The organism is Pseudomonas sp. SWRI154 (assembly GCF_014268645.1).
Lineage (GTDB): Bacteria > Pseudomonadota > Gammaproteobacteria > Pseudomonadales > Pseudomonadaceae > Aquipseudomonas > Aquipseudomonas marvdashtae.
The window spans coordinates 173,014-225,709 of sequence record NZ_JABWQW010000006.1 but is presented as its reverse complement, the minus strand read 5'-3'; the positions used below and the strand labels follow the sequence as shown (position 1 = coordinate 225,709).

The 52,696-nt window shown below is 59.3% G+C and carries 50 protein-coding genes and 1 pseudogene (1 of these 51 cut by a window edge); 18 read left to right on the top strand and 33 right to left on the bottom strand.

Features of this window, described 5'->3' with window-relative positions:
* On the bottom strand, positions 1–1,414 hold a 1,414-nt coding region (locus tag HU806_RS08130; RefSeq protein WP_186610897.1), incomplete at its 3' end, for a carbon starvation CstA family protein.
* 159 nt (positions 1,415–1,573) lie between these two features.
* On the opposite strand from HU806_RS08130, the gene HU806_RS08125 reads away from it, so the two are divergent.
* The gene (locus tag HU806_RS08125) at positions 1,574–1,930 is read left to right on the top strand and encodes a PilZ domain-containing protein (protein WP_186610896.1); all 357 of its coding nucleotides are present in this window, start codon (positions 1,574–1,576) and stop codon (positions 1,928–1,930) included.
* A 20-nt stretch (positions 1,931–1,950) separates the two neighbouring features.
* Here HU806_RS08125 and radA read toward each other — a convergent pair whose 3' ends face one another.
* From radA to katB, 3 genes are all read right to left on the bottom strand, one after another.
* Entirely contained in the window at positions 1,951–3,318 is a 1,368-nt protein-coding gene (gene radA / locus HU806_RS08120) for a DNA repair protein RadA (RefSeq protein ID WP_186610895.1), read from the bottom strand.
* Between the two features lie 41 nt (positions 3,319–3,359).
* The gene (locus tag HU806_RS08115; RefSeq protein WP_527251138.1) at positions 3,360–3,908 is read right to left on the bottom strand and encodes an ankyrin repeat domain-containing protein; all 549 of its coding nucleotides are present in this window, start codon (positions 3,906–3,908) and stop codon (positions 3,360–3,362) included.
* A 64-nt stretch (positions 3,909–3,972) separates the two neighbouring features.
* Positions 3,973–5,514, bottom strand: coding sequence for a catalase KatB (gene katB, locus HU806_RS08110; RefSeq protein ID WP_186610893.1), 1,542 nt, complete (start codon positions 5,512–5,514; stop codon positions 3,973–3,975).
* 285 nt (positions 5,515–5,799) lie between these two features.
* Between katB and mscL the strand changes: the two genes are divergently transcribed.
* Complete coding sequence (mscL, locus tag HU806_RS08105; protein ID WP_186610892.1) at positions 5,800–6,213, top strand: large-conductance mechanosensitive channel protein MscL; 414 nt, start codon at positions 5,800–5,802, stop codon at positions 6,211–6,213.
* A 40-nt stretch (positions 6,214–6,253) separates the two neighbouring features.
* Here the strand turns inward: mscL and HU806_RS08100 are convergent, their stop codons facing one another.
* Positions 6,254–7,030, bottom strand: coding sequence for a ferredoxin--NADP reductase (locus HU806_RS08100; protein ID WP_186610891.1), 777 nt, complete (start codon positions 7,028–7,030; stop codon positions 6,254–6,256).
* Between the two features lie 281 nt (positions 7,031–7,311).
* Between HU806_RS08100 and HU806_RS08095 the strand changes: the two genes are divergently transcribed.
* Both HU806_RS08095 and HU806_RS08090 read left to right on the top strand, forming a co-directional pair.
* Positions 7,312–8,025 (top strand): autoinducer binding domain-containing protein, encoded by a 714-nt coding sequence (locus tag HU806_RS08095; RefSeq protein WP_186610890.1) that lies wholly within the window; start codon positions 7,312–7,314, stop codon positions 8,023–8,025.
* Positions 8,026–8,207: 182 nt separating this feature from the next.
* Complete coding sequence (locus HU806_RS08090) at positions 8,208–9,332, top strand: methyltransferase (RefSeq protein ID WP_186610889.1); 1,125 nt, start codon at positions 8,208–8,210, stop codon at positions 9,330–9,332.
* A gap of 69 nt (positions 9,333–9,401) precedes the next feature.
* Here the strand turns inward: HU806_RS08090 and HU806_RS08085 are convergent, their stop codons facing one another.
* The 3 genes from HU806_RS08085 to HU806_RS08075 are packed head-to-tail and all read right to left on the bottom strand — an operon-like array spanning position 9,402 to position 12,038.
* Positions 9,402–9,566, bottom strand: coding sequence for a DUF2474 domain-containing protein (locus HU806_RS08085; protein WP_186610888.1), 165 nt, complete (start codon positions 9,564–9,566; stop codon positions 9,402–9,404).
* Between the two features lie 21 nt (positions 9,567–9,587).
* Complete coding sequence (gene cydB, locus HU806_RS08080) at positions 9,588–10,595, bottom strand: cytochrome d ubiquinol oxidase subunit II (protein WP_186610887.1); 1,008 nt, start codon at positions 10,593–10,595, stop codon at positions 9,588–9,590.
* 3 nt (positions 10,596–10,598) lie between these two features.
* Positions 10,599–12,038 (bottom strand): cytochrome ubiquinol oxidase subunit I, encoded by a 1,440-nt coding sequence (locus HU806_RS08075; protein WP_186610886.1) that lies wholly within the window; start codon positions 12,036–12,038, stop codon positions 10,599–10,601.
* Between the two features lie 502 nt (positions 12,039–12,540).
* On the opposite strand from HU806_RS08075, the gene HU806_RS08070 reads away from it, so the two are divergent.
* A complete protein-coding gene (locus tag HU806_RS08070) occupies positions 12,541–13,779 on the top strand; it encodes an MFS transporter (protein WP_186610885.1) in 1,239 nt (412 codons plus the stop codon).
* On the opposite strand, the gene HU806_RS08065 is transcribed toward HU806_RS08070, so the two are convergent.
* Genes HU806_RS08065 through HU806_RS08055 form a run of 3 tightly spaced genes read right to left on the bottom strand, consistent with a single transcriptional unit; the run spans position 13,776 to position 17,487 of the window.
* On the bottom strand, positions 13,776–15,977 hold the full coding sequence (locus HU806_RS08065; RefSeq protein WP_186610884.1) for a xanthine dehydrogenase family protein molybdopterin-binding subunit: 2,202 nt from the start codon (positions 15,975–15,977) through the stop codon (positions 13,776–13,778). The genes HU806_RS08070 and HU806_RS08065 overlap by 4 nt on opposite strands.
* Complete coding sequence (locus HU806_RS08060) at positions 15,974–16,966, bottom strand: FAD binding domain-containing protein (protein WP_186610883.1); 993 nt, start codon at positions 16,964–16,966, stop codon at positions 15,974–15,976. The genes HU806_RS08065 and HU806_RS08060 overlap by 4 nt, the downstream gene beginning before the upstream one ends.
* The gene (locus HU806_RS08055; protein ID WP_186610882.1) at positions 16,963–17,487 is read right to left on the bottom strand and encodes a (2Fe-2S)-binding protein; all 525 of its coding nucleotides are present in this window, start codon (positions 17,485–17,487) and stop codon (positions 16,963–16,965) included. Before HU806_RS08055 ends, HU806_RS08060 begins: the two co-directional genes overlap by 4 nt.
* Before the next feature lie 182 nt (positions 17,488–17,669).
* Here HU806_RS08055 and HU806_RS08050 point away from each other — a divergent pair.
* Positions 17,670–17,930: pseudogene (locus HU806_RS08050) on the top strand (type II toxin-antitoxin system RelE/ParE family toxin); the annotation flags it as partial.
* Between the two features lie 40 nt (positions 17,931–17,970).
* Positions 17,971–18,258 (top strand): HigA family addiction module antitoxin, encoded by a 288-nt coding sequence (locus HU806_RS08045; protein WP_186610881.1) that lies wholly within the window; start codon positions 17,971–17,973, stop codon positions 18,256–18,258.
* Between the two features lie 5 nt (positions 18,259–18,263).
* On the opposite strand, the gene HU806_RS08040 is transcribed toward HU806_RS08045, so the two are convergent.
* Both HU806_RS08040 and HU806_RS08035 read right to left on the bottom strand, forming a co-directional pair.
* Positions 18,264–18,830, bottom strand: coding sequence for a DJ-1 family glyoxalase III (locus tag HU806_RS08040; RefSeq protein WP_186610880.1), 567 nt, complete (start codon positions 18,828–18,830; stop codon positions 18,264–18,266).
* Between the two features lie 79 nt (positions 18,831–18,909).
* On the bottom strand, positions 18,910–19,368 hold the full coding sequence (locus tag HU806_RS08035; RefSeq protein WP_186610879.1) for a DUF4879 domain-containing protein: 459 nt from the start codon (positions 19,366–19,368) through the stop codon (positions 18,910–18,912).
* Between the two features lie 215 nt (positions 19,369–19,583).
* Here HU806_RS08035 and HU806_RS08030 point away from each other — a divergent pair, with 215 nt between their 5' ends.
* A complete protein-coding gene (locus tag HU806_RS08030; protein WP_186610878.1) occupies positions 19,584–20,879 on the top strand; it encodes an NCS2 family permease in 1,296 nt (431 codons plus the stop codon).
* Complete coding sequence (gene trmA / locus HU806_RS08025; protein WP_186610877.1) at positions 20,876–21,955, top strand: tRNA (uridine(54)-C5)-methyltransferase TrmA; 1,080 nt, start codon at positions 20,876–20,878, stop codon at positions 21,953–21,955. The genes HU806_RS08030 and trmA overlap by 4 nt, the downstream gene beginning before the upstream one ends.
* Positions 21,956–22,087: 132 nt before the next feature.
* Here trmA and HU806_RS08020 read toward each other — a convergent pair whose 3' ends face one another.
* The 7 genes from HU806_RS08020 to HU806_RS07990 all read right to left on the bottom strand — a co-directional run bounded on the left by HU806_RS08020 (position 22,088) and on the right by HU806_RS07990 (position 30,154).
* Positions 22,088–23,263 carry a 1-deoxy-D-xylulose-5-phosphate reductoisomerase gene (locus tag HU806_RS08020; protein ID WP_186610876.1) on the bottom strand — a complete coding sequence of 392 codons (1,176 nt, stop codon included), beginning with the start codon at positions 23,261–23,263 and terminating at the stop codon, positions 22,088–22,090.
* 15 nt (positions 23,264–23,278) lie between these two features.
* Positions 23,279–24,583 (bottom strand): flavodoxin-dependent (E)-4-hydroxy-3-methylbut-2-enyl-diphosphate synthase, encoded by a 1,305-nt coding sequence (gene ispG, locus HU806_RS08015; RefSeq protein WP_186610875.1) that lies wholly within the window; start codon positions 24,581–24,583, stop codon positions 23,279–23,281.
* Positions 24,580–25,563, bottom strand: a complete 984-nt coding sequence (locus HU806_RS08010) for a terpene synthase family protein (RefSeq protein WP_186610874.1) — start codon at positions 25,561–25,563, stop codon at positions 24,580–24,582. The genes ispG and HU806_RS08010 overlap by 4 nt, the downstream gene beginning before the upstream one ends.
* 46 nt (positions 25,564–25,609) lie before the next feature.
* Positions 25,610–27,544, bottom strand: a complete 1,935-nt coding sequence (gene dxs, locus HU806_RS08005) for a 1-deoxy-D-xylulose-5-phosphate synthase (protein WP_186610873.1) — start codon at positions 27,542–27,544, stop codon at positions 25,610–25,612.
* Positions 27,545–27,564: 20 nt separating this feature from the next.
* Entirely contained in the window at positions 27,565–28,485 is a 921-nt protein-coding gene (locus tag HU806_RS08000; protein WP_186610872.1) for a polyprenyl synthetase family protein, read from the bottom strand.
* An 11-nt stretch (positions 28,486–28,496) separates the two neighbouring features.
* Positions 28,497–29,063: an isopentenyl-diphosphate Delta-isomerase gene (gene idi / locus HU806_RS07995; protein WP_186610871.1), complete on the bottom strand. Its 567-nt coding sequence runs from the start codon at positions 29,061–29,063 to the stop codon at positions 28,497–28,499.
* Positions 29,064–29,155: 92 nt separating this feature from the next.
* On the bottom strand, positions 29,156–30,154 hold the full coding sequence (locus HU806_RS07990; protein WP_186610870.1) for a terpene synthase family protein: 999 nt from the start codon (positions 30,152–30,154) through the stop codon (positions 29,156–29,158).
* A gap of 505 nt (positions 30,155–30,659) precedes the next feature.
* Between HU806_RS07990 and aroQ the strand changes: the two genes are divergently transcribed.
* Positions 30,660–31,100, top strand: a complete 441-nt coding sequence (gene aroQ / locus HU806_RS07985) for a type II 3-dehydroquinate dehydratase (RefSeq protein ID WP_186610869.1) — start codon at positions 30,660–30,662, stop codon at positions 31,098–31,100.
* A 5-nt stretch (positions 31,101–31,105) separates the two neighbouring features.
* A complete protein-coding gene (locus HU806_RS07980) occupies positions 31,106–31,957 on the top strand; it encodes a shikimate dehydrogenase (protein ID WP_527251136.1) in 852 nt (283 codons plus the stop codon).
* 33 nt (positions 31,958–31,990) lie between these two features.
* Here HU806_RS07980 and HU806_RS07975 read toward each other — a convergent pair whose 3' ends face one another.
* Together HU806_RS07975 and quiC are read right to left on the bottom strand one after the other, a co-directional pair.
* Positions 31,991–32,668 carry a TetR/AcrR family transcriptional regulator gene (locus HU806_RS07975; protein WP_186610867.1) on the bottom strand — a complete coding sequence of 226 codons (678 nt, stop codon included), beginning with the start codon at positions 32,666–32,668 and terminating at the stop codon, positions 31,991–31,993.
* Between the two features lie 102 nt (positions 32,669–32,770).
* Complete coding sequence (gene quiC, locus HU806_RS07970; protein WP_186610866.1) at positions 32,771–34,669, bottom strand: 3-dehydroshikimate dehydratase QuiC; 1,899 nt, start codon at positions 34,667–34,669, stop codon at positions 32,771–32,773.
* Between the two features lie 269 nt (positions 34,670–34,938).
* Here quiC and HU806_RS07965 point away from each other — a divergent pair, with 269 nt between their 5' ends.
* Positions 34,939–36,276 (top strand): MFS transporter, encoded by a 1,338-nt coding sequence (locus HU806_RS07965; RefSeq protein ID WP_186610865.1) that lies wholly within the window; start codon positions 34,939–34,941, stop codon positions 36,274–36,276.
* Between the two features lie 216 nt (positions 36,277–36,492).
* On the opposite strand, the gene HU806_RS07960 is transcribed toward HU806_RS07965, so the two are convergent.
* On the bottom strand, positions 36,493–37,371 hold the full coding sequence (locus tag HU806_RS07960; RefSeq protein ID WP_186610864.1) for a DMT family transporter: 879 nt from the start codon (positions 37,369–37,371) through the stop codon (positions 36,493–36,495).
* Positions 37,372–37,621: 250 nt separating this feature from the next.
* Between HU806_RS07960 and ypfJ the strand changes: the two genes are divergently transcribed.
* The gene (gene ypfJ / locus HU806_RS07955; protein WP_186610863.1) at positions 37,622–38,509 is read left to right on the top strand and encodes a KPN_02809 family neutral zinc metallopeptidase; all 888 of its coding nucleotides are present in this window, start codon (positions 37,622–37,624) and stop codon (positions 38,507–38,509) included.
* Entirely contained in the window at positions 38,509–39,453 is a 945-nt protein-coding gene (locus tag HU806_RS07950) for an alpha/beta hydrolase (protein WP_186610904.1), read from the top strand. Before ypfJ ends, HU806_RS07950 begins: the two co-directional genes overlap by 1 nt.
* Before the next feature lie 36 nt (positions 39,454–39,489).
* On the opposite strand, the gene HU806_RS07945 is transcribed toward HU806_RS07950, so the two are convergent.
* The 3 genes from HU806_RS07945 to HU806_RS07935 form a co-directional block, all read right to left on the bottom strand.
* Positions 39,490–40,080, bottom strand: coding sequence for an HAD family hydrolase (locus HU806_RS07945; protein ID WP_186610862.1), 591 nt, complete (start codon positions 40,078–40,080; stop codon positions 39,490–39,492).
* Positions 40,077–40,946 carry an acyl-CoA thioesterase II gene (gene tesB / locus HU806_RS07940; RefSeq protein ID WP_024780306.1) on the bottom strand — a complete coding sequence of 290 codons (870 nt, stop codon included), beginning with the start codon at positions 40,944–40,946 and terminating at the stop codon, positions 40,077–40,079. The genes HU806_RS07945 and tesB overlap by 4 nt, the downstream gene beginning before the upstream one ends.
* 105 nt (positions 40,947–41,051) lie before the next feature.
* Positions 41,052–41,621, bottom strand: coding sequence for a GNAT family N-acetyltransferase (locus tag HU806_RS07935; protein WP_186610861.1), 570 nt, complete (start codon positions 41,619–41,621; stop codon positions 41,052–41,054).
* Between the two features lie 72 nt (positions 41,622–41,693).
* Between HU806_RS07935 and HU806_RS07930 the strand changes: the two genes are divergently transcribed.
* Together HU806_RS07930 and HU806_RS07925 are read left to right on the top strand one after the other, a co-directional pair.
* A complete protein-coding gene (locus HU806_RS07930; RefSeq protein ID WP_186610860.1) occupies positions 41,694–42,614 on the top strand; it encodes a histone deacetylase family protein in 921 nt (306 codons plus the stop codon).
* Between the two features lie 186 nt (positions 42,615–42,800).
* A complete protein-coding gene (locus tag HU806_RS07925; RefSeq protein ID WP_186610859.1) occupies positions 42,801–44,048 on the top strand; it encodes a TIGR03862 family flavoprotein in 1,248 nt (415 codons plus the stop codon).
* A 70-nt stretch (positions 44,049–44,118) separates the two neighbouring features.
* Here HU806_RS07925 and rhlE1 read toward each other — a convergent pair whose 3' ends face one another.
* A complete protein-coding gene (gene rhlE1, locus HU806_RS07920; protein WP_186610858.1) occupies positions 44,119–45,456 on the bottom strand; it encodes an RNA helicase RhlE1 in 1,338 nt (445 codons plus the stop codon).
* Positions 45,457–45,514: 58 nt separating this feature from the next.
* The gene (yedA, locus tag HU806_RS07915; RefSeq protein WP_186610857.1) at positions 45,515–46,417 is read right to left on the bottom strand and encodes a drug/metabolite exporter YedA; all 903 of its coding nucleotides are present in this window, start codon (positions 46,415–46,417) and stop codon (positions 45,515–45,517) included.
* A 162-nt stretch (positions 46,418–46,579) separates the two neighbouring features.
* Here yedA and HU806_RS07910 point away from each other — a divergent pair, with 162 nt between their 5' ends.
* Together HU806_RS07910 and proS are read left to right on the top strand one after the other, a co-directional pair.
* A complete protein-coding gene (locus HU806_RS07910) occupies positions 46,580–47,032 on the top strand; it encodes a winged helix-turn-helix transcriptional regulator (protein ID WP_186610856.1) in 453 nt (150 codons plus the stop codon).
* A 278-nt stretch (positions 47,033–47,310) separates the two neighbouring features.
* The gene (proS, locus tag HU806_RS07905; protein ID WP_346657162.1) at positions 47,311–48,843 is read left to right on the top strand and encodes a proline--tRNA ligase; all 1,533 of its coding nucleotides are present in this window, start codon (positions 47,311–47,313) and stop codon (positions 48,841–48,843) included.
* Here proS and HU806_RS07900 read toward each other — a convergent pair.
* The 5 genes in view from HU806_RS07900 to HU806_RS07880 are tightly spaced (each overlapping or abutting the next) and all read right to left on the bottom strand, a layout consistent with a single transcriptional unit that may run on beyond the window.
* Positions 48,835–50,082: an MFS transporter gene (locus tag HU806_RS07900; protein ID WP_186610854.1), complete on the bottom strand. Its 1,248-nt coding sequence runs from the start codon at positions 50,080–50,082 to the stop codon at positions 48,835–48,837. The two genes, proS and HU806_RS07900, sit on opposite strands and share 9 nt — an antisense overlap.
* Positions 50,069–50,827, bottom strand: a complete 759-nt coding sequence (locus HU806_RS07895; protein WP_186610853.1) for a class I SAM-dependent methyltransferase — start codon at positions 50,825–50,827, stop codon at positions 50,069–50,071. The genes HU806_RS07900 and HU806_RS07895 overlap by 14 nt, the downstream gene beginning before the upstream one ends.
* Complete coding sequence (locus HU806_RS07890) at positions 50,828–51,745, bottom strand: serine hydrolase (protein ID WP_186610852.1); 918 nt, start codon at positions 51,743–51,745, stop codon at positions 50,828–50,830. It abuts the gene before it with no gap.
* Positions 51,735–52,457, bottom strand: coding sequence for a thioesterase II family protein (locus HU806_RS07885; RefSeq protein WP_186610851.1), 723 nt, complete (start codon positions 52,455–52,457; stop codon positions 51,735–51,737). Before HU806_RS07885 ends, HU806_RS07890 begins: the two co-directional genes overlap by 11 nt.
* On the bottom strand, positions 52,450–52,696 hold the 3' end of the coding sequence (locus tag HU806_RS07880; RefSeq protein WP_186610850.1) for a type I polyketide synthase. The gene runs 5,486 nt beyond the window's last position; the window shows 247 of its 5,733 coding nt (coding positions 5,487–5,733); the start codon falls outside the window, past its right edge — the gene reads right to left on this strand; it ends in the stop codon at positions 52,450–52,452. Before HU806_RS07880 ends, HU806_RS07885 begins: the two co-directional genes overlap by 8 nt.

Here is a 52,696-nt window from a genome sequence, read left to right as displayed (position 1 = left end):
AGTGGTACCAGAACGCCATGGTGTTTTCACCCGGCAGCACCGAGTGGAGGATCTGCGCGATACCCACCGCCAGGGTCGGCGCACCGCCGGCGCGGGCCAGGATGGTGGTCTCGCCGATGTCCTTGGCCACCGCTTGCAGCGCCTCGGGGGTGATTGCAAAGCCCCAACCGCTGATGGTTTGGGCCACGGCCACCACGTCACCGCCGACGATCGCCGCCGGGCTGTTCATGGCAAAGTACACGCCCGGTTCGATCACCGAAGCCGCCACCATGGCCATGATCGCCACGAAGGACTCCATCAGCATGCCGCCGTAACCGATGTAGCGGGCGTTGGTTTCGTTGTCCAGCAGCTTGGGCGTGGTGCCCGAGGAGATCAGCGCATGGAAGCCCGAGACCGCGCCGCAGGCGATGGTGATGAACAGGAACGGGAACAGCCCGCCTTTCCACACTGGCCCGGTGCCGTCGGTGAACTGGGTCAGCGCCGGCATTTTCAGCTCGGGCATGGTCACCAGGATGCCGATCGCCAAGGCGATGATCGTGCCGATCTTGAGGAAGGTCGACAGGTAGTCCCGTGGCGCCAGGATCAGCCACACCGGCAGCACCGCGGCGACAAAACCGTAGCCGATCAGCATCCAGGTGATCTGGATCCCGGTAAAAGTGAAGGCCTTGGCCCAGACCGGGTCGGCGGCAATCTGCCCGCCCAGCCAGATCGAACCCAGCAGCAACAGCACGCCGATGAGCGAGATCTCACCGATGCGGCCCGGGCGGATATAGCGCATGTAGATGCCCATGAACATCGCGATCGGGATGGTCGCCATCACCGTGAAGATGCCCCACGGGCTCTCGGCCAGGGCCTTGACCACGATCAGCGCCAGCACCGCGAGGATGATGATCATGATCAGGAAGCAGCCGAACAGCGCGATGGTGCCGGGGATGCGGCCCATTTCCTCGCGCACCATATCGCCCAGGGAGCGGCCGTTGCGGCGGGTGGACAGGAACAGGACCATGAAGTCCTGCACCGCACCGGCCAGCACCACGCCGGCGATCAGCCAGAGCGTGCCGGGCAGGTAGCCCATCTGCGCCGCCAGCACCGGCCCGACCAGCGGACCCGCGCCGGCAATGGCCGCGAAGTGGTGGCCGAAGAGAATATGTTTGTTGGTCGGGACATAGTCCAGGCCATCGTTGTTGAGCACGGCGGGCGTGGCCCGGCGCGCATCGAGTTGCATCACGTTGTTGGCGATGAAGAGGCTGTAGTAGCGGTAGGCGACCAGGTAAATGGCCACGGCTGCGACGACGATCCAGAGGGCGTTGATCGGCTCTCCGCGGCGCAAGGCCACGACGCCCAGGGCGCTTGCGCCTACAACGGCCAGCAGTAGCCAGGGTATATGGCGTAGCAGGCTATTATTGTTGTTCATTTTTATATTCCAGCCAGGTTGGACAGAAAGACAGACACCCAGAGTTTAGCGCTAACAGGCGTAAAGGCCATACCCCGACATTCGTCTGCCACCGGCCGGACGGGCACGATGGCCTGCCCATAGGGTCTATAGTCAGTGAATCTCCAGAGGGAATACGTAATGAGCGAACGTCGCCGCTTCGTACGAATCGAGTTCCATGCCAAGACCGAACTGAGCCAAGGGCCGTTCATCTGGCCGGTAAAGCTGCTGGATTTGTCCCTCAAGGGGCTACTGATCGAAAAGCCCGAACCCTGGCTCGGCAAACCCGAAGAGCCGTTCATGGCCGATATACATCTAAGCCCTGACGCTGAGGTCAAGATGGAGGTTCGGTTGACTCACGACGACCATGGCCACTTGGGCTTCGTCTGCGAACATATCGACTTGGCTTCCATCGCACACCTACGCCGACTGATAGAGCTCAACCTGGGCGACCATGACGAGCTGGAGCGGGAGCTGGCGGCGTTGATCCATATCTGAATCAACGCGCTCCCCTTGTGTTATTCGAACAACGCATCCAACGCCTGCTCCAGGCGTGTCACCGCGATGATCTGCAACCCCGGCGGCGCTTCCTTCGGCGCATTGCCCTTGGGCACGATGGCGCGCTTGAAGCCGTGCTTGGCTGCTTCCTTGAGCCGCTCCTGACCACTAGGCACTGGCCGGACTTCGCCTGACAATCCGACTTCGCCAAATACCAGCAAATCATGGGGTAGCGGTCGATTGCGCAAGCTGGACATCACCGCCGCCATCAACGCCAGGTCAGAGGCAGTCTCCAGCACTTTGACGCCGCCCACGACGTTGAGGAAAACATCTTGGTCGTGGGTAGGAATCCCACCGTGCCGGTGCAGGACGGCCAGCAGCATGGCCAGCCGGTTCTGATCCAGCCCCAGCGTGACGCGACGTGGGTTCGCCAAGTGGCTGTCATCCACCAGCGCCTGGACTTCCACCAACATGGGCCGAGTCCCTTCCCACGTGGCCATGACGACGCTACCTGGGACTTCTTCCTGGGCCCGCGTCAGAAAAATCGCCGAAGGGTTGGAGACTTCTTTCAGGCCCTTGTCGGTCATGCCGAACACGCCCAGTTCGTTGACCGCACCGAAGCGATTCTTCACCGCCCGCAATAACCGCAGGCGACCATCGGATTCGCCTTCGAAATACAACACGGTATCAACCATGTGCTCCAGCACCCGAGGGCCTGCCAGCGCACCCTCCTTGGTGACATGGCCCACCAGGAAAATCGCCGTGCCGCTCTGCTTGGCATAACGCACCAGCAGCGCCGCGCTTTCGCGTACTTGGGACACGCCGCCCGGGGCCGATTGAAGCTGTTCGGTGAAAATCGTCTGGATCGAATCGATCACCATGACCTTGGGCTTTTCCAGGCGGGCCGTGGCGATGATGGTTTCGATGCAGGTTTCGGTCATGACCCGCAACTGGTCCTGGGGCAATCCCAGGCGTCGGGCGCGCATCGCGACCTGTTGCTGGGATTCCTCGCCAGTGACGTACAACGCCGGCATGCGCGTGGCCAGGCTGCACAAGGTTTGCAACAGGATGGTCGATTTGCCGATGCCCGGGTCACCACCGATCAGCACCACCGAGCCATCCACCAGGCCGCCGCCCAGCACTCGGTCCAATTCGCCGGAGGCCGTTGAAAAGCGCGGGATTTCTTCGACGCTGACTTCGGCCAGGGTCTTGATCTGCGCCTGTTGGCCAGCCCAGCCCGTGCGCCCGGTAGGCGCCGCCGCCCCGCCGCTTTCAACCATGGTTTCGGTCAGGGTGTTCCAGGCCCCGCATTCACTGCACTGGCCGGCCCATTTGGGAAAGGTCGAGCCGCACTCGGTGCAGCCGTACATGCGCTTTGCCTTGGCCATCTGACCTCCGGATAAAACCGCGATGATAGCCTAGCCAGGCTTCACTGCGGGGCCCGCATTCTGATTTCACCCCTGGCCAGATCCGTCGCGGTATTGCCCAACCGATCCTTGGCTTCCAGATCGGCACCCTTGGCCTTCAAGGCGTCGAGCAACTCGCCACGCTTGAACAGGCCGGCATACATCGCGGCCGTCTGCCCGGCACCGTTGCGCTGGTCCGGGCTGCAATCGGTGGACAACAGACGACGCGCGATCTGCACCTCGCCCTTGAAAATGGCCCCCATCAACGCGGTGTTGCCGCGTTTGTCCTGGGCACAGGCATCGGCACCTGCGGCCAACAGCCGCTCCACGGCGCCAGCATGGCCGTGATAAGCCGCCAGGATCAATGCGGTGTAGCCCTTCTCATCCCGGGTGTCGAGGGAGTATCCGGCCTCGATGAAGGTATCGAGCATCGGCACGTCGCCTCGTCGAGCGGCGTCAAAATAATAGGTTTGCAATTGCTCCTGTACCGCAGCCGGATCGGCAACTACAGGCAGTTCTGCCAACGCATTCAATGACCACGCCGCGAACATCGAAAAAAGCAATTTGTGCATCATGGCCTCTCCTTAATGACACAGAACTGTGGGAGCCGGGCCAACCCGACTCCCGCAAGAGGCCTCAGTCGCTCAGTTTCTCGGCCAGCGCCTTGACGCGCGCCAGATCGCCCTTGGCAACTCGTGCCACGCCAGTGCCGTATTCCGGATCAGCCTTGTAGAGGAACGACAGGATGATGTGCTTGCTCTCGTCATCGGTGGTCGCCAGCGAGCCACCGAAGCTTTCGATCAAGTCATTGCGCTCCTTCTGGTTGAACGAGCGATACAGATCGCCGGCCTGCTTGAAGTTCTGCTCACGCTGGATTTTCGCCTGCTGGGTGCTGCCGCTCAGCGCCGCCTGGCTATAACGTGCCGCTGGCTGTTCTTCACGTGGCATCAAACGGCTCGGCTGATAATTCACGCCGGTACTGGTGCCGCCGAAATTCATCGCGCCGTCCTGGTTGCCATTGTTTACTGCAACCTTGGGGGCGTTGATCGGCAATTGCAGGGCGTTCGGCCCGACCCGGTACATTTGCGTATCGGCATATGAGAAGACCCGGCCCTGCAACAGGCGATCCTCCGAAGGCTCGATACCCGGAACCAGATTGGCCGGTGCCATCGCCACCTGTTCGGTTTCCTGGAAAACATTTGCCGGGTTGCGATTCAAGACCATTTGCCCAACTTTGCGCTCAGGTACATCCGGCCAGATCTTGGTCGCGTCCAACGGATCGAAGTCGAACGTGGACAAGTCCTGCGGCTTGAGGACTTGTACATACAAATCCCACTTTGGAAAGTCGCCCTTGTTAATGTGACTGACCAAGTCGTGGGTCATGTGGCTGTAATCCTGACCCTGAACTTTCACAACTTCTTTCGGATCGAGGTTCTTCAACCCCTGCAAACTTTTCCAATGAAACTTCACATAACTGACTTCACCTTTGGCGTTGATCAGTTTGTAAGCGTGGACGCCGTTACCGTCCATCTCGCGATAGCTGGCTGGCGTACCGGAGTTTGAATACAACTCGGTCAGCGTGCGGGTCGCCTCGGGGACGTGGGAAAAGAAGTCAAAACGCCGGGAGTCATCATCCAAGTTAGTCCGCGGGTCGGGCTTGAACGCATGGACCATGTCGGGAAACTTGATGGCGTCGCGAATGAAAAATGTCGGGAAGTTATTGCCTACCAGATCCCAATTACCGTCCGCCGTATAGAACTTGGTGGCGAAGCCGCGAGGGTCTCGCAACGTCTCCGGCGAATGATTGCCATGCACGACGGCGGAGAAACGCACGAACACCGGCGTGACCTGGCCAGCGGCGAAGACCTTGGCCTTGGTCAGGTCGCTCAGGTCATTGGAAACCGTAAACTCGCCATGGGCCCCGGTGCCACGGGCATGCACGACGCGCTCGGGGATCCGCTCGCGATCGAAACGCTGGAGTTTCTGGATCAATTGCACATCCTGCAACAGCGTCGGGCCATTGGGGCCGGCGGTTTGCGAGTTCTGGTTGTCACCCACAACAGCGCCATTGTCACGGGTGAGGGTAGCGGCATTGACGGATAAGGAAAACAGGCTGGCGGTCAGCACAACGAGGGCATGGCGATTGGAAAAAGCGCCGAGGCCAAGGGAAGTGTTCATTGGAATTTTCCTCTGATTTTATAAAGCGCATCCATGTGCGCCTTTCAGAGGCTAGTGCTGTAAAAACCAAAACCTAAATAGAAATACCGTACCGTCTTGATAGAAAAAACGATGTAGGGAATCCGCCAGAAACCGCGTATCACGCGCGATTGGTGGCACTTTGTAAACTTTTTGCGGGGCGCCGGGTCGATAACAGGCAAGCTTTGTAAGCAGGCATGTCGAGCGAGACCCGTTTAGCTGACTTACACTGCCGGTATCAATCTCATCTGTCACAAGGAACAACTCATGGGCGTGCTAAGCGAGTTCAAGGCCTTCGCGGTCAAGGGCAATGTCGTCGACATGGCCGTCGGGATCATTATCGGTGCCGCTTTTGGCAAGATCGTTTCGTCATTTGTTGGCGATGTGGTCATGCCACCACTCGGCCTGTTGATCGGCGGAGTGGATTTCAGTGACCTGGCTATCACACTCAAGGCCGCCCAGGGCGATACGCCTGCGGTAGTGCTGGCCTATGGCAAATTCATCCAGACGATGGTGGACTTCATCATCGTCGCTTTCGCCATTTTCATGGGCGTCAAGGCCATCAACCGTCTCAAGCGCGAAGAGGCCGTCGCTCCGAGCGCGCCCCCTGTGCCCACCAAGGAAGAACAACTGCTGAGCGAGATCCGCGATCTGCTCAAGGCCCAGAACGAACGGCCCTGACCTTTCGTGCGAAAGAAATGGTGTCCACGGGGCGCCATTTCTACCAGTAGTTTTCCACTGCCACCTGGCCCGGCCGACGGGTGAGACTCAGGCGCAACCCCTTGGTCTTTAGCAACTGGCGCGTGTCGTCGATCATTTGCGGATTGCCGCATAACATGACCCGCGAATGCTCTGGCGTTAGCGCGACGCCGGCGGCCTGCTCCAGCTCGCCATTTTCAATCAGCGTGGTGATGCGTCCATTGAGGGCGCCCGGACACTGCTCACGGGTAACCGTCGCAATAAAGCGAAATTTATGGGCGTACTCAGCCAGGTAGTCTCGCCGGGCCAACCCTTCGATCAGCTCTTGATACGCCAGCTCCCGCGCTTCGCGAACGCTATAGACCAAGATGATTCGCTCGAATTTTTCCCAAACCTCAAAGTCCTGCAATATCGAGAGAAACGGCGCGACGCCCGTCCCCGTGGACAACAGCCACAAATCGCGACCGTCAACAAAACGGTCCAATGTCAGGTAGCCGAAGGCTTGGCGGTCCACCAGCAAACTGTCCCCCGGCTCCAAGCGGCTAAGCTCGCTGGTGAACTCACCGTCCGGCACCACGATGGAAAAGAACTCGAGAAATTCGTCGAAGGGCGAAGACACCATCGAATAGGCGCGCCAGACGGTAGAACCGTCCGGCTTGACGACACCCAGCCGGGCAAACTGACCGGCCCGGAAACGAAAGCCACGATCCCGAGTGGTCCGCAATGTAAACAAGTGCGACGTCAACGGCTGCACGTCGATCAGCGTCTGGCGGGTGAACTTTTCCGCATTGTCGGTCATGAGGCACTCCGATAAAGACAAGAACAGCAGTGTCCCGCAAAGTAAGCCCATTAACCACTGGCGACGGATGATAGCGTAGCGCCACACTTCCAAAACCTGGCAAGGCAAACTTCTACAAAACAAGAACGGTTGTATCGGAAAGCAACTAGCAAACGCCTTTCTCAATAACCGCAACGCTAGTACAACCGAAAAAAATCTAACTGCAAGTTAGGAATAGTCCTACACTCATTTTCGCGTGACCCAATTGGATCCACGTCTTTAATACACCCAAGGAGAGCGCAATGGACGTGTGGAAGGATGCGCAATTACGGAAGCTGTCGTGTGAAAAGGACTTGCAACGAGCCTATCGCCTGGTACTGGATTTCTTTAACTTTCAAGGGTTTGAATACTGCGCCTTTATTTCGCATTCGACCCTGCCTGATCAACCTGCCAGCAAGATCAACCTCAATAATTACCCTTATGGGTGGGAAAGACACTATGAACGAAATGGTTATGCTTCCACCGACCCAATAGTGGCTCATTGCAACCAATCCTCAGTGCCCGTTCTGTGGAGCGAGCAAGTTTTTTCCGAGGCCCCACAGTTATGGCGAGAACTCAATCAGCAAGGCCTCCGACATGGCTGGACCCAAGCGGTTCATGACGAATACGGCGCCCATTATAGTTTGTTCAGTCTTGCCAGGACCCATTGCCGTATCGATGCCAATGAGCACTACGGAAATCTTGGCTATGCCATTTTTGCCAGCCAAAGGTTGCATGCATTGGCGGGCAAGAAGCTGGCTGGCGCAATGGCGCCGCCCCAGGTCTGTCATCTCTCGCCCCGTGAGATAGAAGTGCTGAGATGGTCCGCCGAAGGGAAGACGGCGTCGGAAGTTGGCAGGATCCTGTGCCTTTCCGAACGCACCGTGAATTTCCATGTATGCAGCTGCATGCGAAAACTGAACGTGACCAACAAGATCTCGGCGGTAGCCAAAGCGGCCCACATCCATATGATTTAGGGAGCGATGCAAGATCGCCTATCTGAAAAAACCCACGAGTAATACCTGGTAAAAAAACGTACCATTTACGGCCCACTTGAATGATGACGTGCGAAGCGCGCGATGCAGTTCATTCAGGCGGTCCCGCTGACAAGCCTGCCCCAGGGCAGCGGGACATCCGTTGATTTGCCAGAGTCCCAGCCATGCCCTTGCTCGACAGCCCCTTCGCCCAACTCGACCTGATCCGCCAGCCCGAACAGCCGAACGAACCACTGCAAGCCTTTGATGCGGCCGATGAATACCTGCTTGCGTTTCTGGCCGAACAACAACCGAGCGCGGAGTCCCGAGTGTTAGTACTCAATGACGGCTTCGGCGCCCTCGCGGCCAGCCTGGTGGGCAAGGTCAAGGTCACCAGCAGCGGCGACTCGTTTCTGGCACTGCAGGCGCTGGAAAAAAACCTGGTGCGCAACAACCTGCCCTTCGACGCGATACCGATCGTGCCAGACAGCGAACCGCTGACAGGCCCCTTTGACCGAGTCCTGATCAAGGTCCCTAAAACCCTGGCGCTACTGGAAGAGCAACTGATTCGCCTACAAGGGCAACTGGCTCCAGGCGCGCAAGTCATCGCAGCCGCCATGGTCAAGCATCTGCCACGGGCCGCAGGCGACCTGCTGGAACGCTACATCGGGACGGTGCAGGCCTCACTGGCGGTAAAAAAGGCCCGTCTGTTGATTGCCACGCCTCAAGCCATGACGCCAGCCGTCTCCCCCTATCCGACTCGCTACTGGCTGGACGAGCCGAAGATCGAATTGCTCAACCATGCCAACGTGTTCTGTCGTGAAGGACTGGACATCGGCACTCGCGCCTTCCTGCCGCACTTGCCAACAAACCTCGGCGCAGCCCGCGTCGCGGACCTGGGCTGCGGCAACGGTGTGCTGGCAATCGCCAGCGCATTGCACAACCCCGAGGCTCACTACACGCTGGTGGACGAGTCGTACATGGCCATCCAATCGGCCACCGAAAACTGGCAAGCAGCCTTGGGCGAGCGCGAAGTGACCCTGCGGGCCGGCGACGGGCTCGCCGGACAAGAGCCGCAATCGCTGGATGTAGTGCTGTGCAACCCCCCGTTCCACCAGCAGCAGGTGGTAGGCGATTTCCTCGCCTGGAGGATGTTCCAGCAAGCTCGCGAAGCGTTGGTGGTCGGCGGCGCCCTGTACATCGTCGGCAACCGTCACCTGGGCTACCACAGCAAGCTGGCACGCCTCTTCCGCGGCGTCGAGCAGGTGGCGGCGACGCCGAAATTCGTGATTCTAAAAGCCCGCAAATAATTCATCCCAAAAAAAGCCCTCCCTTTTCAGGAGGGCGTAAACCGTGCCGCAAGGCAACGGGATGGGAAGTCAGTGGGTGGTCAGGCCCGCGGCGTTCATGAACATGCGCATCAAGCTGGCCACGATAAACAGCGCCAGCACGCTACCGGTCCAAATCATTACCAGCCAACCGAGCCGCTGCCATAACGGCTTGCGTTCGGCGGCCTCGATGTCTTTCAAGTCAGGCTTGGCCATCCTCGGCACCTCGCAGGTCGGTCAATGGTAGCCATCGTCATGGGTCACCTTGCCCCGGAACACGTAGTAGCTCCAGAAGGTGTACACCAGGATCAACGGAATGATGAACAACGTGCCCACCAACATGAAGCCCTGGCTCTGCGGCGGTGACGCAGCATCCCAGATCGAGATGGACGGCGGCACAATGTTCGGCCACAAGCTGATGCCCAAACCGCTGTAGCCGAGGAAAATCAGCACCAGGGTCAGGATGAACGGTGTGTAGTTGGCGTTGCGGGCCACGGCGCGGAACAATCCGTACATCGTGACCAGCACAAGGATTGGCACCGGCAGGAACCAGAACAGGTTCGGCAAGGTGAACCAGCGCGCCGCGATGTCGGCGTGGGCCAGCGGCGTCCAGATGCTGACGATACCAATCACCGCCAGCACCACGAACGCCAGCGGCCTGGCCAGATCGTGCATCTGCTCTTGCAGCTTGCCTTCGGTCTTCATGATCAGCCAGGTGCAGCCGAGCAAGGCATAGGCGGCAATCAGCGCGAGACCGCAGAACATCGTGAATGGCGTGAACCAATCCAGCGAGCCGCCGGCGAATTGGCGATTGACCACCTCGAAACCATCGATGAAGGCCCCCAGCGCGACGCCCTGGAAGAAGGTTGCCGTCAGCGAACCGCCGATGAACGCCTTGTCCCACAGGTGCCGCTTCTCAGCCTTGGCCTTGAAGCGGAACTCGAAGGCCACGCCGCGGAAAATCAGGCCGATGAGCATCAGGATCAATGGCAGGTACAACGCCGAAAGCACCACCGAATAAGCCAGCGGAAACGCCCCGAACAACCCGGCACCGCCGAGCACCAGCCAGGTTTCGTTACCGTCCCAGACCGGCGCCACGGTATTCATCATTACATCGCGATCACGCTCGCCCTTGACGAAGGGAAAGAGGATGCCGATACCCAGGTCGAAGCCGTCCATGATCACGTACATCATGATGCCGAAGATGATGACTACGGCCCAGATCAGCGGAAGATCAATACCCATGACTCAATTCCCCTTGTGCGAGCTGTCGTTGTGGTCCACTTCGTCGTCGCCTTCGTTGGCGGCCGACAATGGACGGGCCGGGGTGCGTTTCTGGCCCGGGCCACCGTCGCTCGGCTCGGCTTCGTGGGCCGCCGGGCCCTTGCGTACCAGACGCATCATGTAGCTCAGGCCGGCACCGAACAGCGCGAAATACACCACCACGAACATGACGAGGGTGAAGCTCATCTGCGCAAAGCTGTGGCCAGACGACGCATCGGCCGTGCGCATCAGCCCATAGACCACCCACGGCTGTCGCCCGATCTCCGTGGTGAACCAGCCGGCCAGGATCGCAACCAGGCCGGACGGCCCCATCCACAGCACCAGGTGAAGGAACGGCCGGGATTGGTAGATCCGGTCCTTGCGGCGCAGCCAGAGGCTGCACAGGCCGGTGAAAATCATCAGCAGCCCCAGGCCAACCATGACCCGGAACGACCAGAACACAATGGTCGAATTCGGCCGATCCTCGGGCGGAAATTCCTTGAGGGCCGGCACTTGATCGGTCAACGAGTGAGTCAGGATCAGGCTGCCCAAGTAGGGAATTTCCACCGCGTATTTGGTTTCTTCCGCCTTCATGTCCGGCCAGCCGAACAGGATCAGCGGCGTAGGCTCATCGCCAACGTTTTCCCAGTGACCTTCGATCGCGGCGATTTTCGCCGGTTGATGCTTGAGTGTGTTGAGGCCATGGAAGTCACCGATGACCGCCTGCACCGGCGCCACCAGCAAGGCCATCCACATCGCCATCGAGAGCATGCGGCGAATGGCCGGATTGTCGCGCCCGCGCAGCAGATGCCAGGCCGCCGAGGAACCGACGAAGAACGCCGTGGCAACGAATGCCGCGACGGACATATGCAACAGGCGATAAGGGAACGAGGGATTGAACACCACCGCCAGCCAGTCCACCGGAATAACCCGGCCGTCGATGATTTCGTAGCCCTGCGGGGTTTGCATCCAACTGTTGGAGGACAGGATCCAGAAGGTCGAGATCAGCGTGCCGATCGCCACCATGACTGTGGAAAAGAAGTGCAGACCACGGCCCACGCGGTTCCAGCCGAACAGCATGACACCGAGGAAACCCGCTTCGAGGAAGAACGCCGTGAGCACCTCGTACGTGAGCAGCGGCCCGGTGACCGCACCGGCAAAGTCCGAGAAACGGCTCCAGTTGGTGCCGAACTGATAGGCCATGACCAGCCCGGACACCACGCCCATGCCGAAGTTGACGGCGAAGATCTTCGACCAGAAGTGATACAGGTCGCGGTACGTATCGTCGCGCGTCTTGAGCCACAAGCCTTCGAGTACCGCCAGGTAACTCGCCAGGCCGATGGTGATGGCCGGGAACAGGATGTGGAACGAAATGGTGAACGCGAACTGGATTCGGGCGAGATCGAGCGCCTCCAAACCGAACATAAGTCTTCCTCTGTCAGGTAAAACCGGCTGCGGGCGGGGCCTGCATCACAGCCCCCAGGGATATGGAGTGCGATGCTTTTCAAATCGTTCTTTTTTTAGAACCGTCACAACGCAGGATTCTGGCCAGGTGGCCCCCACCTCAACGCCTGGGCGGGCATTGATCTGGGTCAAGCAATGTTCAAAGAGTAGTCGCTTATTTGCCGACGGACGGCGTGGTCTTTTGTCGCGTGACAGGTTGTCTCAGTGCCGCAATACCACTCTAAATGCACGCAATCCCCTGTGGCGAGGGAGCTTGCTCCCGCTGGGCCGGTACGACGCTTCGGGCGCAGCGGCCCCCAAGATTTTGCGGTCGCTGCGCAACCGAGCGGGAGCAAGCTCCCTCGCCACAAAAGCCCGCGTCGGCTTGAAATCGTTGTTTGGCTAACTATTTTTTCCAGTCATCGCAACTTTCAGTTACAGCTCAGTGATAATCTCGGGGGTCTCTTCACCGGACCTGTCTTAGATGCCCAGCCAAGCGCCCCTGCTGCTCCGCCATCATCGTCCCTTCATCGCCTTCTGGCTGGCCCGGATATTCACCGCCAGCGGCTTCCAGATGCTCACCGTGGCCATCGGTTGGAACCTCTATCAGCTGACCGGCAACGTCTTGGACCTGGGCCTGGTCGGGCTGGTGGAGTTCGCGCCGCGGGTACTGTTCATGCTGCACACCGGGCACGTGGCGGATCGATACGACAGGCGCAAGGTCGCTGCGATCTGCCAGTCGTTGCAGGCGATGATCGCCCTGGCCCTGGTGGTTGGTAGCGCCACCGACAACGTCACGCGGGAGATGATCTTCATCCTCGCCTTCCTGCTGGGCGCCGCCCGCTCCTTCGAGATGCCGACCACCCAGGCGCTGCTGCCGAGTATCGTGCCGGCCGCGCTGTTTCCCCGCGCCGTCGCCGCCGCGCAATCGGCCCAGCAGTCCGCGACCATCGTCGCTCCAGCCCTTGGCGGCTTGCTCTACGCCTTCGGCAGCGTCTGGGTCTATGGGCCGACCGTGCTGCTCTACATCATCGCCTGCTGCCTGATGCTCAACCTGCCGGCCCGGCAGACGCCGCTGAACAAAGGCAAGGCGACCCTGGATTCGTTGCTGGCCGGGATTCGTTTCATCCGCAGCCGCCCAGACATTCTCGGGGCGATTTCCCTGGACTTGTTCGCCGTGCTGCTGGGCGGCGCCACGGCGCTGCTGCCGGTGTTCGCCAAGGACATCCTGCTCACCGGCCCCTGGGGCCTGGGCCTGTTGCGCTCGGCGCCGGCGGTGGGCGCCTTGCTGATGTCGCTGTGGCTGGCGCGGTTTGCCGTGGAACGCAAGGTCGGCCGGGTGATGTTCACCGCAGTGGGAATATTTGGCGTCGCCACGATTGCCTTCGGCCTCTCCACCTCATTCTGGTTTTCCTTGGCGGTGCTGGTGGTGCTGGGCGCGGCGGACATGATCAGCATGGTGATCCGCGCCTCCTTCGTGCAACTGGAAACCCCGGACGAAATGCGCGGTCGCGTGAGTGCGGTGAACGGGCTGTTCATCGGCGCCTCGAACCAGTTGGGCGAATTCGAGTCCGGCCTGACCGCCCACTGGTTCGGCACGGTGCCGGCGGTGGTCATGGGCGGTGTCGGCACGCTGCTAGTGACCGGGACCTGGATCAAACTGTTCCCGACCCTGGCCAACCGTGACCGGATGCACGAACCGGTTGAGGAAGCGAAAGCCTAGAGCAGCTTGTCGAGGGTGATCGGGAAGTCCCTGACCCGTTTTCCGGTGGCGTGATAAATCGCATTCGCCACCGCCGCCGGTACGCCGACGATGCCGATCTCTCCGACGCCTTTGGAGCCGAGGGCGTTGACGATGTCATCCTGTTCCTCGACGAAAATCACCTCGATATCGCCGATATCGGCATTGACCGGCACATGGTATTCGGACAGGTTGTGGTTCATGTGCCGGCCCAAGGCGTGATCGGTCAGGGTTTCTTCATGCAACGCCATGCCGACGCCCCAGACCACGCCGCCGAGGATCTGGCTCCGAGCGGTCTTCGGATTGATCACCCGGCCAGCCGCAATGGCACTGACCACGCGGTTGATTTTGACCGTGCCCAGGTCTTCGTCCACCAGCACTTCAACAAACACCGCCGAGTGCGTGGCGGTGGCGTAGGCCTGGCGTTTTTCATCAGGCTCGGCGGTGACTTGCGCTTGCAACGGTGCCTCGCCGCTTTTTTTCGCCAGTTCCGCCAAAGCGACGCGGGCCTCCCCCATGCGCAGTTCACCGTCAACGAATGTCACTTGCTCGAGGGTCGCACCGCTGAAGGCTGGACAGCTCTGTCGCGCTACGGCCAGGAGCTTTTCTCGCAGCGCCTCACAGGCCTGCTTGACCGCCGTGCCCACCGACGAAACGGTGAACGAGCCGCCCTGCAACGGCGCGGTCGGCAGCGACGAATCGCCGAGGACGAAGGTGACGTCATCGAAGGAAACCCCTGACGCCTCGGCGGCAATCTGGCTCATGACCGTGTAGGTGCCTGTGCCGATGTCAGTGGTGGCGCTGCTGACCGTCAACTTGCCGTTGGTGTCCAGCGACGCTCGGGCGCTGGCCTTCTGCTGCATGGCTTCCCACACTCCCCCGGCCATGCCCCAGCCCACCAATTGCCGGCCTTCGCGCATGCTGCGCGGTTCCGGGTTGCGCTTGTCCCAGCCAAAACGAGCGGCGCCTTCGGCGTAGCACTCGCGCAACGCCTTGCTGGAATAAGGCTTGCCCTCGTTCTCGTTGCGCTCGGCATAGTTGATCAGGCGCAACTGAACCGGATCCATCGCCAGGGCACAGGCCAACTCATCCATGGCGCATTCGAGGCCGATCAAACCAAGGGCCGCGCCCGGAGCACGCATGTCCAACGGCGTATAGACATCCAATGGCGCCAGTTTGTAAGTCAGCGTCACGTTATCGCAGTGATAGAGCATGCCGCTCCACTCCACCACGTGTTCGGTGAAGTCCTCGAAGCGTGAGGTCTGGCCTACGGCGCTGTGTGCCACGGCGAGCAACCTTCCGTTGGCGGCCGCGCCCAGTTGCACACGCTGGAACGTCCGCGGCCGGTAACCGAAGGTAAACATCTGTTGGCGCGTCAGGCTGACTCGCACCGAGCGTTTCAGCGACAGCGCCGCCATTACCGCAAGCGGCAACTGATACTGCGGGCGCAATCCGGAGCCGAACGCACCGCCGACAAACGCGGCAAATACACGTATCTGGTCCTGCTCCAGTCCGAACACCTTCTGCACATACGCCTGACAGTTCTGCGTGCCTTGGGTTTTATCGTGGATATGCAGGCTGCCGTCGGGTTGGTACAGCACGGTGCAAGCATGAGGTTCCATCGGGTTGTGATGTTCAATCGGTGTGCTGTAGGACACATCCACGCTGAGGGCCGCGCTGGCGTACTCGCCCTGAAAATTCCCACGAGGCTTGGGCAGTTCGGCCGGTGCCGGATGGGCTTCGTTTTGCACAATTGTCAGATCGGTCTGGTGATCCGCAACTTCATATTCGATTTCAACCAATGAACCGGCGTAGCGAGCCAGCTCCAGGTTCTGCGCGACCACTAACGCCAGCGGCTGACCGCTGTACAGAATCTGGTCGTTGTACAACGGCCGGAACGGCGATCCTTCGGCCGCGTCGGCATCCTGGTAGGGCTCGTCGTAGCTGGCGATCCGGGGGCGATTGGTGTGATCGATCACCGCGACCACACCGGGCAAGGCCAATGCTTTGGAGGCATCGATACGCAACACGCGGCCGCGAGCGATGCTGCCGGACACCACGCTGCCGTGCAGCAAGCCGTCTTCGCGGTACTCACCGGCATAACGGGCCTGGCCCGTGACTTTGAGCAGGCCGTCGACTCGGTCCAAGGGTTGGCCTATGGATTTGCTCAACGTATTCATCGGGCGGCGCCTCCCATCAGTGCGGCATCGCTCAAGGCGCGAATAATAGCCCGACGTGCCAACTTGACCTTGAAGCCGTTGTGTTCCAGCGGCTCGGCGTTTTGCAGCAGTGCGTCGGCGGCAGCCGTGAATGTTTCCCGGCTGACGGTCTGGCCCGTCAGCCAATTCTCCACCGCTCGGTCTCGCCAAGGTTTGTGGGCCACACCGCCGAGGGCAAGGCGAGCCTGGCGAATTACCGGCCCGTCCAGCTCCAGCGCCGCCGCCACTGACACCAGCGCAAAGGCATAGGAGGCCCGGTCACGGATCTTCAAGTAGTGGCTGTGTTCGGCGAAACCTGCGGCTGGCAACTCGATGTAGGTGATCAGCTCGTCATCGGCCAGTTGATTGTCCCGCTCAGGGGCGTCGCCCGGCAGGCGATGAAAATCGGCGAACTCGATGGTCCGCGCCCCACCCCGGCCCAATACATGGACCACCGCGTCCAGCGCCGCCAAGGCCACGCACATGTCGGAGGGATGGGTCGCGACACATTGGTCACTCGCCCCGAGGATCGCGTGGATCCGGTTCAGGCCATTCCTGGCCGGGCAGCCGCTGCCGGGACGGCGTTTGTTGCAGGGCACGCTGGCGTCGTAAAAGTAATAGCAACGGGTGCGTTGCAACAGGTTGCCGCCGGTGCTGGCCATGTTGCGCAATTGTGGCGAGGCGCCTGCCAGGATGGCTTGGGAAAGCAACGGGTAACGCCGTTCGATCCAAGGATGCCAGGCCAGGTCGGCATTGCTCACCAGCGCGCCGATCATGACCCCGCCGGAGGGGGTTTCGCTGAGGTCCGCCAAAGGCAGTCCGGTGATATCGATCAGGTGCTGGGGACGGGTGAGGTTTTCCTTCATCAAGTCCAGCAAGTTAGTGCCGCCGGCGATGAAACGTGAGGTCGCGCTCGACAGCTCGACGGCAGCTTGCAAGGTGTCGGGTTTGCTGTAGCGGAAGGGATTCATTGCTCATCTCCCGGTTGCTGGCAGAGCGGCAATGCTTCCTCAATGGCGTCGCGAATGTTGTTGTACGCACCGCATCGGCAGAGATTACCGCTCATCAACTCGCTGATTTCACCACTGGTCTGTGCCCGTCCTTCGTTGGCCAGGCCCACTGCCGAACAGATCTGCCCGGGCGTGCAGTAGCCGCACTGGAACGCGTCATGCTTGATGAATGCGCGCTGCATCGGGTGCAACTCATCGCCATTGGCCAAGCCCTCGACCGTGGTCAACTCGGTACCGTCACACATCACCGCCAGGGTCAGGCAGGCGTTGATCCGCTTGCCATCACGCAACACCGTGCAGGCGCCGCATTGGCCGTGGTCGCAACCTTTCTTGCTGCCCACCAAATCAAGCTGCTCGCGCAAAAGGTCCAGCAACGTAGTCCAGGGCAACACCTGCAGCTCGCGCATTTGGCCATTGAGTGTCAGACGGATCGGATGACTGGCGTAGGACGCCTGCGTCGCTTCGGACAGGGTCGCGCTCATGGAACACCTCACGGTTGGTCGTACACGCGGCGTTTTGGGAAACCGCCGTCATAAGGGGTACGACTTCAGGGTGGGGAGAGCGTTCAAGGCAATTGCCTGCCGGTTCCAAGCACACGTCTATTCAGTATGTGAGGTACATATGTACCGCACCAAGCGTAATGTATCGCCTTACACTTTGAACCATGATTAAATCCTTCCAGCACAAAGGCCTCAGAGTTTTTTACGAAACGGGTTCGACGCGAGGGATTCGGGCGGACCACGGGAAACGCCTGGCTCGCATGCTTCAGTTCATGGACAGGGCATGCATCCCGAGTGACCTGGATATACCTGGATGGCGACTGCATTCGCTCAAAGGCGAGTTGACCGAATATTGGTCGCTGAGCGTTTCGGGGAACTGGCGAGTTATTTTTCGCTTCATCGGGTCCGACATCGAACTGGTCGATACCTCGATTACCTCGATTACCACTGACAGGAGGCTGGAACATGCCCATGCACAATCCGCCACATCCTGGCGAAACATTGTTGATGGACGTACTGCCCGAGCTGGGGATCACTGTGACCGAACTGGCGCGCCACCTCGGTTTCGCCCGACCGCACCTTTCCCGGGTATTGCATCGCCATGCACCGATCAGTCCTGACTTGGCCGTGCGCCTGGAGCGCGCAGGAATCGGCAAGGCACGGGTCTGGCTGGGCGTCCAGACCGACTATGACTTATGGCAGGCCGAGCAACGTGAACAACCCTTGATCGGACGCCTTGCCCATCATGCTTGAGGCTGTCAGGCCAACAACTCAGCGGCCACCACGCTCCTCACGCCCTTGCCGCTGAGTTGTTCCACGAGCGTCAAGGCAAACGCCACGGCAGCTGCCGAGCCTTGGGCGGTGATGCAGTTGCCATCCACGACCACCGGCTGATCGACGAAACTGCATCCGGACAGTTGCTGGCTCACGGTAGGCAGGCAAGTCATGCGGCGCTGGCGCAGGACACCAAAAGCCTGAAGCACCAGTGCCGGCGCTTCGGCGATGGCGGCAAAGAAACGCCCGGCGGCGGCCTGATCCTTGATCAACTGCTGCAACGGCTGATGGGCCGCCAGATGTTGCGCGCCGATGATGCCGCCCGGCAACACAATCAAGTCGAAGTCCTGGACCAGCAGGTCTACCAACATGCCATCGGCGGTCAAACGCGTGCCCCGTGCGCAGGTGAACATGCGCCGGCCCTCGATACTCGCCACCACCACTTCAAGCTGCGCCCGACGCAACACGTCGATCAGCGTCACCGTCTGCAAGTCGTCGACGCCTTCGGCCACGGCAATCAGGACTCGGGGGATCTTGGTTCCAGGAATCATGGGCACTCTCCGCAGGGTGATTCCTGAAGACTAGCCAGCTTTGCCGGACCATGTCAGGCGAAGCGTGTCCAGAACGTTGTCATTTGATGTACAGCTGGGTCGACAGCCGGTTGCCCGGTGCGTTGATCGACACATTGCTGAAGCTGAAAGTGCCTTCCTGCTTGCCCTTAAGGTCGAAGACATAGAGGTAGCCAACCACCTTGGTCCTGGCCGAACAATCGTTCAGGTTGCCATTGCTGAATGCACACACGGGCGAGCGGATGCCGTCGACCTCGAAGCCATCCAGCGTGACGTGAGGCTGATGGCCGTAGCCGACTTCCAACACGTAGACCTTGATATTCGGGCCACCATGATCGCAGCGGGTCCGTTCCTGCTGCGCAACGATGTCCTCGAAGCCGCAGGCCGGCGATTCGACCTTGAGCACCTTGACCTCGCTCAGCGGCGGCGCCGACGCGGCGTGCGCGGCCGTCACAGGCAGCCCCAGGCCCAAGGCCCAGCCCCATGTCCATACCCATGCGATTTTCTTCATGCGATACATACCGACCTCCCGGAATCGCGCGCAGTATGGCCCAATAATTGCCTCGGCACATCTCGGTACATCTCGGTACATCGAGGATCGCAGCCACATCGCCGCGCTGCTATGATGCGCGGCTTTTTCCGACCCAGCAGAAAATCCCGGGCGCTCCTGGCGACCTGTGCTTTGCTGTTGAGGTCGATACATTCACGGCGCCCGGCGCGCCACGGGGAGCAGACATGCTGGAAAGGCTGTTTCAACTCAAGGCACACAACACCAACGTGCGGACCGAGATCCTGGCGGGCGTCACGACCTTCCTGGCCATGGCCTACATTCTGTTCGTCAACCCGAGCATCCTCGGCGAAACCGGTATGGACAAGGGCGCCGTATTCGTCGCCACCTGCCTGGCGGCGGCCATTGGCTCGACGGTCATGGGCCTGATCGCCAACTACCCGATCGCCCTCGCGCCGGGCATGGGCCTGAACGCCTTTTTCACCTACACCGTGGTCCTGCACATGGGCCATACCTGGCAAGTAGCGCTGGGTGCGGTGTTCGTTTCTGCCGTGCTGTTTTTCCTGCTGTCGATCTTTCGCATTCGCGAATGGATCATCAACAGCATCCCGCTGCCGCTGCGCTCGGCCATCGCCGCCGGTATCGGCCTGTTCCTGGCGCTGATCGCCCTGAACAACGCCGGCATCGTGGTGAAGAACCCGGCGACCATGGTCGGCCTTGGCGACCTGAAGCAACCGGCCCCGATCCTCGCGACCCTGGGTTTTGTCCTGATCGTCGCCCTGGAAGCACTCAAAGTGCGCGGCGCGGTATTGATTGGCATCCTGGCGGTCACCGTCGTCTCGATCCTGATGGGTTTCACGCCGTTCGGCGGCATTATTTCCGCGCCGCCGTCCCTGGCCCCGACTTTCCTGCAACTGGACATCATGGGCGCCCTGGACATCGGTCTGGTGAGCGTGATCTTCGCGTTCCTGTTCGTCGATCTGTTTGACAACTCCGGCACCCTGATCGGCGTTGCCAAACGCGCCGGGCTGATGGGCAAGGACGGCCACATGCCGAAGATGGGCCGCGCACTGATTGCTGACAGCACCGCCGCCATGGCCGGTTCGCTGCTGGGCACCTCGACCACCACCAGCTACATCGAATCGGCGGCGGGCGTCAGTGCCGGCGGCCGCACCGGCTTGACCGCCATTGTGGTGGCGATCCTGTTCCTGCTGGCGCTGTTCTTCTCGCCACTGGCCGCCAGCGTCCCGGCTTTCGCCACCGCCCCGGCCTTGCTGTTCGTCGCGGTATTGATGACGTCCGGCCTGGCAGAAATCGACTGGGACGACATCACCGTGGCCGCCCCGGTGGTGATCACGGCCCTGGCGATGCCGTTCACGTATTCCATCGCCAATGGTATTGCCTTCGGTTTCATCGCCTGGACGGCCATCAAACTGGTGTCCGGTCGTGGCCGTGAGCTGAACCCAGCGCTGGTCATCCTGTCGATTCTGTTCGTTATCAAGTTGGGTTGGTTCAACGCATGACTTTTGATTCCCAGGCCTACGCCGCCCAGTTGCAGGACAAGGTCGCTCGTTTGCGCGACCTGCTGGCTCCGTTCGATGCACCCGAGCCTGCGGTGTTCGATTCGCCGCTGAAAAACTTCCGCCTGCGAGCCGAATTCCGCCTCTGGCGCGAGGCCGGCGAACGGCACTACGCAATGTTCTCCCAGGACGACAAGCGCACGCCGATCCTCATCGAGGAATTTCCCATTGCCAGCCTGCGCATCAACCAGTTGATGCCGCAACTCAAGGCCGCCTGGCAAGCCAGTGCGCCACTGAGCCATAAGCTGTTCCAGGTGGAGTTCCTGACCACCCTGGCCGGTGATGCGATGATCACCCTGTGTTATCACCGCCCGCTGGACGAGCACTGGCACGCGGCCGCGTCGAAACTGGCGGCCGACCTGAGCGTCAGCATCATTGGCCGCTCCAAGGGCAAGCGGGAAGTGATCGGCCACGACTATGTGGTGGAGAAACTCGACGTCGGCGGCCGTACCTTCAGCTATCGCCAACCCGAAGGCGCCTTCACCCAGCCCAACGGCACGGTGAACCAGAAGATGCTCAACTGGGCCTATGACGCCTTGGGCGAGCGCAGCGACGATTTGCTGGAGTTGTACTGCGGCAACGGCAACTTCACCCTGCCCCTGGCCACCCGCGTGCGCAAAGTGCTCGCCACTGAAATCAGCAAGACCTCGGTGAACGCCGCGCTGAGCAACCTCAGCGAAAACGCGGTGGATAACGTCACGTTGGTGCGCCTGTCCGCCGAAGAATTGACCGAAGCCTTGAACGAAGTCCGGCCGTTCCGTCGCCTGCACGGCATCGATCTGAAAAGCTACGAATTCGGCAGCGTCTTCGTCGACCCGCCGCGCGCCGGCATGGACCCGGACACCTGCGAGCTGACCCGGCGCTTCGACAACATCCTCTACATTTCCTGCAACCCTGACACCCTCGCCGCGAATATCGCGCAACTGAACGACACCCACCGCATCACGCGCTGCGCGTTGTTCGATCAGTTCCCTTGGACCCATCACATGGAGTCCGGGGTGTTGTTGACTCGGCGTTAACCTACGCCAACCGTCGTGGCGAGGGAGCTTGCTCCCGCTGGGCCGGTCCGTCGCTTCGGGCGCAGCAGCCCCGGTTTTTTTACCGTCGCTGCGCAACCAATCGAGAGCAAGTTGCCCCCATATCGACCGTAACTACTCGCTCAACGGCGGCAAACCCGCCAATTGTCTGGCCCGGATACGAGCCAGACAATCCGTCTGCTGGATACCTTCAAGACTGTCGATCGCCACCAAGCGGGTCTGGCCAAGGGTTTCGCCAACAATGCGAGCGATATCGGTGAACGTCACCACGCCGGCCAGAAAAGCCGCCACCGCCACTTCGTTTGCGGCATTGAGCACCACACTCAGTTCACAACCGTCTCGCGCCACTTCAAGCGCCAGGCCCAAGCAAGGGAAACGCCGCAGGTCCGCGTGGGCAAAGCTCAATGGCTCGGATTGCGTCAGGTTCAGCCGCTCGACGCCGGAATCGATACGCTGGGGGTAGGCCAGGGCCTGGGCGATAGGCGTGCGCATATCCGGATTACCCAATTGCGCCAGGACCGACTGGTCGGCGTACACCACCATCGAATGGACAATGCTTTGCGGGTGAATCAATACCTCGATCCGTTCCGGCGGCATTTCGAATAACCAGTGCGCCTCGATCACCTCCAAGCCTTTGTTCATCATGCTTGCACAGTCAACCGAGATCTTGCGCCCCATCCGCCATTTGGGGTGGGCGCAGGCCTGATCGGGAGTGACGCTGACCAAGGTTTCCACCGGGCGATTCAGGAACGGACCGCCAGACGCGGTCAGGATCAAGCGCTCCGGACGGCCCCCCGAGTGATTCGACAGGCATTGGAAAATGGCATTGTGTTCGCTGTCGACCGGCAACAACTGCGCTAGCGCTGTCGCTACGCTGCGCATGAACAGCGCGCCGGACATCACCAACGCCTCTTTGTTGGCCAGCAGAATACGCTTGCCGGCCTGCGCCGCAGCTAGCGTCGATGGCAGCCCGGCCCCCCCGACAATCGCGGCGACGACAGTATCGCATTGGCTGTCCGTGGCCACCGTCACCAGGGCAGCCGGACCATGGAGCACCTCGGTATTGCACCCTTGCGCTTTCAAGCGCCGCGATAGCCGCGCCGCTTCCTCTGCACTAGCCACCACCGCTACCTGCGGCCGGAAGGCCAGGCACTGCTGGTAAAGCCTGTCGACACTGTGATGCGCGGTAAGGGCGAAGACCGAAAAAAGCTCCGGGTGGCGGGCCACGACATCGAGCGTATTCTGGCCAATCGAGCCGGTCGCCCCGAGCAGGGTCAGTCGCTGGTTCATGCTTGTTTTCCCCGGCTATTGTCTGCCACGGGCAATCAGCTCACCGGAAGCGTCGGCGTGGCGTCCAAGCAACTCGGCCAGTGCCTGCCGTGCCTGGCCCTCCCGTCCATAGCGCGCTGCCACATAGGCATCCAGGAGCTGGGTGAACTCCCGGGCAATCGCCTTTCCCTTAAGCGTTAGCACTCGCTCGCCATCCATGTACACCGGGGCCGACGGATGCTCGCCGGCACCCGGCAGGGAAATGCCGATATCTGCCAGGCGACTTTCCCCCGGGCCGTTGACCACGCAGCCCATGACGGCCACCTGTAAATGCTCGACGCCGTTGAAGCGGAGTTTCCAGAGCGGCATTTGCTGACGCAGATAATCTTCGATCTGTTGGGCCAACTCCTGGAAAAAATGGCTGCTGGTACGCCCACAGCCGGGACAGGCCACCACCGATGGAGTGAAGGCCCGTAAACCCATGGTTTGCAGGATCTGCTGGGCCACCAGCACTTCACGAGTCCGTTCACCGCCGGGTTCGGGGGTGAGGGAAATACGCAAGGTATCGCCGATGCCCTCTTGCAGCAGCACGGCCAAGGCGGTGGATGAAGCGACGATACCCTTGGAGCCCATGCCGGCCTCGGTCAGCCCCAGGTGCAAGGCAAAATCGCAGCGCGCCGCCAGGTTGCGGTACACGGCGATCAGGTCCTGGACATGACTGACCTTGGCCGACAGTACAATCCGCTCCGCCGACAGACCGACTTCGATGGCCCGTTGCGCATTCTCCAGCGCCGAAACAACCAAGGCTTCACGCATCACCGCATCGGCCGCCAACGGCTTGGCGAGCGCGGCGTTACTGTCCATCATCCGCGCCAGCAGTTCCGGATCCAGACTGCCCCAGTTGACGCCGATGCGTACGGGCTTGCCGTAGCGGCAAGCCATTTCAATCATTTCGCAGAACTGCTCGTCGCGCCTGGCGCCCTTGCCGACATTGCCCGGATTGATCCGGTACTTGCCCAGTGCCTGGGCACATTCGGGGTAAGCCGCCAACAGGCGATGACCGTTGAAATGAAAATCACCGACCAGTGGAACCTGGATATCTCGGGCATCCAGCAACTCGCGAATCTTCGCGACCTGGGAGGCCGCCTCATGACCGTTCACCGTGATCCGCACCAGTTCGGCGCCGGCCAATGCCAGTTGCTCGACCTGCGCAGCCGTAGCCCGGGCATCGGCGGTGTCGGTATTGGTCATCGCCTGGACCACTATCGGACTGGCGCTGCCCATGGTCACGGGGCCGATACAGACCTGGCGGGTTCCACGCCGGGCAATATTGGCGTTCATCGCCCAGGCCCGTTGCGCAGGTCGTTGTAGCGAGGCACTCGCGACGACCAATCCAGATTGGCGCTCATCCACTCTTCCAGCATTTGCACGTAACGCCGGATCGCCTGTCGTTCGTCACTCGAAAAAGCCTGTTCCTCAATGAAAACGGCGACCCGCTTCTGCTCCCGTTGAAAACAATCGACACGTGCGTCCAACAATCTCAGCAGAAGGGCAACTGCATCATTGATAGACGAGTCCAGCCAGCGCTGGCAAACCACCACATAATTGTTGATCTCGCCATACTCGGCTTCCTTCTCATAGGAAAACAGATCGTTGACCAGTGTGATCACGTCGGTGGCGCTGTCTTGCAGCGTTTCGAACAGTCGGCTCTGATGGAAGATGGCGGGCAACTCGGCGTGATTGGCGTATTCGCCAGCCCTGAATACGACCCTCGCCGCCGAGGTGAAACGGCGCTGGTGAGCGTAAGCCAATGGATCGGGAAGTTCTGCGCAGGAACGCCTTTGCACCTCATGGGCAACCCAACTGAACAACATCCTGATCTCTTCGAGCAAGCGCCGTCCTCCCTCTCTGCTCATGACTTCGAGCATCGGCGCAATCATCAGCACGCCCGACCGTTCGAGGGCGGTCTGCGGACACGCCTCGCCAGGCGGCGCGCTGAGCAAAGAGAACACCCGCTCCAGCCTCTTGCGCCCCTCGTCGCTGGGCAGACTCAACGCCCCCTGGTCCAACCCGTCATCGAGCAGGAATAGCCAAAAAACCAGGCTGGTCAGGTGCTCCAGCTCAAGCGGCCCGACATCTGGAAACGCCCTGGCCACCAAGCCACAGGAACGATTACGTTCATACTCGCGCATGACACTTTCCACATTGTCGAATCCCATCGAGCGAAACCAGGAGCGGGAGGCCTCTTCAGCAATATCGTGATGAGGATTGATGCGCAACGAAAACGGTACGGACAGGCGAGGAAGAACGAAAGCGGACATGTGACCACTCCTTGAGGTACCTACTCATTGATTGCCAGGACAATCTTCATGATTGCCGACCGATCAAGCTGCGCGCGCCAATACTGAGCTCCGGCAAAGCCAGCGGCTGCAGCAGCGCAACCTGCTCTTGGAAAAGCCGGATCGAGGTGATAATGCCTTGGGCGTCCAGGCCACAGGCCGCCATCACCTGTTCGGGCGCACCATGCTCGATAAATTGATCGTCGAACCCCAGCTGCAACACCTGGCGGGGAATACCCGAAGCCGCCAACTGCTCGAGACACGCCGCCCCGGCGCCACCTTTCACGCAGCCCTCCTCGATCGTCACCAGCAAGTCATGGCTGCATGCCAGTGCTTCTATCAGGTCGATATCCAAAGGTTTGACGAAACGCATGTTGGCCACGCTTGCATCCAGTTCCAACGCGGCCGCAAGGCTTGGCTGCAGCATCGAGCCGAAGGCGAGGATGGCGATTCGTTCGCCTTGGCTGCGGCTCGATCGCCGGCGGATTTCGCCCTTGCCCAGCGGCAGGACGTTGAACTCGTTTTTCGCAACGCGGCCAGGGCCCGCTCCACGAGGATAACGCACCGCCACAGGTCCATCCTGGAGCAAGGCGGTGTGCAGCATCTGTCGACACTCGTTCTCGTCCGCCGGGGCCATGATGACCAAATTGGGCACGCAGCGCAGATAGGCGATATCGAACGCCCCGGTATGAGTGGCGCCGTCCGCCCCGACAATCCCGCCCCGGTCGACGGCCAATACCACCGGTAGGTTCTGAATCGCAATGTCGTGAATCAGCTGATCGTAGGCTCGCTGCAGGAAGGTCGAGTAGATCGCGACTACTGGCTTCAAGCCTTCTGTCGCAAGGCCAGCGGCGAAGGTCAGGGCATGTTGTTCGGCAATTCCCACATCGAAATACCGCTCGGGGAAGCGTCGCTCGAACTCCTCGAGGCCCGAGCCCTCGCGCATGGCCGGGGTGATCGCCATGATCCGTGGGTCGCGCTGCGCCTCGTCGCACAGCCAGCGGCCAAAGACTTGGGTGTAGCTCTGCTTTGCAGGGGCGACAGGCTGGATGCCCTGCTCCAGATTAAATTTACCCGGCCCGTGATACAGCACCGGATCAATCGCCGCCGGACTGTAGCCGTGCCCCTTCTCGGTGACGATGTGAAGTAATTGCGGCCCCCGCACGGCCCTGAGCGCTGTCAAAACCGAGATCAGTTCATTGAGGTCGTGACCGTCGACAGGGCCGGTGTAATTAAAGCCCAGGGCCTGAAACAGAGTCGCCGACGGCGTCGTACCCGCCAGCTGTGCCTCCAGTCGCCGGGCCCGCCCATCCTGGGTCGACTCACCACGCCGGATCCGCTTGATGCCGCCACTGGCCGAGCGTGTACAGCATCGAGCGGTCAGCTCGCCCAAATGGAGACGCAACGCCCCGACTGAGGCAGAAATCGACATATCGTTATCGTTGAGAATCACCAGAAACGGCAGGTCCGTGTGCAGGCCGGCATTATTCATCGCCTCATAGGCCATGCCGCCGCTTAACGCACCATCGCCGATGACCGCAATGCTGTGCCGATGCTCGCCTTTGCTTCGCGCCCCGAGTGCCATGCCCAATGCGGCGGAAATCGAAGTACTGGCATGGGCAGTGCCAAAGCAGTCGTACTCTGACTCTTGGCGCCGGGGGAAACCGGATATCCCGCCCCGTTGGCGAATTCCGGCCATAGCTTCGCGACGCCCGGTCAGTATCTTGTGCGGATAGGATTGATGCCCCACATCCCAGACGACCCGGTCGTGCGGCGTATCGAATACATAGTGCAGCGCAACGGCCAGCTCCACGCTGCCGAGATTGGCCGACAGGTGTCCGCCGGTCCTGGAAACACTGTGCAGGATAAAGGCGCGCAAATCATCGGCCACTGCGCCGAGCGCCCGAGGATGGAGAGCGCGCAAATCGCCAGGACTGTCGATGGTATTCAGTAGCTCGAACATGCCGAACTCCTTTTCATGTCTCAGTGCAAGCGATTGACGATCTGGTCAGCCAGCTCACGCAGGTAGGTCGCCCGGGCATCGAAACCGGCCAAAGCGGCATGGGCTTGCTCGTTCAACAGCCTGGCCAGGCGCCGCGAGGGATCCAGGCCAAACACCGAGACATAGGTGGGTTTATGGTCCTGCGCATCCTTGCCGGCGGTTTTCCCCAGCGTCGCCGAATCCTGGGTCACGTCGAGAATGTCATCGACGACCTGGAAGGCCAGGCCAATTGCTGTCGCATAACGATCCAACGCCTCAAGGTCCGCGTCGGACGGCTCGGCACAGAGCGCGCCCATGCGTACCGCGGCGCGAATCAGCGCCCCGGTCTTCATCTGGTACATCAGGTTCAGGACCGGGAGACCGATCACTGAACCGAGGCTGTCCAGATCGAGCATCTGCCCGCCACACAAGCCGTCCGGGCCGGCCGCCCGAGCGAGCGTCTCCATCAACAAGGCTTGCCGAGCGGGGGGGATCGGTGTGTGCCGCAAGGTCATGAATGCCTGCGTCAGCAATGCGCTCCCGGCCAGAATGGCAGTGGCCTCGTCAAACTGGATATGTACGCTGGGCCGGCCATGACGCAGGCTATCGTCGTCCATGGCCGGCAAATCGTCATACACCAGGGAACTGATGTGGACCATTTCCACCGCCGCGCCGACCGTGTCCAAAGCCTGTCGATCCGCCCCGAGAGCGACACCACTGGCCTGGCACAATAATGGACGCAGCCGCTTTCCACCACCAAAGACTGCGTAGCGCACGGCTTCGTGCAGCCGTGCGGGCGGCATCAATGCGCATGACAATTGAGCTTCGAGTTCGCACTCGAGTCGATCCAGCCCCGCCAGCCTCCAGTGGGCAAAGGCGCGCTGCCCCTCCTCGGTCGTCAACACATCGTGCACGTTTTGCATAACGGTGAACTCTAGAGCGCCTGATGGCCGATTGAGGGGGCCTCGACGGACAACACTTGCCAGGCACGGAGCCCCGCCAGGGTGTAGGTGTCGAAGATTTTGCGGAACCAGACCGTGTATTTGTCCGGGGCTGCGGCGATGCACCCAGGAATATCGGACAACGGTAGCCACTGCCAGGCCAGAGCTTCATCGGGATTAGCAATCGGTGGCGAGTCGCAAGTACCCACGAATAGATGATCGAACTCATGCTCGACCAAATCGTTCGAGACCTGTTCTCGATAAAGCAGCGATGCCACTTTCTTGAGTGGACAGCTCAGCCCCATCTCCTCGAACAAACGTCGTTGCGCGGCAGCGTGGGTCTGTTCACCCAGCCGGGGATGCCCGCAACAAGTATTGGTCCACAAGCCTTGGGAGTGGTATTTGCCAAGGGCACGCTGCTGCAACAGCAAACGACCGTCCTCGTCGAAGATAAAGATCGAGAACGCCCGATGCCGCAGGCCCTGTTGATGGATGAACAACTTATGCGCACTACCGGTCTCGCAATCATCCTCATCCACTAGAATGAGGGTTTCTTCCATCTTCAATTCTCCTTCAAAGCGGCTACCTAGCATGCACAAAGAATCTTCAATAATGCCAAGCTCTCAATACAGGAAGCGACTCGCCCCCTTTTTCAGGTATTGGAAAGGTACTCGCATCTCGTCAAATAGGATGCCGAACTTAAGGAGTCAGCGGGTGTTTTATAGCGCTCAACCTGACTCGACCAGTCATGACTTCCTTTTATAAAACCACAGAGTAAATCAATGTATGAATTAATGGCGCGACGTTCATACTCTGACACAGCAAGCAGTGACAGCTCATCCTTGTCAAGTTCAAAAATCCTGTAACTGTCGATGCATTTTTTTATCGAAAACTCCAAAGACTGCTCATATGAAAAACCATTTTGCTGCTGAATAATCAGCACGAAATTATTTTTTTCTTCTGCTGCAAGCTCGCGTTCCAAGGAAAAAATGTCGTTGATATAGATACATACGTCTGTGCATGCATCAAGGGCCTTCTGCGTCGTCGGATGATCGGCCAACGCCGGTGGCAACTCCAATCCGAGAGCCCATTGCGCGACATCAATAAAGGGACGAACGCCTATCGCGCGCCTTCTTATTTGAAAATAAGCATCCAAGTCCATGTATGAACCCTGCACTTGGATCGCAGCCTCGTCGATCCAGGCCGTCAAAAACTCATGCCAGGTCTGTTGAGTTTTTTCCCTCCATCGGCTGGACATGCCCTCACCATAGCGCTTCCAGGCATGTAACCAAGCCCTGACAATCGGGTTGCTCATCTGATGATGCGATTCGATGGGGTCCAGCGTGACGGCGACAAGTGAGGTGACAAGCCTGACAACTCGCTCGGGCGCTTTGGCGTGAACAGAACAGTAATCATCCAGGAAAACGGTAATGCCTGCCATGTCGGCCGCCAAGCACAAGCCACTATAAGGAATCTGCGGAAATATATACGTCATGGCACTGACTGCCCCTTGCCGAGAATAATCTTGTGCTACTTTCGGCTCGCTGATCAGACCCATTTCCTGCAACCAGTTCAAATGCCACACATGAACATCTTCGGCGCGGGGATGAATACGAAAAGGTATTGATGTTTCCAGATCGAAAAAGGGCATGTTGTTTCCTTCCGACAGCATTAAGTGACGCAAGGGCTAAATACCCGAGTGAAATTCTGTCCGTTTTTTTTTCGCGCGAGTAACAATGCTCGAGACAGTCCATACCTAGGGTATGAGCGCGATCGATGCAACGGTCTTTGCTGGGAAATAGACGTACTGCCAGTCTCGCTATCATACGTCCCCAACAGAACGATGAGGTGCTCCATGGTGTGGACTCCGCAAAGTCTTCACCACTGGATAGATAGCAGGCCAGAATACTTGGGAACTTCAGACTTTTAATTAATACGTCTATCGAGTGTAGTTCGCCTCTGGCTGGGCGCAAGCGCGTAAAGGTTGCTCACTCCACCGCTCGTCGCATGCTCAGCGACGGAGAATGTTCGATTACCGAACAACTTTGCCATCGCTCATTCATCGAGCGAATTGACCAAATTAACCGACTGGTACATTTTATCTCCTCATAAGCCAACGGCCTTCCGTCGAGCTCACAATAACAATGGAGATACCAATGCCGCCTATCGTTCTGGTGCTCAACGGCCCGAACCTGAACCTGCTCGGCACTCGCGAGCCGGCGACCTACGGACACGAAACCCTGGCGGATATTTCTGCCTTATGCGGCCGCGCCGCCGAAGAGTTCGGCCTGGCCGTGGAGTTTCGCCAGACCAACCAGGAAGGCGAGCTGATCGACTGGATTCATGGCGCCCGTGGCCGATGTGCCGGCATCATCATCAATCCCGCAGCCTGGACTCACACCTCCGTCGCTATCCGCGACGCCTTGGTCGCCAGTGAAGTCCCGGTAATCGAAGTGCACCTGTCCAACGTCCACGCCCGGGAAACGTTCCGTCATCACTCTTTCGTCTCATCAGTGGCCATTGGCGTGATGTGTGGGTTCGGCAGCCACGGCTATCGCCTGGCCCTGGAACATTTCAGTCAGCGGTTGAAGGGTTGATGCGCATGTCGAATATCACTGTGCTGGCCGGCCTGATCGGCGCGGGTATCCAGGCGTCTCGCACGCCGGCGCTGCATGAGCACGAAGGCGATGCCCAAGGCATGCGTTACCTGTATCGATTAATCGATCTTGATGCGCTGAAGCTCGAGAGCGGCGCCCTGCCCGACTTGTTGATAGCCGCCGAACGCATGAGTTTTACCGGACTGAACATCACCTTCCCATGCAAACAGGCGATCATCCCATTGCTGGACGAATTATCGCCCGAAGCCAGCGGAATCGGCGCAGTGAATACCGTGGTGCTCAAAAACGGCAAACGCATCGGCCACAACACCGATTGCCTGGGATTTGCAGAGGGCTTTCGTCGTGGCCTGGGCGACGTTTCGCGCCGCCACGTCGTCCAGATGGGGGCCGGCGGTGCAGGTGCAGCAGTTGCCCACGCGTTGCTGGCCGAAGGCGTGGGGACATTGAGCATCTTTGATGTCGAAGCCAGCCGTGCCGAGGCACTGGCGAACAATCTGAATCAACAGTTCGGCGCCGGTCGCGCCCGGGCCGGCCAGGATTTGACCAGTGCCATGGTCGAGGCCGATGGGTTGGTGAATACCACGCCGATGGGCATGGCGAAACTGCCTGGCATGCCAGTGCCGGTCGAGCTGTTGCGAAGCGAATTATGGGTGGCGGAAATCGTCTATTTCCCGCTGGAAACCGAACTGTTGCGCAACGCCCGGGCCTTGGGTTGCCGCACGCTGGACGGCGGCACCATGGCGGTGTTCCAGGCAGTCAAGGCGTTCGAGCTGTTCAGCGGCGTGGCACCGGATGCCCAGCGGATGCTGGCGCACTTCCAGAGCATGAATCAGTGAAAACCTGTGGGGGCCTACTCGCCCCCACAAGGTTCAGGCCTGCAGATACCGCAACACCGATTCGCAAACCATCTGCCGATGGCGCTGCTTGATCACTTCGTCCGAAAGATCAATCTGAAAGATCTCACCGAACGTCTGGCGGTTGGACACCCGGTAGAAACAGAACGAGCTGATCAGCAAATGTACATCCAGCGGCTCGAGGCCGGCACGGAACACGCCCTCTTCGGCGCCGCGACGCAGAATCACGCCAAGGGAATCGAGGATGGTATTGGTCATCGCCTTGATCGTACCGGACTGCTTGACGTATTCGGCGTTGTGGATGTTTTCGATGCAGACGATGCGCACGAAATCCACGTTGCGGTCGTGGTGGTCAAAGGTGAACTCCACCAGGCGGCGGATCGCATCGACCGGCGCCAGCTCCGCCAGGTGCAGGCGGCTCTCGGTGGTACGGATATCTCCGTAGAGTTTTTCCAGCACCTCGACGTACAGCTGTTCCTTGCTGCCGAAGTAGTAATAGATCATGCGCTTGGAGGTGTGGATGCGCTCGGCGATGGCGTCGACCCGCGCGCCGGCCAGCCCTTGCTGGACGAACTCGACGATGGCTTCCTGAAGAATGTTCTCCCGGGTTTTCTCCGGGTTGTTCTTGCGACTCTTGCGCGGCGCGGCGACAGGTTCTTCGACGACTGCGGAAAGCTCTGGATTCATAGTCATTGCGGGCTCACGGCCATCACTGCACAGGTCGGCGATTATGGGCCGCACCGCGCAGCGAAGGAAGCCACGGCGTCGCCCATTGCCGCCGCGTTTACGATTTCCCTACAACTTGGCGTGCCGCACCCCACCGCTGCGGGACTTGGCCATCGCTGCCAGCCGCACCGCGACGTTGGCCGCGCCGTAACCGGCATAGCCGTTCTTGCGCTGGATGATCTCGAAGAAAAACCGCCCTTCGAACGGTTCGGTGTAGACGTGGAAAAACTCGCCACCCTGAGCGTCACGGTCGTACAACACGTTGAAATACGCCAGTTCGCTGAGAAACTCGTCGTCGAAATCGAAACGCGCCGCCAAGTCGTCATAGTAGTTCAACGGAATGTCCAGCAACGGCACGCCCGCCTCCTTGGCGCGGCTGACTTGGGCGAAAATGTCATCGCAATCGAAGGCGATGTGATGCACACCTGAACCGCGATAACTCGACAGCGCATGTGAAATCGCGGTGTTACGGTTCTCGGAAATGTTCAACGGCAAACGGATCGAACTGCAGCGGCTGCGCAACGCACGGCTTTTGACCAGGCCGTAGGGATCGGGCAGCACCACTTCATCGTCAGCCTCGAAATCCAGCAGGCTCTTGTAGAACAGTACCCAACTGTCGAGGCTATCGGCCGGCAGCGCCATCGCCATGTGATCGATTCGCTTGAGCCCGGCGCCGATCACCGCACCCGGTTGCAGGTTGAAATCGGTGCCATAAACATCGGCGTCCTGATCCACCAGGTAGATCAGGCTGCCGTCCGGCGCACGCACCGCCGCGAGTTCCAACTCATTGGGCCCTACCAGGCCACGATAAGGCTGGCCCTTGTAGGCGACAGCCCGCTCCAAGGCACAAGCGCTGTCCTGAACCCGCACCGCCGTCGCGCACAGCGACGGGCCGTGGGCTTCGAAAAAGTTGTGGGCGAAGGAATACGGCTCACTGTTGAGGATCAGGTTGATATCGCCCTGGCGCAACAGGCTGACATTCTTGGAGCGGTGCAGTCCCGCCTTGACGAACCCCAACTGCTCCAGCCAATGGGAGAGCTTGGCGCCGAGGTTGTCGTCCACAGCGAATTCCAAGAACTCGATGCCCTCATATTCACTGGCTGGCGGCGTCGTGAACAGGATATCGCTGTTTTGAACAGGCGCTTCCGCGGCCAGCCGCTGACGGGTTTTTTCCTCCAGGTATAGTAGCGACCGCAAACCGTCGGCAGCGTTGGCCCTTGGTGGCGCGGCGCGAAATCCGTCGTTGAAGATTTCCAGCGACAGCGGCCCGGTGTAGCCGCTCTTGATGATCGGTGCCAGGAAGCCCGGCAGGTCGAATTCGCCCTGCCCCGGGAAGCAACGGAAATGCCGGCTCCATTCCAAGACGTCCATCGCCAGGATGGGCGCGTCGGCCATTTGCACGAAGAAAATTTTCTCGCCAGGGATCTCCGCAATGGCGCTCGGGTCGCCTTTGAGGGACAAGGTGTGGAAGCTGTCGAGCAATACGCCGAGGCTCGGATGATCGGCCTGGCGCACGATGTTCCAAACCTGTTGATAAGTATTCACGTGCCGGCCCCAGGCCAATGCCTCATAACCGATGCGCAAGCCCCGCGCGCCGGCGCGCTCGGCCAGTAGCCGCAGGTCATCGATCAGGATTTGCTCATCGCCAACGCTGTCGGCCGAGGCATTGCTGCACACCAGCACGAGATCGGTGCCCAGCTCCTGCATCAGGTCGAATTTGCGCTCGGCCCGCTCCAGGTTGCGCGCCAGGCGTTCACGACGGCAGCCTTCAAAGTCGCGAAACGGCTGGAACAAGGTGATGGCAATGCCCAAGTCGGCGCACATTTGCCTGATTTCCCGAGGGCTGCCGTCGTAATAGAGAAGGTCGTTCTCGAAAATCTCCACCCCGTCGAAACCGGCGGCGGCAATGGCTTCGAGTTTTTCCGGCAGGGTACCGCTCAACGAAACGGTGGCAATGGAACGCTGCATGAATTCGGCTCCCGGGACAGGCGTCGGCTACAAAAGTGCGCCGCTTTTTAAAAGAGTCAGCCGATTATTGGGCTGCCGGTTTCTTTGAGCAATTCAATATGTACCATCCAGTTAGTTTTTTGGGCGATTATCGAACACAATGCCCGATTAACGAATTGACGATTTTTTAGCCACTGCGCACCATCGACCCCACATTGACGCTGGCTTGAACTGCCGTCTCAATGGCAAACCCAGACCACACCATAAGAATTTCAAGAACGGGTGCACCTATGATTCCTTCCCAAAGTTCCCGCCTGGCCCCCGGCCTGGGTGCCTCCACCGAAAGCGTCGGCGACAAGATCCGCGGCGCCATGGCGGTGGGCAAGACCCGTTGGGGCATGCTCGCCCTGGTGTTTTTTGCCACCACCCTGAATTACATCGACCGCGCCGCACTGGGCGTAATGCAGCCTATTCTCGCCAAGGAAATGAGTTGGACGGCGATGGATTACGCCAATATCAATTTCTGGTTCCAGGTCGGCTATGCCATCGGCTTCGTGTTGCAGGGTCGGCTGATCGATCGGGTTGGCGTCAAGCGCGTGTTCTTCTGCGCCGTGCTGCTCTGGAGCCTGGCGACCGGCGCCCACGGCCTGGCGACCTCGGCGGTAGGTTTCATGGTTTGCCGCTTCATCCTCGGCCTGACCGAAGCTGCCAACTATCCCGCCTGTGTAAAAACCACGCGGCTGTGGTTCCCGGCTGGCGAACGCGCCGTGGCCACCGGTATTTTCAACGCCGGCACCAACGTCGGCGCAATGTTCACGCCGATGCTGTTGCCGCTGATCCTGCACGTGTGGGGCTGGCAGGCCGCGTTCCTGTGCATGGCCGCGCTGGGCGGGATCTGGTTGCTGTTCTGGGGTCTGAAATACTTCAACCCGGAAGATCACCCGAGCGTCAAACAGTCAGAACTGGACTACATCCAGGCCCAGGACGAACCGGATCAGGCCCGCGTGCCGTTCTCCCGGATCCTGCGCATGCGCGGCACCTGGGCATTCGCCCTGGCCTACTCGATCACCGCGCCGGTGTTCTGGTTCTACCTTTACTGGCTGCCGCCATTCCTGAACCAGCAATACAACCTGGGCATCAACGTGACCCAGATGGGCATCCCGCTGATCATCATCTACCTTACCGCCGACTTCGGCAGTGTCGGCGGCGGGATTTTGTCTTCGTTCCTGATTGGCCGCGGAGTCAATCCGATCAAGGCACGGCTGCTCTCCATGCTGCTGTTTGCCTGCTGCATCGTCGGCGTGATCATGGCCGCCGGCTCCAGCAGCCTCTGGGTAGCGGTGTTTGCCATTTCCCTGGCGATCGGCGCGCACCAGGCCTGGACCGCGAACATTTGGAGCCTGGTGATGGACTACACGCCCAAGCACATGATGAGCACGGTCTTCGGCTTCGGCGGCATGTGCGCAGCCATCGGCGGGATGTTCATGACTCAGTTGGTGGGGCACATCCTGACGATCACCAATAACAACTACACCGTGCTGTTCACCCTGATTCCGGCCATGTATTTCATCGCGCTGATCTGGATGTACTTCATGGCGCCGCGCAAGGTTCCTACTCTGGAAAACTGATACTGGGACCAGCTCCGGGCAACCAAGCCGAGCACATTTGTGGCGAGGGGATTTATCCCCGCTGGGCTGCGCAGCAGCCCCCAAAACAGAGGAATGCGGTGAGCCAGACACGCCGCAATCTCAGTTCTTGGGGCTGCTGCGCAGCCCAACGGGGATAAATCCCCTCGCCACAGGTGTTAACCATGTCCGCGGGCCAAACAGGGACTTATGTAGCGGTTACTTGCGCCGCTGCTGCCACGCCGCCGCCAACCCACTCAAGCAGATCAGGGTAATGCCGACGACGGTGGTCAGCGTCGGCGTATGGCTGAACAACAACCAACCCAGCAGCCCGGCGAAGACAATCTGGCAGTACCCGAACGGCGCCAGCAGCGCCGGGGCGGCGAAACGGAATGCCTGGGTCAGCATCAGGTGCGCGGTCATCCCGCATGCACCCAGCGCCAGCATCATCACCGCGTGCGTCAGGCTCGGCACTTGCCAGAAGAACGGCACCAAAGCGCTCATAACCAATGTGTTGCACAGGCCGGCGAAAAAGTTGCTGGTGGTCGGGCTGTCGATCTCGCTGAGCTTGCGCGTCAGCAACTGGTAGAAACAGAAAAACAGCGCCGAACAAAACGGCAACAACACTGCTGGCGTGAACAGATCACCACCGGGGTGAACGATGATCAGCACCCCGATAAACCCGAAGATAACCGCAATCCATTGACCCCGCGTGACGTGCTCGCCAAGCAGGGGCACCGACAACGCGGTGACCAGCACGGGCGCGAGGAAGTTGACCGCCGTCGCCTCCGCCAGCGGGATGTACATCAGCGCGGTGGTGAAGAACAAACTGGTGCCCAACAGGCACAACGCCCGCGCCAACTGCCACAACGGGCGTTTGGTACGCAGCACGCGCAGCCCCGAGCGCGGCAGGAAAATTCCAGCCATCAACAAGGTGTGCACGACATAACGTGCCCAGACCACCATGACGATCGGATAGAAACCCGAGAGGTATTTGGACAACGCGTCATGACTGGAGAACAGAAACGTTGCGACCAGAATAAGCACGATGCCCTTGAAAGCCTGATTGACGCCGGAGAGCGGAGTGCTGATGGTCATAGGGAAACCTGCGTTGCTTGATGTAAAGGTCGTGTCGCGCGGTGCAGTTATTGGGCCAGCGAGGGTTCCGATAGTTCTGGATCCGAAGTGTAATGAAAAATCCGCAGCCAGGCAGGGTTCGGCTCAGCGCTGAACCAAACTCCGCACCGGTTGCCTGACAGCTCAGGCACGGCGCGCACCTTGCGCCCCTAAAGACTAGACTGCGCCATAGCGGTCATCTCTTCGCACGCTCATTCAGAGGATTTCCCACATGTTATGGAAAAAAGGTCGCCGCAGTGACAACGTGGTGGACGCCCGTGGTGACGGTGGGGGCGGCGGAGGGATGCGTTTTGGTGGCGGCAAGGGATTGAGCCTGACGGCCATTATCCTGATCGTCGGCATTGGCTGGGTTACCGGCCAGGACCCCATGCAAATCCTCGGGCAGCTCGCCGGGCAGATGGACCAGGGCTCTGCCCCTGCTTCGTCGCAAACACGCCAGGCGCCACCGGCCAACGATGAACAGGCTGAATTCGTGCGCTCCATTCTCGGCGATACCGAAGACACCTGGGGCCAGGTGTTCCAGCAAGCGGGGCGCCAGTACCAGCAACCGAAGCTGGTGTTGTTCAGTGGTCGGGTCAACTCGGCGTGCGGCCAAGCGTCCTCGGCGACCGGCCCTTTCTATTGCCCGGCGGATCGGCAGGTCTATCTGGACATGAGTTTCTTCAAGGAAATGTCCCAGCGTTTCTCCGCCGCTGGCGATTTCGCCCAGGCCTACGTCATCGCCCACGAAATCGGCCACCACGTGCAGACGCTGCTCGGTGTGTCGGCAAAAATCCAGGAAGCCCGTCAACAAGGCCGGCAAATGGAAGGCGACGGTGGCTTGCTCGTGCGCCAGGAATTGCAGGCCGACTGCCTGGCCGGCGTCTGGGCCTACCACGCGCAAAAACGCCTGAACTGGCTTGAGCCAGGGGACATCGAAGAGGCCCTGAACGCCGCCAACGCGATCGGCGACGATCGGCTGCAGCAGCAAGGCCAGGGCCGCGTAGTCCCGGACTCTTTCACTCACGGCACTTCGGCGCAACGGGTTCGCTGGTTCAAGACCGGTTTCGCCCAAGGCCAGGTGAGCCAATGCGACACCTTCGCGGCGAAAACCTTGTAATGAGATGGGCGGCATTGCTCGGGTTGACGCTGTGCTGCATGGCACAGGCAGAGGAACACGGTGTAAACGCCATCGCCCAGGGTCGGCTGCAATTCAAGGGCGGCGCGATGGCCGCCGCCGTGAGTCCGCCTCCTTCTTCGATCCAACGGGTGCTGATCATCCTCCACGGTCGGCTGCGCAATGCCGACACTTATCTGCACAGCGCTGAAAAAGCCGCCGCGCAGGCCGGTCAATCGGCGACGACCTTGATCATCGCCCCGCAGTTTCTCAACGAACACGACGTGGCGCGCCATCAATTGCCTGCCGACATCCTGCGCTGGCAGGGCAATGAGTGGATGGCGGGAGGCCAATCCACGGGGCCGGATCCGGTCAGCTCATTCCAGGTGCTGGACGACATCGTCGCGCGGGTCAGCGACCGGCAACAGTTCCCCGAAGTGAAGGAGATCGTCATCGCCGGTCATTCCGGCGGCGCCCAAGTGGTGCAGCGTTATGCCCTGCTCGCCCATGGCCCATCCCGTATTGCGCCACGCTTTGTCGTCGCCAACCCATCGTCCTACGCCTACCTCGATGCGCAACGCCCGATGGCGTTCGACCCTGCCAGTTGCCCGACTTTCAACCGTTGGAAATATGGCCTGGAAAACCTGCCGGCCTATGCGACCGGCCAGACGGCGGCCCAGCTTGAAGACCGTTACATCAAGCGCGACATTGTCTATCTGCTGGGGCAACAGGACATCGACCCGGAACACCCGGCGCTGGACAAAGGCTGTGAAGCTCAAACCCAGGGCGCGTATCGACTGCTGCGTGGGAAGTTCTTTTTCGACTACCTGAGCCGGCGTCATCCGCAAGGATTGAGCCAGCGGCTCGTCGAGGTGCCCGGTGTCGGGCACGATGGGAACGGAATGTTCAATTCACCCGAGGGGCTGAAGGCATTGTTTGGTCAGTGAACCCTCGCGAGTCTGCCCGCGAGCAAGATCCGCCCTTCAAGCGAGCATCCGTCGCAGTTCCGCACAATCACGCGCATGCCAGTCCGTCAGTTCGGGCCACGGGTTGTCTGGCAGGTTTACCAGCACCGTCCGCGCCCCCGCCGCACGGCCGCAGTCCAGATCGAAACGATAGTCGCCGACCATGACCATCGTCTCCGGCGCCACGCTCCAGGCTTCGGCCAGTTTCAACAGGCCACCGGGATGGGGCTTGGGCGGCGCTTCGTCGCGACCCAGCACGTCCTCCACGGCAAAACAATCCGCCAGGCCGATGGCCTCAAGGGTGACGTGGGCCAGCTCGCGGGCGTTGCGGGTCAGGATGCCCAGGCGATAACCCCGACCGGCCAACTCGCGCACCAACTCGACCGCACCGGGCGCTGGCTTGGACCCCAGGGCCAAGTCCCGCTCATGTTCCAGCAGCCAGGCATGCTTGGCCGCCGCTTCCCCTGCCGGCAATGCCGCCAGATGCGTGAGGATGTCGTCTTCGGGCGGGATCGCCAGGGCCACGCGGATCGCGGCGAAATCATGCACGGCGATGGTCAGCGTACCGTCCATATCGAACACCCAGTGCCGCACATCGGACAGGCTCATGCCCAATCCTTGCGATGGCGGATCAAGCCTTCCTGGGTCACCGAAGCCACCAATTGCCCGGCGCGATTGAACACGCTGCCCCGAGAGAATCCACGGGAATTGCCGGCCCATGGACTGTCCATGGCGTAGAGCAGCCAGTCATCGGCGCGCAGGTCGGCATGGAACCACAACGCGTGATCGAGGCTGGCGACCTGCATGTCTTTCTGCCAGACCGATTTGCCGTGTGGCAGCATCGAGGTGGTCAACAGGCCGAAATCCGACGCGTAGGCCAGCAGGTATTTATGCAGCGCCGGCGAATCCGCCAGGGCGCCATCGGCACGAAACCAAACGTATTTGACCGGGTCGGCCGGCTGCGGGTTGTAAGGATCTTTTTCCGTGACCGGGCGCACCTCGATCGGCTTGGGGCACAGCAGTTTTTCACGCATGTGCTCGGGCAACAGGTGCGCCCGCTGCTGGGTCAGCTCAAGCTCCGAGGGCAAGTTCTCCGGCCCGACGACTTGCGGCATGGTGCTTTGATGTTCAAAGCCTTGCTCGTCGTACTGGAACGACGCGCTGCAGGTAAAGATCGGGTTGCCCTTCTGGATCGCCGTGACCCGACGGGTGCTGAAGCTGCCGCCGTCACGCACGCGATCGACTTGATAGACCACCGGCAACGCCGCATCGCCCGGGCGCAGGAAGTAACCGTGCATCGAGTGCACATGGCGCGCCTCTTCCACGGTCTGGCTGGCCGCCGACAACGACTGGCCCAACACCTGGCCGCCGAACAACTGGCGGAACCCCAAGTCCTGGCTGCGACCGCGAAACAGGTTCTCCTCGATCGGTTCCAGGGTCAGCAGGTCGACCAGATCTTCCAACACGTGGCTCATTCAGACTTTCCTCACAACAGCACAAAACCGCGCAGGCTGCGCTGCGGCGGCGGATCGATGATTGGCCCGGGCCATTGTGGCGGGCATTGTAGACGTCCGTGTCGGCTAACCGTGCAGGGTCTGCAGCCACTGCTCGCGGTTGATTCGGTAGAGCACATGGTGACGCAATGGATGGCCGACCGCGAGCTTTGGATGTTCGAAATCATCGGCCGGGTCATGCAGCATACCGATGGCTTGCATGACTTTCTGCGATGGCAAGTTATCCACAGCGGCAAACGCCACGACTTCGTCCAGCCCCAGGCGGTCGAACCCACAGCGCAACGCCGTCCACGCGGCTTCGCTGGCGTAACCCAAGCCCCAATGCTCCCGGGCCAGGCGCCAGCCGATCTCGACCGCGGGGGTGAAATGCGCGTCGAACCCGACCACGCCCAACCCGGTGAAGCCAATGAAGGCGCCGGTGTCCTTGCGCTCCAGCGCCCACAAGCCAAAACCGTGCTCGGCGAAATGCCCGCGCACCCGGCCGATCAGCGCGGCGCTTTCCAGGCGGCTCAGCGGTGCCGGAAAATAACGCATCACTTGGGGATCGGCAGACATCGCCGCAAACGCCGGCAAATCATCATCGCTCCACTGTCGCAGTATCAGCCGTGCGCTTTCCAGTTCCAGTATCGGCTCCATTTTCACTCCCTTTCCATGCCCAGAGTTTACATCGCTGGTAGGATCCGTCACTCAATCGCCACTGAAAACACCATGCCGCTGCCGCTGATCTACCACGAAGACTACAGCCCCGAATTTCCCCCGGAGCACCGCTTCCCCATGGACAAGTTTCGCCTGCTGCGCGACCACTTGGTGGACAGCGGCCTGACCCGGGACGCGGACCTGTTGCGTCCGGCGCTGTGCCCGCCGGAGATTCTCGCCCTGGCCCACGATCGCGCTTATATCGAACGCTATATGGGCGGCGAGTTGTCCCGCGAAGACCAACGGCGCCTCGGCCTGCCCTGGAGCGAAGCCTTGGCCCGGCGAACGGTGCGCGCCGTCGGCGGTTCACTGCTGGCCGCCGAACAAGCGCTTGAGCATGGGCTGGCCTGTCACCTGGCCGGCGGTACGCATCACGCCCACTACGACCACCCGGCGGGCTTTTGCATCTTCAACGACCTGGCGGTGATCAGCCGCTACTTCCTGGCCAGTGGCCGGGTCTCGCGAGTGCTGATTTTCGATTGCGATGTGCATCAGGGCGACGGTACGGCTCGAATACTCCATGACACCCCGGACGCCGTGACAGTTTCCTTGCACTGCGAAAAGAATTTTCCTGCACGCAAGGCGCATAGCGATTGGGACATCCCCCTGCCGATGGGCATGGGTGACGACGCGTACCTGAGCGTCGTCGATGACGCCCTCAACTACCTGCTGCCGCTCTATCAGCCGGACCTGGTGCTGTATGACGCCGGGGTTGACGTTCACAAGGACGATGCCCTCGGTTACCTGAAGTTGACCGATGAAGGCCTCGCTGCCCGGGATGAAAGCGTGATGCGCCATTGCCTGGGGCGGGACATCCCGGTAGTCGGCGTGATCGGCGGCGGCTACAGCAAGGACCGCAAAGCCTTGGCCCGCCGTCATGGAATCCTGCACCACAGCGCACAAAAGGTCTGGATGTCATCAGGCTGCAACTGAAATCTGCGCTTTACCCACAATGGCTGTGGAATGGCCTGTGGATAACCTGAGCGAAACGACTTACAGCCTGTGTTGCCTCTAGCCCGCGCCGGACTGGTTGTTTTTTGATCAACCTAAGCGCAGACGCTCCCGGAAGAACCGGTGCTGCTAGAATGCTGCGCCTATTCCAGCCCCAAAGTTCAAATCATGACCTCGATTGCCCAAGCCTCTTCTCCAAACGTCGCCATCATCGGCGGTGGTCCCGCCGGTCTGATGGCGGCCGAGGTGTTGAGCCAGGCCGGCATCCAGGTCGACCTGTACGACGGCATGCCATCGGTGGGTAGGAAGTTTTTGCTGGCCGGTGTCGGCGGGATGAACATTACCCACTCGGAAGCGTTCCCGGCATTCCTGTCCCGCTACGGCGAACGCGCGTCGAACGTCGCCCCGCTGTTGCGGGCGTTCGGGGCGGATGAGTTGTGCAGATGGATTCACGGCCTGGGCATCGAGACCTTTGTCGGCAGCTCGGGGCGGGTATTCCCTACGGACATGAAAGCCGCGCCGCTCTTGCGCGCCTGGCTCAAACGCTTGCGCGATGCCGGCGTGGTGATCCACACACGCCATCGCTGGCTCGGTTGGAACATCGACGGCAGCCTGCGTATCGCCAGTCCAGACGGTGAAAAGTCGCTGCAGCCCAACGCGACGTTGCTGGCATTGGGCGGCGGCAGCTGGTCACGCCTGGGATCCGACGGTGCCTGGATGCTGGAGCTGGAACAGCGCGGTATTGCCCTGGCGGCCTTGCAACCGAGCAACTGCGGATTCGACGTGCCGGCCTGGAGCGATCTGCTGATCGGCAAATACGCCGGCGCCCCGCTCAAGAACATCGCCATCGGTCTCAACGACGACGTGCCGCGCCTCGGCGAATGCGTCATCACCGCCACTGGCCTGGAAGGCAGCCTGATCTATGCACTGTCGGCGCGGATTCGGGAGGCTATCAACCGGTATGGACACGCCACTGTTCATCTGGATCTGCTGCCGGGCCGGCCTGTGGACAAAATTCTTCAAGCGCTGGGCAAGCCGCGCGGCTCACGCTCGATGGCCAAGCACTTGCACAGCCAGCTGGGGATCGATGGGGTCAAAGCGGCGTTGTTGCGAGAACTCACGTCTGCCGATTGCTTCACCGACATGGCGCGGCTGGCCCAGGCGATCAAGGCCTTGCCCGTTACCCTGGTGAAAACCCGCCCGCTGGACGAAGCCATCAGCAGCGCCGGAGGCGTGACCTTCGAAGCCTTGGATGAGCGCCTGATGCTCAAGCAACTTCCCGGGGTTTTCTGCGCGGGGGAAATGCTCGATTGGGAAGCGCCGACCGGGGGGTATTTGCTCACAGCGTGCTTTGCCAGTGGCCGGGCGGCGGGGTTGGGGATGGTGGAGTTTCTGCGAAACAGCGGCAAGTTATAAGCTGCAAGCTGCAAGCCTGAAGCCGCGTGCGTCCAACTTGCCGCTTGCCGCTTACAACTTGCAGCTGCCGTCAAGGCTTCCTCTTGCGTGGCCCAGTATTGAACACCGGCACTTTTCGCACAGGCTTCACCGAAGGTTCGACCGGTCCCGAGTCGCCACTGTCCACCCACTTGCCCAGGTTGCGCTTGCCGCCGCTGCCTTGGGTTTTCGGTTTCTTCGGCTTTTTCGGTTTCTTGACAACCTGGCCGCTGGCATCGGTGTCCGGCACGCGGTGTTCAGGCTCGAAGTCGTGTTCCATCTGCCGAGGCAATGTCTGACGGGTCAGGGTTTCGATGGCTGACAGCAGGTTCACTTCATCGGCGCAGACCAGGGAAATCGCCTGCCCCGTGGCGCCCGCCCGTCCCGTGCGGCCAATGCGATGGATGTAGTCCTCGGCAACGATTGGCAAATCGAAGTTCACCACCAGCGGCAAATCCTCGATATCCAGCCCGCGTGCGGCAACGTCGGTCGCCACCAGGATTTGCACTTCGCTGGCCTTGAACCGGTCCAGCGCACGTTGGCGGGTGGCCTGGGGTTTGTCGCCATGAATGCCATCGGCGTTGACGCCCAGTGCTTGGAGTTTTTCCACCAAGGCATCGACACCGTTGCGGGTCTTGGCGAACACCAGCACTTGCTTCCACTTGTGCTTGCGCATCAGGTGGACGAACAGTTCCGGCTTGCGTTTCTTGTCGACCGTCACCACCCACTGCTTGACGGTGTTTGCCGCCACGTTGCGCGGGCTCACTTCGATGCTCAGCGGATCGTTGAGCATCTGCCCGGCCAGCAGGCGGATCGCGTCGGAAAACGTGGCCGAGAACAGCAGCGTCTGGCGCTTCTTCGGCAGTGCCTTGTAGATGTTTGCCAACTCTTCGGAGAAACCCAGGTCGAGCATGCGGTCGGCTTCGTCCAGCACCAGGGTCTGCAACTGGTTGAACTTCAGCGCGTTCTGGCGGAACAGATCGAGCAAGCGCCCAGGCGTGGCAACCAGCAGGTCGACGCCTTTGCGCAACTTCATCATCTGTGGGTTGATGCTGACGCCACCGTACACGGCGTAGGTGCTCAGCGGCAGGTTCTGCGCATACTGGCGCACGCTTTCATGAACCTGCTCGGCCAACTCGCGGGTCGGCACCAGGATCAGTGCCCGTACCGAATTGGCGGTCACCTTTGGCCCTTCGGTGGTCAGCAGCTGCAACAGCGGCACGGCGAAACCGGCGGTCTTGCCGGTGCCGGTCTGGGCCGCGGCCATCAGGTCGCGACCAGCGAGCACCGCCGGCATGGCTTCGGCCTGGACGGGCGTCGGCGTCTGGTAGCCGAGCGTCTCGAGGGCGCGCAGCAGGGGTTCGATCAGGCCAAGGGTGGCGAAAGTCATGGAGATACCGTAGGAAAAATCAGCGCAAGGTGTGCAATGCGCGGCAGTTTACCCTAAATCAGGATTCGGCCGGTGCAGGCTTGGGCTTGCGCCACTGCGGCAAGCCGATCAACACCACGGCGCTAATGATCACCAGCATCGCCAAGGCCTCCTCGACGCCAATGGTTTCTCCGGCGAAAACAATCCCCAGCAACACCGCCACCGCCGGGTTGACGTAGGCATAGCTGGTCGCCGCTGCCGGACGCACGTGCTTGAGCAGGTACATGTAGGCGTTGAAGGCGATGATCGAGCCGAAACCGATCAGATAGACCAGCGCGAACCAGCCTTCCAGCGGCGGCATGTGATCCAGGCGCTCGCCACTGGCGAAACTGGCGATCAACAGCACCACGCCGGCGACCAGCATTTCCACGGCACTGGCCATCGCCCCGGCCGGTAACGGCAAGTGTTTGCTCAATACCGAGCCAAAGGCCCAGGAAGCCGCCGCGAAGACCAGCAAAGCCGCCCCCAACGGACTCGATTGCAAGTTGGAACCCAGGTTGAGCATGGCAATGCCGATCAATCCCAACACAATCCCTGCCCATTCCAGACGGGTATTACGCGCGCCCCAGAAATAGCCGCAGAGCAAGGTAAACAAAGGCACCGTCGCCACGGCCAACGCCGCCACCCCAGACGCCACGCCCATGTGCTCGGCGACACTCACCGCACCGTTGCCGAACGTCAGCAGCAGCACGCCAATGAGTGCCCCGGCTTTCCATTGCTCCCAGGTCGGTGCCGGCGCCCCGCGCCAGCGCAGGAATCCGTACATCAGCGACCCGGCGATCACGAAACGAATCCCGGCCAGCAGCAAGGGCGGCCAATGCTCGACGCCGATGCGAATCACCAGGTAGGTCGAACCCCAGATAACGTACAAGGCGAAGAAGGCAGCGATCAACGGCAACGGAAAACGACGTGGGCCAGGCATGTTCAACTCGAAGTCAGGACGATGAGGACCGTTCATTCTAGAAAGGCGACAGGCAGAAAATAAGCTACAAAACCTGTTTATCCGAGCCATACACTTTTCAAAACACGGAGATAGGCGCTATAAACCGCGTTCTCGAAAGTCACGTCATTTGGAACCCTACCGGTGGATAAGTACGACCGCATGCTGCTCAGCGCCCTGTTGGAAAACGGTCGCGCCTCCTACGCCGAACTGGCCCGCAAAGTGAACCTGTCAGCCCCAGCCGTGGCCGAGCGCGTCAGCAAACTGGAAGCCAGCGGAGTCATCACCGGCTATCAGGCCAAAGTCGACCTGGCCAAGATCGGCCTGCCGGTGCAATGCGTCATCGAACTGCGGATGAACCAGCACGGCAGCCAGAAGACCTACGACGAGCTGTGCAAGATCCCACAACTGACCGAATGCCATCGGGTGACGGGCGACCCGTGCGTGATCATGCAGGCGGCGGTCGGTTCGATGCCGGAACTGGAAGAGCTGATCAACCGCATCGCCAAGTTCGGCTTCAGCAAGACCTCGATCGTGCTGTCCAGCGCGATTGAAAAGCGCGTGCCGTTGGGGCAGTTGGAAGGTAACGGGAAATAGACGGCCCAACACAGAGCAAACTGTATGGGCAATCCCTCATAACTCCTCAATAAAATAGAAAGTGCAGCCTTATCATTTTCTGTTGGAAGTAGCTGAGTCAGTTGGACTTTATATAAGGTCACCGGTGTAAGAAATGTCTTAGCCAGAAAAAAAACTTAAGCTATTTTTTCTAAAACACAGCACCAATAGGAAAATACTGTAGGAAAAACACAACAACAAACGCTCAGCCAGCCACACAAAAAAGCACGGCACCCCAACATTAGACACACATACTCTTTATGTTAGACTCGACCGCGTATTCCTTATGCAGTGAAATTTTTATGAAAAGTGCGATAAGTCCTACACGGAGTGAAAATTTTTCCGAATGGTATCAACAAGTCATATCCCAGGCAGAGTTGGCCGAAAACTCTCCAGTCAGGGGATGCATGGTTATTCGCCCCTGGGGTTATGGCATCTGGGAAAACATCCAACGTGAACTTGATAAGAAATTCAAGGAAACCGGGCATCTCAACGCATATTTCCCACTGCTTATTCCACTATCTTTCCTGCAAAAAGAAGCTGATCACGTGGACGGATTCGCCAAGGAATGCGCGGTGGTTACTCATCATCGTCTAGAGCAAACAGCTGACGGCAAACTAATCCCGACCGGAGAGCTTGAAGAACCGCTTATTATCAGGCCTACCAGTGAAACAGTTATTGGCGCCTCGTTTTCCCGGTGGGTGCAAAGTTACAGGGATCTACCGCTGCTCATCAATCAATGGGCTAACGTGCTTCGCTGGGAAATGCGGCCAAGAATTTTCCTACGAACATCGGAATTTCTTTGGCAGGAGGGGCATACCGTTCACGCCTCCAGCGAAGAGGCACTGGAAGAAACAATGAGAATGCTGGACGTTTATGAACAGTTCACGGTCAATTATTTGGCACTACCAGTCATCAAAGGGGAAAAATGCTCTTGGGAGCGCTTCCCTGGCGCTGTCAGTACTTACACTATCGAAGCGATGATGCAGGATGGTAAGGCCTTGCAGGCGGGAACCTCTCATTTCTTGGGGCAGAATTTTGCACAAGCCTCAGACATCCGTTTCGTGAATAAAGACGGAGTGAAGGAACTTGCATGGACCACATCCTGGGGCGTATCCACGCGCTTGATCGGTGCCATGATCATGGCCCACGGTGACGATGACGGACTGGTAATTCCGCCCTTGGTGGCACCTACCCAAGTTGTCATTGTTCCAATCGTGCGCAACGAAAAGGACGCCGAAGCAATCCATGCCTACTGCGAAAATTTACGCAAGCAGATCGCTCGAAAAAAACTCAAAGGGCAAAATATAAGAGTGAGTATTGATACGCGAGACATGAATAGTGGCGAGAAAAAGTGGTATCACATCAAACGCGGCGTGCCTGTCCGGGTTGAAGTAGGCGCGAAGGAGTTGGAACAGAACATTGCGTCCTACTCGTGCCGCAACGACATTAAACAGACACAAAAAGCGGACGTGGCTATTTTTGTCAACAACCTCACAAAATTACTTACCACTCTTCAGAGTGACATGCTGGAAGACGCACGCAAAAAACTATCCGACAACACCATTACTGTCACGACACTGGAGGAGTTCAAAAGTGCTTTAACGCAAGATGGAAAACCCAGTAAATTCATTCTCGCACCCTTCACTGAAAATGAAAAAGTTGAGACAGCCATTAGCGAACTGGGCGTAACCGTTCGCTGCATCCCGCTCAACCAACCCAAATCCCCCGCTGTTTGTTTATTTACCGGGTCAACAACAAAAACCTGGGCAATTTATGCAAAATCATATTGACCTCTGATCACCCACAGCCCCGCCACTGCGGGGCTGTGTTACTTTAGGAAAAGTTAACTTACCACCCTCTTTATAAAAAATTACGCCACCCGCAATCAGCAACACCAATAAATACAGCAAAAAATATACTGAACTGAAATTCGCAAGTATAAAACCGCATATCACCGGTGTGGATGCGGCGCCTACATAGGTAAGATTTTGCGAACTATAGTACGCTCCTGCCATATGTACAGGCGCAATATGAGTGATATACAAAAACTCCAATGGCTGGATAATTATCTCACCCACAGTGAATATGACGGTAAAAACAACCCAGGCAAGCAGGGTGCTGGAGAATGCAAACCCCAATAGCCCTACACCAAACGCCAGGACGCAGCTGCACATCCATAACCTGAAACGCTCAGCCCTCACCCTACGGCCGATAAGGTACTGCAATAGAATTGAAGTCAGTGCATTAGTAACGAAGACAGCACTGATGATTTCGTACATTTGCGCAGCAGTATGGACTGTTAATAAATACTGGCCCACATACAGGTGAAACTGTCCAAATACCCCCGCGAGGAGAATACTAGCGATCGTAAACTTCAGCAGTTTTTTATCCTTGGCCATGATCGCCAAAGAGGCAAGCAGGCCCTCATTATCGGCGTTTTGCTGCACGCTTCTTCCTGACTCTGCAAAGGGTCTACCTGGTATCAAAACAAAGATAAGTGTCGCAACGCTGCAGAACAGCAGAGGCGAGGCGCCTTGCTTGTTCAACCAAAAGCCGACCAAGGGCCCTAGCGCGTACGCTGTATTGGTTAAGGTGTATTTGAAAGAGAGTACCGAGGCTGTTTGCGCTGCAATAAATTGACGAGCGATGTACATGCGGACTGTCGTTTCGAGCGACAAGTACGCCAAATTCAGCACCAAGCAAAGTATGAAAACCAGTACTAACGAATCGGACAACAACAGGGCAGCGTAGACCGAGGACTGAATAGCGGATGAACTGAGCATCAACCTCTTGATTCCCACTCTGTCGAGAATAGCGCCAATTACCAAGCTGGAAATAGAACTCAAAAGGATAAACCCACCGACAAACAAGCCTATCTGATCCACCGAAAGCTTGAACCGCTCACTAAGGAAAATCAGAAAATATGAAAGAAATGCAGCCCGCGCCAACGTCGGAAAAAATGACAACAACACCACCAAAGCAGGCCCTCGAAACAGTTGGCTCATGCCTAAACGTTCAAATACGGCCATAAACAACACGCGTCTGATAGCTCAAGGAGACCCCGTTCTTTTGCCGATGCTGCTGATACAAAACACTCAATGCATGACTGGCCGAACGGTATTCGGCAGTCCCCGGCAGCATGGCATAGGAGCAGGACATTGTTCTTTCGAGAAGTCCCGATGCGTCCAACTGCTGACTGTTGAGAAATGTGCGCTCTTCGATGGGTCCAACAAAAAATTTCTGAATGCGGTCTTCCAAACATCGGTCTATTTGCAACGTTTCCTCATAGCGTTCGAATTGGTCACGGAGAAGCCGTTCATAAGCCCTATGAAACTCATCGCAGTCGGGACTGCGAATGTTCCAAACAAGAAACACCGGGTTGTTGGTCGCAAGCACCCGCCTGAATTCAGACAGGGTTTTGCCGGGGTCAAACCAGTGAAAGGACTGGCCACACACCAGCGCCGATACAGAATCTTGAGCAAGTCCCAAGTTTTCAGCAGTTCCACATCGAAATTTTGCGTTCGTCGCTGCGGTGTTCGCACGCGCCATTGCCAACATTTGCTCATCAGGTTCTACGCCGATGATCGGCATCCCGGTAGACGCCAGTTGACGGGTCAATATTCCGGTTCCTGCACCAACGTCCAGCACCGGAAGATCGCAAGACAAATCGAGTTGGCGGTGGATAAATTCTATCGCCTGCGACGGATAGCAGGGCCTGGCACTGTCATATGCCTTGGATTTGTTGAGGTAACCATCAGCAAGGGAATGGGTCATTCAGGAGTCCTCTGAGAAAGATTCGAACTTGCTGCTGTCATCCAATAGCCGAACAAATAGGCCAATGAAATCTCTGGCATATACAAAGGCAGGTCGGGGATCCTCTATGCGGTGCAGGTCGTCAACGATGAACGAAAAAATCATTCGTACTACGCCATCACGAACCAGATAGCCGACGTTGTTGTAATTGCGATAGCCGATGCCGTGCTTGTCACCGATATGATCCATGTCAGTCAGCCAGCTCCTTACTGCCGTGGCGTCCTGTTGGGCGCGCATGCTGTCAAAGCCGAACAGGCATAAGTCCCGACGGATGAAAGTTGAGCCGGAAGGCAGTCGTTCAGCTGCGCCATCGACCAGCAATGACATTGCTGTCGTCAAGTCCCACGCTGTAGTGGTATTGACTACGTCCAATGAATGATCGACGGTCAACTCATGGGTCGGCACTGACGACAAATGCAGAGTTCGACACAACCCTAGAGTCGCTGAAAGCGAGTTCAGGCGCTCCAAGCCAATCCGTTCCACCAGATAGAAGGTGGCGATATTGTCGCTCATTCCCATCATCAGCTTGAGCAGTTCGGCGATACTGAATTTTCGAGGAGTATCCAACAGCCAAAGACCGCCACAGGTTTGCCTTCCTACCCTGTCCTTTTCCACAAGGATAGTGTCCTCCAAAGCCAGTTCTCCGCGTTCGACTAGCAGTAACACAGCGAGAAGAATGTAAAGCTTGCGGGTGCTTGAAGCTGGACAACAGGCATGCTCATTGAACACATGGCAGGTACCCAGCATCACATCACGAATACACCAGCGGTAGGTACAGGATGGCTCCAGTCTCGCTCGTTCGATCATTCGTTCACCGATCACCGGCAAGGCCCAGCCGCCAACGCTCAGCCAATCCAGTACCTGAGACTCATACCTCATGCGGTGCAACCTCCTGCAGCTTTTCCCCGACCAGTCTGGCGACTTGGTTCGTCTGGGAACGGATAAAAAAATGATCACCTTCGAAGAGCGACACCTGACACCCGCAGGAGGTATGACGCAACCAGCCCGAATAGTCCTCGAACAGACTAGTAACCTTGTCCTGACTCCCCAGTAAGAGATCAATTGGCGATGCGATGGGCATGGCGGCACTTTTCGAGAGATCGATCGCCAACTCGAAATCGGCTCTTATCTTTGGGAGCGCCGCTCGCATCGATAATGGATTAGACAGTAGCTCCGGCGGAGTACCCCCAAGTCTAGATAACACCCGCAACAATGCCGAATCGCTAAGATCCTGTTCATGAACAGCCATGGCACTGGCGAATCGCTCCGGCGATAGGCAACCACTAACGAACAAACGTGACGCCTGTAATCCATGCCTATGCTCCAGCACTGACTGCAATTCAAACGCGATGCGCGCCCCGAGACTATGACCGAACAATGCAAATGGCGGTATACACCAGCGCAGATAATGTTTGATCAGGTAGTCAATCAAACTATTATGGGTTGTCAGTGCTCTCGAGTTCTGAATAAGGTCCCGCCCCGGTATATCGACCGGAACAATTACGACATTGGGCAGAACACGACGCCAGCGGGCATAGAACCCAGCACTTCCGCCAGCGTAAGAGAAACAGAGTAAGGTAGGGTCATTCATTGCCTATCCTCACCATGCCCAGCAGATCACTCAAGTTCCGCATCATAAGCTCGCTCCAACGCTTGACCTCATCGTTTGTAAAGCGCTGGGCGTGGTACCAGAAATTGAACCGCAAATCATGGCCGTCAATTTCGACAACCAAATGCAACCCGGGCACACGTCGCAGGTCTTCGACATTGGCCCCGGACAAGATTCCCTCTTCAATCGGCCCGAGTATTTCCACTCCCTCAATCCATACC

What these genes read in the sequence shown, in the direction of transcription:
- yedA (WP_186610857.1), bottom strand. Translation starts at nt 46,417, where the DNA reads ATGCCTGGCCCACGTCGTTTTCCGTTGCCGTTGATCGCTGCCTTCTTC.
- tesB (WP_024780306.1), bottom strand. Translation starts at nt 40,946, where the DNA reads ATGAGCCACGTGTTGGAAGATCTGGTCGACCTGCTGACCCTGGAACCG.
- HU806_RS07990 (WP_186610870.1), bottom strand. Translation starts at nt 30,154, where the DNA reads ATGCCCTTTTTCGATCTGGAAACATCAATACCTTTTCGTATTCATCCC.
- HU806_RS07965 (WP_186610865.1), top strand. Translation starts at nt 34,939, where the DNA reads ATGATTCCTTCCCAAAGTTCCCGCCTGGCCCCCGGCCTGGGTGCCTCC.
- HU806_RS08090 (WP_186610889.1), top strand. Translation starts at nt 8,208, where the DNA reads ATGCCCTTGCTCGACAGCCCCTTCGCCCAACTCGACCTGATCCGCCAG.
- idi (WP_186610871.1), bottom strand. Translation starts at nt 29,063, where the DNA reads ATGGAAGAAACCCTCATTCTAGTGGATGAGGATGATTGCGAGACCGGT.
- HU806_RS08095 (WP_186610890.1), top strand. Translation starts at nt 7,312, where the DNA reads ATGGACGTGTGGAAGGATGCGCAATTACGGAAGCTGTCGTGTGAAAAG.
- radA (WP_186610895.1), bottom strand. Translation starts at nt 3,318, where the DNA reads ATGGCCAAGGCAAAGCGCATGTACGGCTGCACCGAGTGCGGCTCGACC.
- HU806_RS08055 (WP_186610882.1), bottom strand. Translation starts at nt 17,487, where the DNA reads ATGAGCGCGACCCTGTCCGAAGCGACGCAGGCGTCCTACGCCAGTCAT.
- proS (WP_346657162.1), top strand. Translation starts at nt 47,311, where the DNA reads ATGTTAGACTCGACCGCGTATTCCTTATGCAGTGAAATTTTTATGAAA.
- rhlE1 (WP_186610858.1), bottom strand. Translation starts at nt 45,456, where the DNA reads ATGACTTTCGCCACCCTTGGCCTGATCGAACCCCTGCTGCGCGCCCTC.
- ispG (WP_186610875.1), bottom strand. Translation starts at nt 24,583, where the DNA reads ATGAACGCCAATATTGCCCGGCGTGGAACCCGCCAGGTCTGTATCGGC.
- HU806_RS08010 (WP_186610874.1), bottom strand. Translation starts at nt 25,563, where the DNA reads ATGTCCGCTTTCGTTCTTCCTCGCCTGTCCGTACCGTTTTCGTTGCGC.
- HU806_RS08100 (WP_186610891.1), bottom strand. Translation starts at nt 7,030, where the DNA reads ATGACCGACAATGCGGAAAAGTTCACCCGCCAGACGCTGATCGACGTG.
- mscL (WP_186610892.1), top strand. Translation starts at nt 5,800, where the DNA reads ATGGGCGTGCTAAGCGAGTTCAAGGCCTTCGCGGTCAAGGGCAATGTC.
- cydB (WP_186610887.1), bottom strand. Translation starts at nt 10,595, where the DNA reads ATGGGTATTGATCTTCCGCTGATCTGGGCCGTAGTCATCATCTTCGGC.
- HU806_RS08125 (WP_186610896.1), top strand. Translation starts at nt 1,574, where the DNA reads ATGAGCGAACGTCGCCGCTTCGTACGAATCGAGTTCCATGCCAAGACC.
- HU806_RS08115 (WP_527251138.1), bottom strand. Translation starts at nt 3,908, where the DNA reads ATGCACAAATTGCTTTTTTCGATGTTCGCGGCGTGGTCATTGAATGCG.
- quiC (WP_186610866.1), bottom strand. Translation starts at nt 34,669, where the DNA reads ATGCAGCGTTCCATTGCCACCGTTTCGTTGAGCGGTACCCTGCCGGAA.
- HU806_RS07900 (WP_186610854.1), bottom strand. Translation starts at nt 50,082, where the DNA reads ATGGCCGTATTTGAACGTTTAGGCATGAGCCAACTGTTTCGAGGGCCT.
- ypfJ (WP_186610863.1), top strand. Translation starts at nt 37,622, where the DNA reads ATGTTATGGAAAAAAGGTCGCCGCAGTGACAACGTGGTGGACGCCCGT.
- HU806_RS07975 (WP_186610867.1), bottom strand. Translation starts at nt 32,668, where the DNA reads ATGACTATGAATCCAGAGCTTTCCGCAGTCGTCGAAGAACCTGTCGCC.
- HU806_RS07890 (WP_186610852.1), bottom strand. Translation starts at nt 51,745, where the DNA reads ATGAGGTATGAGTCTCAGGTACTGGATTGGCTGAGCGTTGGCGGCTGG.
- HU806_RS08020 (WP_186610876.1), bottom strand. Translation starts at nt 23,263, where the DNA reads ATGAACCAGCGACTGACCCTGCTCGGGGCGACCGGCTCGATTGGCCAG.
- HU806_RS08030 (WP_186610878.1), top strand. Translation starts at nt 19,584, where the DNA reads ATGCTGGAAAGGCTGTTTCAACTCAAGGCACACAACACCAACGTGCGG.
- HU806_RS08070 (WP_186610885.1), top strand. Translation starts at nt 12,541, where the DNA reads ATGCCCAGCCAAGCGCCCCTGCTGCTCCGCCATCATCGTCCCTTCATC.
- HU806_RS08075 (WP_186610886.1), bottom strand. Translation starts at nt 12,038, where the DNA reads ATGTTCGGTTTGGAGGCGCTCGATCTCGCCCGAATCCAGTTCGCGTTC.
- HU806_RS07930 (WP_186610860.1), top strand. Translation starts at nt 41,694, where the DNA reads ATGCCGCTGCCGCTGATCTACCACGAAGACTACAGCCCCGAATTTCCC.
- HU806_RS08060 (WP_186610883.1), bottom strand. Translation starts at nt 16,966, where the DNA reads ATGAATCCCTTCCGCTACAGCAAACCCGACACCTTGCAAGCTGCCGTC.
- HU806_RS07980 (WP_527251136.1), top strand. Translation starts at nt 31,106, where the DNA reads ATGTCGAATATCACTGTGCTGGCCGGCCTGATCGGCGCGGGTATCCAG.
- HU806_RS07885 (WP_186610851.1), bottom strand. Translation starts at nt 52,457, where the DNA reads ATGAATGACCCTACCTTACTCTGTTTCTCTTACGCTGGCGGAAGTGCT.
- dxs (WP_186610873.1), bottom strand. Translation starts at nt 27,544, where the DNA reads ATGTTCGAGCTACTGAATACCATCGACAGTCCTGGCGATTTGCGCGCT.
- HU806_RS07925 (WP_186610859.1), top strand. Translation starts at nt 42,801, where the DNA reads ATGACCTCGATTGCCCAAGCCTCTTCTCCAAACGTCGCCATCATCGGC.
- HU806_RS07950 (WP_186610904.1), top strand. Translation starts at nt 38,509, where the DNA reads ATGAGATGGGCGGCATTGCTCGGGTTGACGCTGTGCTGCATGGCACAG.
- HU806_RS07960 (WP_186610864.1), bottom strand. Translation starts at nt 37,371, where the DNA reads ATGACCATCAGCACTCCGCTCTCCGGCGTCAATCAGGCTTTCAAGGGC.
- HU806_RS08045 (WP_186610881.1), top strand. Translation starts at nt 17,971, where the DNA reads ATGCCCATGCACAATCCGCCACATCCTGGCGAAACATTGTTGATGGAC.
- HU806_RS07945 (WP_186610862.1), bottom strand. Translation starts at nt 40,080, where the DNA reads ATGAGCCTGTCCGATGTGCGGCACTGGGTGTTCGATATGGACGGTACG.
- trmA (WP_186610877.1), top strand. Translation starts at nt 20,876, where the DNA reads ATGACTTTTGATTCCCAGGCCTACGCCGCCCAGTTGCAGGACAAGGTC.
- katB (WP_186610893.1), bottom strand. Translation starts at nt 5,514, where the DNA reads ATGAACACTTCCCTTGGCCTCGGCGCTTTTTCCAATCGCCATGCCCTC.
- HU806_RS07935 (WP_186610861.1), bottom strand. Translation starts at nt 41,621, where the DNA reads ATGGAGCCGATACTGGAACTGGAAAGCGCACGGCTGATACTGCGACAG.
- HU806_RS07895 (WP_186610853.1), bottom strand. Translation starts at nt 50,827, where the DNA reads ATGACCCATTCCCTTGCTGATGGTTACCTCAACAAATCCAAGGCATAT.
- aroQ (WP_186610869.1), top strand. Translation starts at nt 30,660, where the DNA reads ATGCCGCCTATCGTTCTGGTGCTCAACGGCCCGAACCTGAACCTGCTC.
- HU806_RS08000 (WP_186610872.1), bottom strand. Translation starts at nt 28,485, where the DNA reads ATGCAAAACGTGCACGATGTGTTGACGACCGAGGAGGGGCAGCGCGCC.
- HU806_RS08065 (WP_186610884.1), bottom strand. Translation starts at nt 15,977, where the DNA reads ATGAATACGTTGAGCAAATCCATAGGCCAACCCTTGGACCGAGTCGAC.
- HU806_RS08035 (WP_186610879.1), bottom strand. Translation starts at nt 19,368, where the DNA reads ATGTATCGCATGAAGAAAATCGCATGGGTATGGACATGGGGCTGGGCC.
- HU806_RS08040 (WP_186610880.1), bottom strand. Translation starts at nt 18,830, where the DNA reads ATGATTCCTGGAACCAAGATCCCCCGAGTCCTGATTGCCGTGGCCGAA.
- HU806_RS08085 (WP_186610888.1), bottom strand. Translation starts at nt 9,566, where the DNA reads ATGGCCAAGCCTGACTTGAAAGACATCGAGGCCGCCGAACGCAAGCCG.